Genomic DNA, 57,671 nt, shown 5'->3' on the forward strand with positions numbered 1-57,671 from the left:
ATCCTAAGTACCTGTGCCATTTCTTTTACAGTTATAAGCGGTGGAAGTTCATTGAGCCTTTCTTTAATCATATAGATCCCCCCATATTATAAGATAAAAGTAACTATCACAAAAAAATGTCCTCTATCGTAGTATTAAAAAATCTAGCAAGTTTTCCGGCCTCTCCAATAGTGAAATTCCTGCTTCCTATTTCTTTACGGCTGTATGCAGATATACTCATGTGCAGCATATCTGCAAGTTCCCTTTCAGTTACGTTATTTCTAATTCTAAGAGACTTAAGTTTATAATTTACCCCCATACCCATCACCTAAAAATTATTAAACAATAGTTTAATGTGACTATCTTCTATGACATAATATAACATTATTTCTATATTTATAATTTCATTGTAAGATATTTCTGTATTATTTTCAATATTCTGACTAAAAACATTTCATCTGTCACATATGAACTATAAAGAAACATACCTATCAAAATTTCTCACCTAAATGTTCTAAAAACCATTCATCAACTTTATTTCTTATGATAAGTGCTTTCCTGCCGCAGAAAACCACAGGGAAATCCTTGCAGTGTATTAACTCATATGCTTTGTTATGACCTATGCAGTATTCCTCCATAAATTGAGATACTGTCATTACTTTTTTCTTATCATGTCTCATCCTGTCGGCTGTTTTATATTCTTCCATTTCAATCCCTCCAGCCCTAATAAATATTATTTAAAGAACAGTTCCTTCACATCTTCCCCTAAAAGTTCTGCAATCTTTTTCATCAGATCTCTCCTGGGTTCAACTTCGCCTTTTTCTATTTTTCCTAAATACTGAGGTGTTATACCAAGTTGTTTTGAAAGTATTATCTGCTTTATGCCCTTTTCAACCCTTTTAGCCTTTAATTTGTACAACATATAATCATCCGCTCCCCCTTTTAATGATAATATCTTTTTACTAATTTGTTGATTTTATAATTTAATTGTATCACTACTTTGATGATTGTCAATAATTTTATGAATAACCTATTTATAAATTTAATGATTTTATGATATACTATGCTCATAGGAGGATTATAAAATGGAATTTAAAGATAGACTTAAACAGCTCCGTGAGTCTAAAGGTTTAACTCAAAAGGAACTAGCAGATGAATTAAATAAACTCAATACGGACTTAAGTAGTAATTCTAAAATATATACACAGACTATATCTTACTGGGAGAACGGCAGGGATCCATCAATTGGAATGCTTATAAAAATAGCACAGTATTTTGATGTTCCAACAGATTACCTTCTTGGCAAAACTGACTCTGTAAGTATAGATGAAATTAACTTTGAATACTTTTCTAAATATCTTTCAAAGCAAAACATTGAAAAGCTTATAAAAAATTACCCTGACAATATGAAAAAGGCAGTGTATTTTTTGCTTTCAAATTATACTTCTGATATTTTCACAAATTTTAATAATGAAAAAAAGCAGTATGAAATAAACCTGGATTTTCTGTATCTCATAACTAAAGCTGTAGATATACTAAAAAGTTTTTATGATGAAATGGAGAATAAAGTTTTATGCTATAACACAGAAAGTTCCCTTCAGAACGTTAAATACATAGATTCTATATCCATGGATACACTTAAAGATATAAACAAACTTAAAGCTCTTACAAAAATAGGTCTTGATTCAATAGTGGATAAACTTGAAGATCTCGTTTTGTTCTGCAATGACCCATCTACTCTAAAACTTAAAGATGAAATTTTAGAGTATACAAGTACAAATGACCTTAATAAAAACTATTTTTCAAAACACTTAAAGAAAGCTTTTACAGATTTAGTTAATGATGTACTAAATACATCAAAATACACAGGTGACAATCACAAATAATTCTCTATTACATGTGAAGGAAGGTGCTAATATGCCCTCTAAAAAAGCAAATGGTGAAGGCTCCGTACAAAAATATTATAAAGATGGAGTTCTAAAGGGATGGAGAACTACAATTACTATAGGACGGGATGATACTGGAAAGCTTGTTCGAAAACAGTTTTATGGAAAGACAAAGCTGGATGCTATAAAAAAGAAAGATGAGTATATGAATAAATCCGCTGCAGGACTTCTTCCCTGTGATGAGAAGATAACCCTGCAGGAGTGGATTAAAATATGGCTTTATGAATACAGAATTAATGATTTAAGGCCTTCTTCATTAGCAGCATATAACAGCCTATATAAGAACTACATACTTAATTCTCAAATAGGTATGAGAAAGCTAAAAGATTTAAAATCAACCAATATACAGGCTTACTATAATACACTAGTAAAAGATAAGCATAAAACTCCAAATACTATAAAATCAATAAATAAAATGCTCAAGCCTGCCATAAATCAGGCAGTTAAAGAAAACTATATTATAATTAATCCCTGTAACAATGTAATACTACCTAAAATAACTAATAAAAAAGAAATTCAGATATTTACTTTAGAAGAAGAAGAAAAATTTTTGAAATCTATACAAGATCATAGAAATAAAGCATTATTTATATTAGTACTTGGAACGGGTTTGAGGATAGGAGAGGTAGTAGCTCTTAAGTGGTCTGACATAGATTTTGAAAATAATGAGCTTAAAATTCAGAGAACTTTTAAAAGAGTATCTAAAATTAATATAGAAAATCCAGCGGAAAATAAAACTGCAATAATAGAACAGGAGCCTAAAACTAAAAGCAGTAAAAGGACTATACCTGTACCTTTAAATATAATGGAAGAGTTGAAGAAACATAAGAAAAGGCAGATAGAAGAAAAGCTTAAAAGCGGCGATATATATGTAAATAACGATTTAGTTTTTCCTAATGAATTAGGTGAACCTACCGATACAAGGAATCTAACCAGGAGTTATGAGAGAGCATTAAAAAAAGCAAAAATAGATTATAGAAATTTTCATGCGCTGAGACATACCTATGCTACAAGATTATTTGAAGCAGATGTTCCATTAAAAACAGTCCAGGAACTTTTGGGCCACGCAGATATTTCTACTACAGCTAATATTTATACTCACGTTTTACCTAAGCAAAAAATCAAAGCAGTTAATAGAATTAATCATTTATTTGCCCTATAGTTTTAGGGCACTTTTTTTATTTGTGTTTATATATTTTTTTCTGGGTTGTGTTACGGTTGTGTTATTTCATATAAAAAATGCTTTCACGAAATCGTGAAAGCATTGATATATGGCAGGGGTAGTAGGTCTCGAACCTACAACCTACGGTTTTGGAGACCGGCACTCTACCAATTGAGCTATACCCCTAAGACGTTACTAATTATATAATATAAACTAATAAAATGCAAGCTTTTTATTTTTTATAAATATTTTCTAGATTATTTATATTGTGTTTAAAAGTTTCTTCATAGTTAAAATCCCCATTATAAATTTCTATTTTAGAAGTTTTTATATTATAAATTTTTATCAACTCTTCATTACTTTTAACTACAGCATCATTATTATAAAGAAGAACTACCTTATTGTCTTTTAATTTTTGTTCTAAATCTTTTTGCCCTGCTGAATCCAAAGGCATTATGCTATTATCTTCCCTTGGACTTACATCTAAAAGCTTCAAATTATTATACTTTGCAAAATAACTGAGTTCATCTTCTATAACAATAAAAGTATAATTACTCAATTCTCCATCTACTGACTTTAAGTCTTTTTTATAACTATCTAATTTATTCAAAGTTTCAGAAAAATTTTTCTCATAAAAATCTCTACTCTTAGCGTCTCTATCCTCAAGTGCATTTTTAATATTCATAAGTGCTATCCTGTAATTATCAATATTGTTAACATAATAGGGATTATCTTTTAAAATTGCATTATTATACTTTACTACTCTGCTATAAGATAAAAGATTTATTCCTCTTGAAACATTTATAACTCCAACCTTACTTTTATTTAATTTGTCCACAAAAGTATCTACCCAAGGCTCATAATCTGCTCCTACATAAAAAAATAGATCTTTTTTAGATACATTATTTACACTATCTTCAGTAAATTTAAAATCTATTTCACTTTTTCTATCATTAAACATATATTCTACTACATGTCTGTTTCCTACTATAGACTTTACCATATTATATAAAAATTTATCTGTAGTAACTATATTTAATTGTACATTATTTCTTACCTGCAACTTGCTATTACTTTTATATTCTTCTTTACTATTGCATCCAACAACAATAAAAATTATTAAAAAAGACATAATTAAGCTCAATACTCTTTTCAAGTCTTTCACCTTCCTATCCAGAATGCAAATAAATTAACTCATAACAAATACATTTTACATAATGTATTTTAACATTGCAAATCACAATGCCCATTTTACAAATAATTTTTATTTTTTACATTGCTTATCCATAAGTATTTATTGACACATTCCATTGTGATAAAATTAGGTGTACAAAGTATATTCTATTTAAGGGGGTTTATCCATGAAGGTTAGTATGGACAAAACAATAAGGGCCATGTCAATTGCACTGGATTTAGCTCAAATGAGTTCTAAATATGATAGCTTTACTGGAAATGATCCAGTCATTGAAAATATAACTAATATAAACTATTCAGATCATCGATTTATCCATCATTCCCAGAGGACTACCTATATAGCGCTTGAAATTGCAAATTATCTAAAATTAAGTGATAAATTTAAAAAACAACTTTATGTATCAGCTCTACTGCATGATATAGGAGCTGCTGCCTTTTTATCTCAAAGTCATTCTTCTAATCTATTTATAAGAGAACATTGTGAGCTTGGCAGCAAAATAACTAAAGCTTTTCCCTACTTTCATGATATATCAAAGATAATATTATATCATCATGAAAATTTTGATGGAAGTGGTGCACTGGGATTAAAAGGAGATATGATCCCTCTCGAAAGTCAAATAATAAGGATTTCGGATTTAACAGAACTTATATATAACGAAAATATATCTAACTATCAGCAAAAAAATAATATTATCTCATGGATTAGAAAAAACTCTAAAAAAGTTTTTTCTGAAACAATTGCAAATGCATTTTTAGGAAGTGCATCTTCTGATATATTCTGGCTTAATCTTCAAAACATAGATTTTATTGACTTTATACTAGATGAAACCCATCCCAAGTTAAATATGTTTATGGATCTCCATGAGTTTGAAGCGATATCTAAAATATTTGCAAACATAATAGATAACAAAAGTAAATTCACTGCAACTCATTCCCAAGGTATAGCAAATCTGGCCTATTTAGTTTCAAAATTCATTGGATATCCAGAAGAAAAGTGTCATGAAATGAAAATTGCAGGTCTCCTGCATGATATAGGTAAGCTATCCATTCCTCTCTATATACTTGACAAAAATGGTTCTCTGTCAAGTGAGGAATTCGGTATAATAAAATCTCATGCCTATTATACTAGAATAATATTAAATAAAATAGGCGATATTCCTAATATAAGCAAATGGGCATCAAATCATCATGAAAAATTAAATGGCAGTGGATATCCTCAAGGCTTAAAAGCAGATGAATTATCTGAAGAATGTAGGATTATGGCAGTGTGTGATATATACCAAGCCCTTACAGAAAACAGGCCTTATAGAAATGGTATGAGTTCAGAAAAAGCCTTTAACATAATGGACGAAATGGTATCTGGAGGGTTTATATGTGACCATGCACTAAACCATCTAAAGGAAGCAATAAGTAATCTTTCTAATTTAAGTTCTTATGAAGATCATATAGCTATTTCTTCCAATCCTGAAATTAAATAATATATTTCTTCACTTTTTAATACATTTTAGATACAATATTCTATGAGGTGAATTGCTGTGGAATTTATTTTAAATAGTGTTGAAGATACCATTAATCTAGGCAAAAAAATAGGCAGCTTATTAAATGCTGGTGACATAATTTGTCTAAATGGTGACTTGGGTACAGGAAAGACCCATTTTACAAAAGGAATAGCAAAGGGACTTAACATAGATGATCCTATAACAAGTCCTACATTTACTATAGTAAATGAGTACTATGGAAGACTAAAATTATACCATTTTGATGTATACAGGGTTAATGATATAGATGAAATTGCTGAAATTGGATTTGATGAGTATATTTTCAGTGATGCTGTAAGCATTATAGAATGGGCAAATTATATTGAGGAATTAATACCTAAAGAATGCATATGGGTAAGTATTTATAAACTGCCAGAAAAAGGTCCAAATTATAGAAAAATAATAATAAAATATCATGGTAATAGATATGATTACATAAAGGAGCTAAAATAAGAACATGAAAATATTAAGTTTAGATTCTTCCACCGAATCAGCAACTTGTGCTGTAATAGACGATAATAAATTATTTGGTGAAATTACTTTTAATTATAAAAAGCAGCATTCCACAGTATTAATGCCTATGATAGACACTCTTTTAAAAAACTTAGATATGGATATTCATTCTATAGACGGCTTTGTTGTTTCAAAAGGTCCTGGTTCTTTTACAGGACTTAGAATTGGAGCTGCTGTAATAAAAGGATTAAGCCAAGGTACAGGCAAACCTTTTGTAGGAGTATCTTCCTTAGATGCATTAGCCTATAATTTATGTTATACCTCTGGTATTATTTGTCCTATATTAGATGCCCTTAGAGGAAATGTATACACCGCCCTTTATAATTTTACAGGTAATAAATTAAATATGATAGGCGACCATATGCTCCTTTCCATAGAAGATCTAGTTAAAACATTGAACAACTATAATGAGCCCGTGTGTTTCATAGGAGATGCTGTTCCGAAATTTAAGGATGATTTAATTTCAAATATAAAACAAATTCGTTTCTCACCTGCAAATTTAAATTTGGCAAGAGCCTCTTCTTTAGGTGAATTAGGATTAAAACTTCTAAAATCCGGTATACAAGACGATTTATATAGTTTTGCACCTTTTTATCTAAGAAAATCCCAAGCTGAAAGAGAATATGAAAAAAAGCTGAGGTCCCAAGTCCATGAATAATATAGAAATTTGCCCTTTAAAACTAGAACATATTGATAGGATACTTGTAATAGATTCTTTATGTTTTCCTACACCCTGGAGTAGAAAGTCTCTAGAGAAAGAAATTGAAAACAGTGCTCTTACAAAATATGTTGCAGCTAAAAAATCAGGAATAGTTATAGGCTATGCAGGCATGTGGGTTATACTGGACGAAGGTCATATAACAAATATAGCAGTTCATCCAGAATACAGGGGTATAGGTGTTGGTAGTTTACTTTTAGAGGCCCTTATAGAAATATGCAAAATTGAATTTATAAAAAGTATGACCTTAGAGGTTAGAGAATCCAATGTACGTGCTCAAAACTTATATAAAAAGTACGGATTCTTACAAAACGGTATACGTAAAGAATATTATAGAGACAATAAAGAAGATGCTCTAATAATGTGGAAATATAATATTTAAAGCATTTTCACATATATGAAATTTTGACTTAATATAAAAATATTGCGAAGCAAAGCTTTTGAAAATAACAAAGTTCAAATAATAAAGAACAGATAAAGATGATTTCCATCGTACCTCAGGAAATCTATAATCTTAATATTTTCTGACGTTAGGAAGAAAATTATCCTTATCTGATATTTGAACTTTGTTCTTTGTTCTTTTAAAAAATTGTTTCGTAATTTTTTTAAGCTACGAAGGTTTAATACTTAAATTATGTATTATTTTAGTATAATCCTATTATACTTTTTCTTTCCTCTTCTTATAAGCATTTTTCCCTCTTTAAAATTATCCTTTGTAATTAAAAGTTTTGGATCAGTTATTTTTTCATCATTTACAGTGAGTCCATTTTGTTGTATTAACCTTCTTGCCTCACTTTTTGAAGTCAGTATTTGTAAGTTAACAAGTAATTCCACTACGGAACATCCAAGTGAATTTTCACCTACTTCTACAGTAGGTACATTTTCCATATTCTGTCCACCAGAAAATAAAGCTTCTGCTGCTTCCTTAGCTTTTTCAGCTTCTTTTACACCATGTACAATCTTCGTTACCTCATATGCAAGTACTTTTTTAGCTTCATTTATCTTCTCACCTGGAAGTGAGCCAAGTCTTTTCACTTCATCCATTGGAAGAAAAGTTAAAAGAGCTAGACATTTTTCCACATCAGCATCTCCTATGTTTCTCCAGTACTGATAAAATTCATAAGGTGATGTTTTTTCAGGATCCAGCCATATAGCTCCTCCTTCTGTCTTACCCATCTTTTTACCATCACTTTTAGTTAAAAGGGTAAAAGTCATCCCAAAAGCAGGTTTCTGCTCTTTTTTCCTGATTAATTCTACTCCTGCTATTATATTTGACCACTGGTCATCTCCCCCTAATTCGAGAACACAGCCATATCTTCTATTTAACTCTAGAAAATCATATCCCTGCATTAGCATGTAGTTAAATTCAAGGAAAGACAATCCCCTCTCTAATCTCTGTTTAAAGCACTCTGCTGTAAGCATTTTATTCACGGAAAAATGAACTCCTATATCTCTCAAGAATTCGATATAATTCAAATTTAAAAGCCAATCTGCATTGTTAGCAAGAATAGCTTTATCATCTTTGAAATCCACAAGCCTTGAAAACTGCTTTTTAAAGCACTCTGCATTATGTTCTATTTGTTCCTTAGACAACATCTTTCTCATATCAGTTTTTCCAGTAGGATCACCAACCATTGTAGTACCACCACCAAGCAAAGCTATCGGTCTATGTCCTGCTTCTTGCATATAATGCATAACCATCATTTGTAAAAAGTGTCCCACATGGAGACTATCTGCTGTTGGGTCAAATCCTATATAAAATGTCACTTTTTCTTTTCCTAATAACTCCCTTATTTCTTCTTCATGTGTACTTTGTTTTATGTATCCACGTTCCAATAATATGTCATAAACGTTAGGCAACCTAAATCCCTACCTTTCAAATAGTAAGTACAATAGTACTCTTATATATTGTATAGTATATATTTAAAACCTATTTTTATCAACATTTAAATGATTTACCTATGTAATTTTAATTTAATTAAATAAATAGCGTAATTAGCATAAACTAATGCTAATTTAAACTATTTTAAAAAATTTTAAGACTGAAGATATATTCTCCAGTCTTAACTATATAAAAACCAGCATTATTTTCTCACAAACAAATTACTTCATTAATCAGGCTACATACTTCATAATACACTCAGGTATCTCCTCTTTTTCTCCATTTACACTTATATAGAAATTAACCTTGTATTCCTCCGACAGCTTTTCAATGGCATAAAATAAATGCGCCATATCCTGAAGATTTTCTTTTACAATATTAAACAATCCATCAATAAAAATTGTATCAATATCATAATCTTCTGAAAGTATGCCGCACAAAAAACCATAAAACTCTTCTATTTTTTTTAATTTAAAATCACTTGTTACTATAAATCTTACTCCTCTGTTCAATTGCCACAGTGGTCCCCTATCATCATCTATATAGACAACATGCCCCCTCCCTATCATTGTCTTTTCATTAGCCAAATTAATCAGTTCTTTAGTTTTCCCAGATCCTCTTTTGCTGCAAAATACATGAATCATTTTTATCACCCCTTAATTTAATATTCAGGTGTCATCCTTATAGATAAATTATATAATATTCAGAATATTTTTTCAATAACTTAAGTGTATTATTTTGGAAAATATTATTTTTATTTTTCCTACCACTATTAATAGCATATTAACTACCCAACTTCTTAATACTAGGATATATAATCTTAAAATAATCATTTTTTATAGAATTTATAAATTTAACTCTTCCTACATTCTTAAACAGCTTTTGAATTCTACTAAAACTTGCTGCAGTTCCTGTAAATCTCTTTTTAGAATCCAGTGTAATTATTTTTTCATATATCCACATATTCCTTCTTGCATAATTATAGTAATTTGCATTTTCCCTATTTGATAACATTCCAGGGCTAGTTATTACTACACTATTATAGCTTACTGTAACCTCTATTTCCCTAGAAAAGTCAGAATAGTCCCTATACATTACGGCATTTCTTATTCCTTCACTTATCCCCTCTGTGGGATATGATTTCACTGGTATAATATTCTCAATAGCCTCTTGTGCCTTATCCATAATTGACAATAGATTTCCCTGAATTATACTCACCTTTCTAAAATCTTTATTTATCCTATTAACTATTTTTATCATATTATGGGGAATATATACATTATTTGTATTAGAAAAAATTAGAAGTCCCCCTAACGTTACCATATACTTACCTGAATCCTTATCTATATATATTATTGAAGCATCTTCCATTAGCCCCAATCTATTTTCATCATTTACTTTTATTCCTTGAGACAAAAAATACTTATCTACTATACAATTATCTATACAGTTTAATTTGCTATGTGGTATAGGACACAATTCCGTGTTTACATTTAAATTTTGCTGAAGAGCCGATATTATTTCCTGTTTACGCATCGTATCATTTGTTGAACCTCTTCTCGTGTAAAAGGCTCCATTTTCTCTCATTTGATATGGTTTTTGAGGTCCATCATATATATTTATAATAACTATATCTTTACCCTTATACTTTAAGGTTTCTAGAGAAATTGGTATGGGAGGTTCTATTCTAGAACTTATTATCTGCTGTATTTTTTCTTCACTAAAATTCTTGTCTACTCCTATTATTTTCTTAGTTTTATCTTCAATTCCAATTATAATATATCCTCTTCCCCCTCTAGAATTTGCTATAGCACATACATCCTTAGCTAATTCTTTTCTTCCACCATCAGTATCAATATTTAGCAATTGTTTAAAATCTAATTTCGGTCCTTCCATTTTCTTTAATAAATTAAAAAATTTTTTTATATCCATGAAAACAACCCCATTACTTTTTTAAGTTTAATATATAAAACTTAATTTAATTATACCCCATTACTATTGTTATTTGACAGATTTTTAATTCATTCAACTTTAATTAAAATTAACATGTGTATTAATTGACACTTTCTCCTACGCTAGTTATATCAACGAATTGGTACAAGCTATAATTATTTAAAATATTGTTTTTTTATTAAAATATGGTATAATTAGCTTAGAGTTTTACTCTAATTATAATATTTATATTAGGTCAAATTTTTTCAAGGTGCTATATTCTCCTTTTAATCCTAGGAGGTAGGTTATCAAGAATAAAATTAGTCCTAGGTTAAGGAGGTTTTTTTATGGCAGATAAAACAATTGTATGTAAAGATTGCGGAAAAGAATTTGTATTTACAGAGGGTGAACAGGAATTCTACAAGGAAAAAGGATTTGAAAATGATCCTGTAAGATGTCCTGAATGTAGAAGAAAAAGAAAAGCTGAAAAAAATAGAATGAGAACTAGATAAATAATTAGGAGAGGTAAAAACCTCTCCTTTATTATTTACCTAAATTAGCTCTCTTTAAAACTTTTGCTAATGGAAGTGCTATAGCTATCCCTACAATACTCTGGGCTATATTTCCCGGGATTTCTGCTGCAGATAAAATGATGGCTTTTGAAAAAGCTATATTTGTAACAAAGTGCATTATAAGTACTCCTGCTGCATAATATGCAGATACCATCCAAATACAAGCTACAATAAATGCAATTATATTATTCCAAAACTTTTCACCATTATATTCTCCCCTGTAAGCAATAGTTGCTGCAATCCAAGCCATAATTCCTTTTATAAGAAAAGTAAACGGAGCCCAAATAACATAGGATGAAAGAACATCAAATAAACTCATTCCTATAGCTGCAGATAAAAATGCCTTTTTTCTTCCAATTAATATAGCCGCTAAAAGTACCATACTGTCTCCCATATGTACAACACCTTTAACCAATACTCCTGTTGGTATATTAATTATAGCTGTAGCAATATAAGTTATTGCAGCCATAAGTGATACCTGAATAATGTCTCTAACTTTTAAACCACTTACACTTAATCTTTTTTGTTCCATTGTAGTGATAACCCCCTTAAATTTGAATTAATAACATTATATTTTCTTTTATGAAAAACTCAAAATGTAGCGGTACGCTTTTGTATTAATTCATATAAAATAGGAAATACTATTTTATACATTTGATATTTTTATTTAATTATATAAGGGAGATTTTAAAATGATTTTTTTTAAATGGCTCTGCAGCCTTTTTTTGATATTCCTATTTATAGGTGCAATATTTAAAATAGGATTAACTTTCATAAACATGCTACTTTTAATATGTGCTTTTGTTTTTATAATAGACACAGCATTTATGGGCAAAAAACGATTCTAATATGCTTCATAAAATTAACATTTTATATTTGATTTTAACTTATTCCTCCCTAATGCCAAATAAATATAGAAAAGATAATTAGATTATATTTATGTAAAATATGATAAAATATTGTTAAATTTTTTTATATACTTACCCTTTTACTAGTGATATAATTTATTTGTCCATAAGGGGGGTATAAATTTCATGTATAAATTTGTAGAAAATAAAATATGGAAAACTACGCAGCACACATTTAAGATATTATTGAATTTACTAAGTAAATACTACTTTATTCTTATAGGTTTATATTTCTTACAAAAGACTTTACATCTAGTTCAATATCCATCTATCAGTTTAACTAGTAAGATATATTTGGGTATGCTTGCTTTAATGTGTTTTACAGTCTATTCAGATATTAGAAATGATATTAAATTAATCCCTTTCTTAATATTATGTATTCCATTTTTTGCGTTCATATTTTACATAGAACAGCACGGATATGCATTTTGGGGGAAAATGCTGCATTGGCAAATAAGTAGAAAAATAGTAGTAGATCTTAATCCTATATTTAGTAAAATACCTTTTAATGATGGAAGTTTTGCAAGGATTTATAAAACAGAAACTTTAACCTGGTTTTTTAGAATGGTATATAATAACGGTTTTGTACTACCCGTTTTACTTGCAGTGTATAGATCTACCTTAGCCAAGGATTTTAAAAAAATGCTGCGTTATATTTTATCTGCACATGTAGTACAAATATTTTTAATAACTCCATTTTATCTTATTTTTCATTTACAGGAAGTATGGTTCGTACTTGGACAACCTGATGGTCTTGATAGACATTTAAGTCCAAGTGCTGCTGCAGGCGTTGCTCTTAATTGTTTTCCATCTATGCATACATCTATATGCTTTGCCATGTTTTTATTAGTTCTTAGAGAAAGGAACAAAATATGGAAATGTGTATTTGGTTTTTTCTGTTTAAGTGTAATATTTGCAACTCTATACCTAGAAGTTCATTGGGTAATAGATGTTTTTGCTGGAATGTTATTAGCTTACCTAACTGTAAAATTAGTAGACTTTATTTTGGCTAAAGGTAAAGTACTTGTCCAGAAGCCATTAGACATGTTTTATTACAAGAAGAAAAAGGCTATATATGTAAGTAATTACTATTTAGAAACTATGAAAAATTAGTTTGAAAACTAAAACGCTTATATTATATTAAGTTTAAACTTTAATTAGAATCACCGAATAGGCTTTCTAACTTAAAAATCAACTTATACGCAGGCATATTTTTACAATAATGAAGCTCATTTAAATATTTTGTATATAAGTCTTAGAAAAAAATTCATAAAAACTTAGAACTTTTGAATTGTCTGAGGTACGAGTTTTCAAAAGTTCTTAGCTTTTTTAGAATTTTTTACTTAGACTTATCAAAATATTTAACGAGCTGAAGGTTGTAAAAATATCCGGAGTATAAGTTGATTTTTCGTTTAGAAACTCTATTGAGATTCTATTTTACAACACATTGTTCTAGTATAAATTTATTTATTACATGTGCCACTCCATTTTGCTCATTAGTTTTTGTAATATAATCTGCAGCTCTTTTTGCTTCGGGAAAAGCATTTTCCATAGCTACACCCAGCCCTGCATATTTTATCATATGAATATCATTTCCTGCATCGCCTATGCATATTATTTCATTCCTACTTATATTTAGCTTCTCCTTTAAAACTTGTATACCGAATCCTTTGTTTACATTTTTGTTTATAAACTCTAAAAAATATGGTTCACTTCTAAGTACAGTATATTTCTCATATACTGTTTTAGGTAAATTTTCTATGGCCCTTGAAAGCTTTGCTTCCTCATCTACAAACATAACTTTTACTATAGGTACATAATCAGGAATTTCGTTCAAATCTAATATTTTAAGCTGCATCTTATTTAAAGAAGATTCCAATTTACTATATTTATTTAGCTTAGCTGCAGCACAAAAATCAAAAGTAAGGGTATGAATATTTACACCTAATTCCTTACTTAAGCTATATAAGTATTCTAAATCTTCATGCTTAAGTAAATTTTCACTTATAACTTCAGCATTATTGTTTTTTTGAACTACTGCTCCATTAAAGGCTACAGAATAATCTCCTTCTGAAGTCAATTTCAATTGTTTTAAATACTTTTCAATTCCCTTTAAAGGCCTTCCAGTAGCTAGTACAATTTTTATTCCAAGCTCTTTAGCCTTTTGAATAGCATTGTAATTTTCCTCTGAAATGCTTTTGTCATCTCTAAGCAAAGTACCATCCATATCAATTCCTACTAGTTTATACATAAATCCCCTCCATATATAGGTGCTATCTTATACCATTAAATAATATCTCATAATAATTATATCATTTACAAAAAATAAGTTTAAATCGTAAAATACCTTATATTAACCCATAAGCATTAGAATTAAACGTTTAAATTTTACAGACAACACAAGTTGACATTAATATATAATAAAGTTAAAATCAGTGATGAAACTAATAAAAAAAGAGGAGAGAAAAGGTAGTGGCAGACTTAAAAAAAGAGATAGAAAAAAGAAGAACTTTTGCAATAATATCTCACCCAGATGCAGGTAAAACAACTCTTACTGAAAAACTGTTATTATACGGGGGCGCCATAAGACTTGCTGGTTCTGTTAAGGCAAGAAAGGCTTCAAAACACGCAGTATCTGATTGGATGGAAATAGAAAAACAAAGAGGTATTTCTGTAACATCATCAGTAATGCAATTTAACTATAATAATTTTTGTATAAATATATTAGATACACCAGGCCATCAGGATTTTAGTGAAGATACATATAGAACTTTAATGGCAGCAGATAGTGCAGTAATGGTAATAGATGCAGCAAAGGGAGTTGAAGCACAGACTAAAAAACTGTTTAATGTATGCAGTTTACGTGGAATTCCCATATTTACATTTATAAATAAAATGGATAGAGAAAGTAAGGATCCTTTTGAATTAATGGATGACCTAGAAAATGTTTTAGGAATAAAATCCTACCCAATGAATTGGCCTATAGGATCCGGTAAAGACTTCAAGGGAATATATGATAGGGAAAAAAGTCTAATAGAAGTATTTAATGGCGGAAATCATGGTCAAACAGCAGTAGAATCCATAGAAGGCTCTGTAGATGACAATGTTTTTAAAGACTTATTAGGTGAAGCTTTACATGAAAAACTAAAAGACGATATAGAACTTTTGGATATTGCAGGAGACCAATTTGACATAAAAAAAGTTAGAGAAGGTTCACTTACTCCTGTATTTTTTGGAAGTGCCCTCACCAATTTCGGGGTAGAACCTTTTTTAAAGGAATTTTTAAATTTAACTACACCACCCCTACCAAGGAACTCAGACATTGGGGAAATAGATCCTTTTAGTGATGATTTTTCTGCTTTTATATTTAAAATACAGGCAAATATGAATCCTGCACATAGGGATAGAATTGCCTTTATGAGAATATGTTCAGGTAAATTTAAAAAGGGTATGGAAGTATTCCATTTTCAGGGAGGAAATAAAGTAAGGCTTTCTCAGCCCCAGCAGTTTCTAGCTCAAGATAGGGAAATAGTAGAAGAAGCTTATGCAGGGGATATACTAGGTGTATTTGATCCTGGAATTTATAATATAGGAGATACATTATGTCCTACGAATAAAAAATTAAAATTTGAAAGCATCCCGGTGTTTGCCCCAGAACATTTCGCCAGAGTAAAAACCATAGATACCATGAAAAGGAAACAATTTATAAAAGGTATAAGTGAGATTTCAGAAGAAGGTGCAATTCAAGTATTTAAGCAGTTAAATATAGGAATTGAGGAAATCATCATAGGTGTGGTTGGTGTTCTTCAGTTTGAAGTGCTAGAGTACAGAATGAAAAATGAATATAATGTAGATATAAAAGTCGACATGCTTCCTTATAGAGCTATAAGGTGGATAGAAAGCTCTACTTCAAAGGTAGAAGACCTTATTTTAACAAGCGATACTAAAAAAGTAAAAGACCTAAAAGGAAGAGACCTTTTAATATTTCAAAGTGAGTGGTCTATTAGTTGGGCACTTGAACACAATAAAGGCCTTGAGCTATCAGATATAGGTAAAACAGAATAAAATAATAAGCCAGCTTCAATTCTCTACTGAATTGAAGCTGGCTATTTTCTTTGTAAAAATTTTATTTACTTTGAAACAGGAATAAATCCTATCTTTTTCTGCATTTTTCTAAGTACCTTGCTTGATACATAATAAGCCTTTTCTGCACCTTTTTTATATATGTCCTCTAGATATTTTTTATCTTGAAGGAACTCATTGACTTTATCCTGTATTGGCTTTAGCTCACCTATTAAAGCTTCTGCCGTATCATTTTTAAATTCAGCATAACCTTTGTCTTCATATTTTTTCTCTATTTCCTCATGGCTCATTCCAGTTACAGCACTCATTATATTTATAAGATTTTTAACTCCTGGTTGGTCATCATTATATTTTACTTTTCCAATACTGTCAGTAACACACCTATTTATCTTTCTTTTTATATCTTCTGGTTTATCCATAATAAGTATGTAGCTGTTAGGATTATCTGATGACTTAGACATTTTCTTTGTAGGATCTTGTAAATCCATTATTTTAGCTCCATCCTCTGGTATGTATGCTTCTGGCATAGTAAATGTAGGACTATATAGATTGTTAAACCTCTCTGCTATATCTCTAGTTAATTCTACATGCTGTGTTTGATCCTTACCTACAGGAACAAGGTCTGCATTATAAATCAATATATCTGCTGCCATAAGTACAGGGTAGTTTAAAAGTCCTGCACTTATAGAACCACCATTTTCATATTTTTTAGATTTACTCTTGTACTGAGTCATTCTTTCCAATTCTCCTACATAAGTAAAACAATTTAAAAGCCATGCTGCTTCACAGTGAGTAGGAACATGAGATTGAATAAATATAGTATTTTTTTCTGGATCTATGCCTGCTGCTAAATATATTGCAAGCACTTCCAGGGTTCTTCTTCTCAAATCTTTTGGTTCCTGCCTTACAGTTATTGCATGTAAATCTACTACACAAAAATAACAATCATATTTGTCTTGAAGTTTTACCCAATTTTTTAAAGCTCCAAAATAATTTCCTATAGTTAAATTTCCTGAAGGTTGAATGCCACTAAATATTACTTTTTTCTTTTCTTCCATGATTATTGCCTCCCTTTAAGCATTTATAAAAAAAATCCCTATGATATAAAAATCATAGGGCGTATTTACCGCTGTACCACCTAAATTCAAAAAGATAAAGTTACATCTTTTTCTCATATGGATTACAAAACATCCTGCCTTTATAACGTAAGACTTACGGTTAAAACTACTAATTTAATTCATTTTTCTCCTCAAGAATCCATTCAATTCAAGCATAATTACTGTAATTTCACCTCATACAGCTCTCTAAAAATCTGTTTTTAAATTTACTTGCTTTCTTTCAAAGGATTTAAACTATATCGAATATTATCATATATTCTACTATAAACCCGTAAAAAATGCTATGGAAATTTTTTCCTAGGTTATATATATACTTTTACTTCATGCTCGCCCTCTCTTAAAAAAGGTATTGTATCTTGTGGTACCTTGTTTCCATCTAACCATATTCCCTTTTCATTGTCTTTTAAAACCTGTATATTGTAAATACATTTTTCTCTCGTGTATTTCATACTAAAACCATTCCAACTATCTGGTATACAAGGAGAAACTGTAAATCCTAATTTTTCTTTGAATTGCATTCCAAGTATTGACTCTATTCCAGCTCTATACATCCATCCTGCCGCACCTGTATACCAGCTCCATCCTCCTCTTCCAGTATGAGGCTCAACTGCATATACATCTGCTGCCATAACATAAGGTTCCACTTTATAAACCTGACAATTTAAATATGTGTTACTATGGTTTATAGGATTTATCATAGAAAATGCACTGTATGCCTTATTGTTATATCCCATTTTAGCTAGTGCTAAAATTGACCATATAGCAGCGTGGGTATACTGGCCTCCATTTTCCCTGACGCCAGGCACATATCCTTTAATATAACCTGGTTCTAAATTAGATTTATCAAAAGCCGGACTTAAAAGCAATATAATTCCCTTATCTCTTCTTATGAGATTTCTTTCCAGGGCCTCCATAGCTTCTTTTGCTCTAGACTCTTTTGCTGCACCTGATATAACAGCCCAAGATTGAGAAATGGAATCAATTTGACACTCTTCATTCATTGCAGAACCAAGTGGAGTTCCATCATCAAAATATGCTCTTCTATACCAGCCGCCATCCCATGCATTTTCCTCTATGTTTTCCCTTATAAATTCTTTTAGCTCTGAGTATTTATTTGAACTTTCCACGTCTCCTTCAAATGTACATATAGGTATGAATTTATCCAGTATATTATATAAAAACCATCCAAGCCATACGCTTTCTCCCTGTCCTTTATTTCCTACAGTGCTCATACCATCATTCCAATCTCCAGAACCAATAAGCGGTATATTGTGACTTCCAAATTTAAGGGATTTTTCAATTGCTCTTATGCAATGTTCATATATGGTTCCGCTCTTTTCTGACACATTTGATATATTATATCTTTCATCTTCTCCATCTTGAAGATCAGTGTCTTCCAAATACAAAGCTTTTTCAGACAATATGCTGTAATCACCTGTATTTTGTATATAGTCTTCTACTACATAAGGAAGCCAAAGCAAATCGTCGGAAAATCTAGTTCTAATTCCACTTTCAACAAATGGATGCCACCAATGCTGTACATCTCCCTCAAGATACTGTCTTGAAGCGCTGTATATTATATGTTTTCTAGTTTCAGATGGATCTATATAGCAAACAGCCATTACATCTTGAAGCTGGTCTCTAAATCCATAGGCACCTCCGGATTGGTAAAAAGCTGTTCTTGCCCAGTATCTGCAAGATATAACCTGATACATAAGCCAGCCATTCAACATTATATTCATAGATTCATCTGGAGTATCCACTTGTATAGTTCCAAACAACTTTGACCAATACTCCTGAACCTTTTCTAATTCCATATATGCATTTTTTATACTACTATATTTTTCAACTACCCTTCTTACTTCTTCAGAGCTATCTTCTTCTCCAAATAAAATTAGTACCTCTTCTTCTGAATTTGTATCCAGTTCTACTTTTACATTCTCAGCTAAACAAGGATCAAATCCTGCACCTACTTTGTTAGAGAATTGCTGAAATTCCAGTGCTCTAGGTTTAGATATATCTCCTCCCCTACCTATGAATTCCTTTCTACTAGCAGTATAGGAAAGTTCTTCTCCTCCTAAAATTTTCATGTAACATATTCCTTGATTAAAGTGCTCACTATATGGATTTTTAGCATATATATATTCCGATTTCTTATTAAATCCTGTACATATATACTGTGCTGTCTGCTCATGGCAAACTCCCAATACTAATTTTGCATAATAAGTTATTGAAATCTTTCTTCTCTTTCCACTTATATTCTTTAGCTTTATTTTGAACACTTTTACGCTTTCATCCATATCAGCAAAAACATCCATTTCACCTACTATTCCATTAGCCTCATGTTTAAAATTGGAATACCCAAATCCATGTTCTATTACATATTGTCCCGAATCTCTTATAGGTTCGGGAGATATACTCCATATCTGTCCTGTAATCTCGTCTCTTAAATATATACTTTCAGACTCCCCATCCATAACTGGGTCATTTGACCAGGTTGTAAGTTTATTTTCCCTACTATTTTTATTCCATGTATAAGAAGTACCACTTTCAGAAATATGAAATCCAAACTTTTTATTTGAAATTACATTTATCCATGGAACCGGGGTATGATTATAATCTTTTAGCACTATAGTATAAGATTTTCCTTCTGAAGAAAATCCACCTACCTCATTAAAATACTGAAGCTCTGGAAGTTGAAAATGATAAGAAGATTTGTTTTCAAAGGCTAGCTTTGTACTTTCGCCAATCTTCTCCATACTACCACCTTCTGGTAAATACATACTATCTTCAACCTGCTCAAACAGTTCTCCCTTATCTCCATCTATTACAAATTTAGATATGCCTATAAGGAGTTCTATATCTTCTTTCTTCATGTTATCTTTATTATATAAAAATACTGCCCCATCTATATTTTTCTTATATCTTGAAGCTTTAGAATTCACAGCATCCCCTAACTTATTTTGAAGAGACTGCATATATGAGCTATCTTGTAAATTTATAAAAACTAAATCTACCGACAACCCTTTCCACATCCAATACTCATGTGCACTTAAAAGCTGTCTTACAAGTGACATATGATTGTCATTCCTTATAATGGCAAGTACTATAGGTAAATCACCTGAAATTCCATAAGGCCATAAAGCAGACTGCCCTTTTTTTATATTCATAATGTATTCTTTTCTTTGCTCAAGAGAGCTATTTAAGAATAAAATCCTCGAGGCCATTTTTTGATATATATTTATTTGATTGGATTTTATACCTAAATACTTCATTTCCATCTGAGATTCTGTCCATGACAGTTTAAATACTCTATTTACATTAAACATATCCCTATACTTATTTCCAATTTCAATTGCCTTTTCTCTGGAGCTTGTAATTCCAGTAGTATAAGCTACCTTACAGGTTTTCCCTGGGTCTACGGCTATTCTTACTCTAATGCTTATTACAGGATCAATTACAGCTCCTACGGACTTAGTAAGCTGCACATCATTATCCATTGCCCTTGGGTTTCTTAGATTTCTATTTCTTCCTATAAACTTCATCCTGCTGGTCTCATACTGGATAGAACCTAATTGTTCTCCTTCCACTGCTATAGTCTGCACTAACCATGGCCTTTTTTCATCTTTTTTTCTAGGCCTCCTACTTGCAAGCAAACATAAAGGATTGTGTATAAATTCAGTCTCTATAAATAATTTTTGGAATGCAGGATGAACTAAGTCCGCATTATAAGGTGACAAGGTTACTTCCATATAACTGGTTATTTCAACTTCTCTCCTCTTTTCACCTGTATTTGTAATAGAAATTCTTCTCACTTCACCTTCTTCTTCTTGGCACACAGTAACTTCTGTATAAGTTCTTAAGTTTCCATCTTTTCTTCTAAATTCTGATTTATCAGGCGAAAATACTACTTCATAGTTCTCTCCTTCATATTCACAAGGTTCATAAGTAGCACTCCAATATTCATTTGAATTTATATTTTTTATATAAAAAAACATTCCCGTATCATCTTTTGTTGCATCCTCACGCCATCTATAAATTGTCATGTTCCCTCTTTTACTATATCCGCTGCCACTATTGGTTATCATCATAGAATAATTGTTGCTAGAAATTATATTCACCACTGGTATTTCTGTACATGCTCCCGTAAACTTCCTGGCAATTACATTTTCATTTTTTACTATAGGTTTTTCATTTACACTATGTTCTTCATGATTATAGATTATATTATTAGGAATTTTCTCCTGAAGTAAAAGTTCTGCGGATTTTACCTTAGGGATTTTATGAAATCTTTCCTGAAGTACATTTTCCATAAGCACATTATCCAGTGACATAAAACTCATTCCCTGATGATGTATCATAAAACACTTTACCAGAGCACACTTTTGATTTCTTGCAAGTCTTTCCTTGGTATAATCTATAGCTTCATAAAATCCATATCTGCCCTCAGCATTAGATTTTATAAGATCTTTTATGTTACAAAATGCACTTTTAAAATCAACCTGAAGAGCCATTAAGGATGCATAAGGTGCAATTACCAATTCGTTAATAAGTCCCCTTTTTAATCCAGCTGCTGGTATTCCAAAAGCCTTATACTGATATATAGAATTTATGTCAAAGTCATAGTAAGCAGATTCTGAAATTCCCCAGGGAATCCTTCTTTTTTCACCATATTTTTTTTGGGCTTTAACCACATATTCATAGGTTTCACTTAACAAGGTATTAGGGAAGCTTTTCATAATTATAAGGGGCATTAAATATTCAAACATAGTTCCAGACCAAGAAACTAATGCCTTTCCACCTCCCATAGAAGCCATGGCCCTACCAAGATTAAACCAGTGATTTTGTTTAATCTCACCTTTAGCTATGGATACAAAACTAGCCTGCCTTGCCTCAGATGCTAGAAGGTCATAATAATTTTTGCCAATAGTATCTTTTTCAACATCATATCCTATAGCAAAAAGCTGTCTTTTTTTACTATAAAGCATACTAAAATTATGATCTTCATCAATGCTTTTCAATTTTCCTATTATATTTTTTACATTAGATATGAAGTTACATAAATTTAATTTACTGTCCAATAATAATTTTTTCAAATCATCTTTACGTCTATTTTCTTCTTCTGAAAAATCTTTTTTATTATCTTTATCTATAAAATTAATCAATTTATCAAAAACTTCTGGAACCTTTTTTAAAGGAATTTTAGTTGCCAATTCGTTTAATTCACCCCTAAAATCATGAAATTCGTCATTTTCCTTTATGAAATAAATCCAGGGGAAAAATTCACTTAATTCATCCGTAAGTTTACAGGTCATATTTTTAACTTTCTCATTCCAATATAAGTTCTTACCAATCCCTATGAATTTGATACATTCTCTATTTAAATCCCTCAAGAAACTTTCTAAGGAAAATATATTTAAATTATCCTTAGAAAGTTTATCTATAAAACTATCATAAGCATATTCAATTTTAGAATTACTATATAATTCATTTTGCGCTAGCTTCAAAGTATCCTTAAATCCATCTGGCAAATTTTTATTTATTATAGGATAGCTCAAATATTCTTCCAGTGATTCTTCTGTAAGCCACATATATGCCACTAAATTTCCGCTATCAACTGTAGATATAAATCTAGGCTTTAGAGGGACTTTATTTTTTATGTCATACCAATTATAAAAATGTCCCCTATACCTTTCTAAAGACTCCATATTGGATATTATATGTTGGAGTCTATATATGAGCTCTTTTATGCCTATATATCCTAAGTCGTAAGCAACTATATTGGATGAAATTCCCATGGCCATATTAGTAGGAGAAGTTCTGTAGGCTACTCCCTTATAAGGTTCTTCCTGATAATTGTCCGGAGAAAGCCAATTACTTTCAGGTGATATAAAATCTTCAAAATAAGCCCAAGTTTTTCTTCCCAATCTTCTCAATATATCTTTTTCTTCCTTGTGAATCTCTTCCTCAGTATTTTTTCTTTCATTGCTTATGTTAAACGCAATCCATGGTGAAAAAATCCAGATTATACAGGAAGGTATTACCAAAACAGCATCTTCTACAGAGCTTCTAAAACCCAAAAAAGCTACAATAATACCTAATGCACTGCCTATCCACATAGATCTTAAATAACTTTCCAATCCCTTTTTACAAGTGGCCTCTGCATCTGCTGCAGTCTGCCATTGAAGTAAATTTTTTTTACTTATAAAAAGCCTGTAAAGAGTTCTAATTATAGCATCTAACATCAAATATGCCTGATAAGGTAGAAAACTTAGTATTAGAAAAAATTGTTCTACTACAGTCTTAAAATTACTTATTTTACCTGAAAGTCCATTTCCCTTTATAGGAGAAACTACTGTTTCAGATACATCAAAAAGTATAGGTGAAAGTATTGAAACAAAAGCTACTACCAAAAAATCATTTAAATTTTTAAATAATGTCATAGACATTATAATTAACACCATTATGGAGGGTGCTATAATGCTTCTTCTTAAGTTATCTATTATCTTCCACTTTGATAACCTATTTAAAGAACTTTTTTTTAATAACCAGGGAAGGAGCTGCCAGTCTCCTCTTACCCACCTATGAAGTCTTTTACAACTTGTATTATAGTAAGCAGGATATCCATCTACAAGTTCTATATCAGTCACAAGAGCGGCTCTTGCATAAGATCCTTCTAAAAGATCATGGCTTAATACAGAATTTTCGGGTATTTCACCTTTTAAAACGCTGTTAAATACATCTACATCATAAATGCCTTTACCCGTAAATATACCTTCGTCAAATAAATCTTCATACACATCAGAAATGGCATTTGTATATACGTCTATTCCTGTTTCACCTGAAAATATGCTGGAATGGATCGTTTTATTTGCACTTAATACACTGACGCTTACTCTAGGCTGCATAATGCCGTGTCCTCTTATTACTTTTTTACCATCACTATTCAGATAAGGTATGTTTAGTGGATGAGCCATAGCTCCTATGAGGAATCTAGCTGTATCTTTAGGCAATTTAGTATCTGCATCCAAAGTTATAACATACTTTACATCATATAAATTTTTTATGTCGCCACTTATAACATCATAACTTGTATTATCATTTTCCCTTATAAGAGAGTTGAACTCCATAAGCTTTCCACGTTTTCTTTCCCATCCAATCCACTTTCCCTCTTTCTCATTATATTTTCTAAATCTGCTTAAAAAATAGAATTTATCTTTTCCCTTTGCAGAATATTTCTTATTTAATTTTTCTATTTCACTTAAAGCTGTATCTACTATTAATTTATCATCTTTCTTTTCTCTTTCAAAACCATCCTTAAAATCCCCCAATAGTGCAAAATACAAATTTTTTTCTTCATTTGCGAGATAATAGACCTCCATATCGCCTATCAGTTTTTTAACCTGCTTACTATCGTTTATAATAGCAGGTATTACTACTACCGTACTGAACTTTTCAGGTACACCATCTCTAAATTCGATTTTAGGTATAAACCTTGGTTTTACAAGTTTATTTACACTCCAGTTGAATATGGATATAAATATATCGCTTAAAGGTATAAAGAGCACAATTGCTCCTAATATATATTTCCACAAAGGTAAGTTCTCTACATAAAAATTTATACCACTTATGAGCGCATCTAGAAAAATAGTTCCAAACACAATACTACCTATATAGAAGTTAACTGTTATTTTATTTTGAACTTTGTAATGCAAATTTTTATATTCTCTTGTACTGTTTTTTATCTTTTTCTCAAGACAGCTTATACCCTTATCGATTAAATAATACCCTACATGTTTTTCGTATTCTTTTCCACAAGCTTCTTTTGCACACTCTATAGCTTTCTTGGCTATAAAAGATTCAGGTATGTTTATATTTTTAGACATTTTCTCTATTCTATGTCTATAATAGTCCTTAGACTTAAAATCCATTTCACTGTAAATTCCTGAAGGATCCATTTTCAATATTTCTTCTACATAGGACAATCTTTCAAAGTTTTCTTTCCAGTTCAATGCAGATATTTCTACCATTCCACTTATAGAATTTTCCATAGAAATCTGGCATACACCCTGCTTTTGATGATTTATATTTACCATCCTTTTAACACTGCTATCTTCTTTATCTAACTCCTCGTCTATCCATTTGTATATTTCAGCATTTCCTATAAAATTATCCCTTAATGTTTTAATGAATCCTTCTGTAAAATGGGGCGTAAATTTAATATTTTTATCCTTTAACTTATGAATTATTTCATTCTCATTCTCTTTAGAATTTATAATATCCTCTGCTTCACTTTTTGCCCTCTTTCTTTCTTTTTGCATAAATACCATACGATCAGTTATATTACTTATATTTTGAATCAAAGCTATCCTTATCATTATAGGTATTGCCCAGAGTTCTCCACTTTTTAATATTGTGTTTTCCTGATATGCATTTATGAATGTTTCTATGGTATCTTCTTTTACAGTTCCTTGAGTTTTCGATAACATTTCCCTAGCAATGTAGTATATTCTAGGGAAACCCTTCATAGTGCCTTCAGTCATTACAGGGAGATTTTTATAATATTTTTCAGACATATTATTTTTTATATCTTTGTATTCCTTTTTTACCAAATACAAGTTATCTAAAAGCCATTCGGCGCAGGATACTATTTCCTCTCTATTTTTAATTTCCTCATCAAAAAAATTGTATCCAGCTAAAATCCTTCCGTAACTTTTATCCAAACTCTTTATTAATTGCTTTTTGCAGCTTTTTCTTTGAACTGCAGATGGAACAGTTGATATTTCTCTAGCATATTTCTTTAATTCTTCTCTATCAACAATTAGTGTAGAAATATCCTCTCCTACATTTTCATTTCCACAATCAACCTTATTGAGTTTGCTATAAGTCATCATGAGTAATAAAATTATCCCTATACCTATAATGCATACAATGTAAAGCATAAAAAATCCATCCTTTCCTGTGAAAAAGAATTTTGCTTTGATTATTGTTCCCAATAAAAGCACAAAATATTAATTCACACTCAGGATGGATTTAAATTATAACATTATTTCATTTTCTATTAGATCATCAAAGCTTTGCCTTTTAGCAATTAGCCTTGCCTTTCCTTCCTTTACTAAAACTGCTGCAGGTTTGGGAATCTTATTATAATTACTAGACATAGAATATCCATAAGCTCCTGTGGTAAACACAGCTAATATGTCACCGCTTTTGCTTTCCGGGAGCTCCACATCTTTTATCAATATGTCTCCCGATTCGCAAGATTTTCCAGCTATAGTAACTGTTTCTTTTGCACCATCATTTACTCTATTTGCTAGAACACACTCGTATTTTGCACCATATAAAGCCGGCCTTATATTGTCCGCCATGCCTCCATCTACAGATACATATTTTCTTACGTCTGGAATATTCTTTATAGACCCTACGGTATAAAGAGTTGTTCCCGCATTACCAATTATAGACCTTCCAGGTTCTATCACAAGAGTAGGAAGTTTTAAATCAAGCTCTTTAGCTTTTTCCCTTGCCTTTTGAAGTATAATACTGCAAAAATCTTCTACAGATTTAGGCTTATCCCCTTCAGTATAGTATATTCCAAATCCTCCACCAAGGTCTAATTCCTCTACTTCACAGCCCAATTCATCTTTTATTTTTTTAACTAAACTTAACATAATTTCAACTTCGTCTTCATAAGGTTTGGTTTCAAATATTTGAGAACCTATATGACAGTGGATTCCAACAAATTTTAAATTAGGAAAATCAACTGCACTTTTTATTATATTCATAACCTCATTATTTAACATGGTAAATCCAAATTTAGAATCTATTTGACCAGTTTTTATATAGTCATGGGTATGAGCTTCTATTCCTGGTGTCACTCTAAGGAGTATTTCTTGTATTTTACCATATTTCTTTGCTGTAGAATTTATCTTTTCCATCTCATAGAAATTATCTACTACAAACTTACCTACTCCCAGTTTTACTCCCATATCTATTTCATCTAAAGTTTTATTATTTCCATGAAAATAGACCTTTTCCATAGGAAAGCCGCTTTTTAGTGCAGTATACAATTCTCCATCTGATACTACATCCAAATACAATCCCTCACTGTTTATTATCTGACACATAGCCAAAGTTAAAAAGGCTTTACCCGCATAAGTGACCTTATTAGCTTTATCAGCCTCGAAAGATTTGTAATATCTCCTGCACCTATCCCTTACTAATTCTTCATCCATTACATAGAGAGGAGTCTTAAATTCTTTTACTAATTCCCCCGTACTCATCCCACCAATGTATAAAACATTGTTTCTGATTTCCATGCTACCCATCATCTTCACACTGGTTTCCTCCCAAAAGTTTTTAAGTATGCTTTTAATTTCATAAACATACTCCGAATACACGTCAAGATTTATAATAACTATTAATAAATTTTACCCGAATAAAATTATAAATTAAACTCTTTTGCTACTACGTTTATAGTTTTCATTTTATCTTCTTGTTTTATAGCACAAGTAATTCTTATCTCAGATGTAGTTATCATCTTTACACCTATATTGTTTTCTTTAAATAATTTAAGCATCTTTGCAACTACTCCGGAAGTAGTTTTCATTCCTATACCAACTACTGAAAATTTAGTAATGTTTTCATCTATATCAACTTTAGTTTCTTCATTAAAATAGTTTTTTAAAATGGTAAGACAATCTTTTAAATCAACTTTTGGTACAGTAAATGATATATTCACCTTTCCACTTACAGGTGCAGTTTGGCTTATCATATCTACATTTACTCTCTTTTCTGCTATCTTCTCAAATAAATTGGAAATAATGTTTATGTCGTTATCAATATTTGTTAGCGTTATTGCTGCATCTTCATCACTTGTTGCAAGTCCTGTTACTGGTTTACTCTCTAAATTCATACTATCTACCCCCTTAATAACTGTTCCTTTTATATCACTATTGCTTAATCCCACATATACAGGTATATTATACTTTTGAGCTAATTCTATGGATCTAGAATGCATAACTTGAGCACCTAAACTTGAAAGTTCAAGCATTTCCTCATAATCTATTTCATCTAGCTTTTTAGCGTCTTTATATTTTCTAGGATCTACACTGTATATGCCATCTACATCTGTATATATCTCACAACTTCCTTTTAGTTTTACAGCTATTGCAACAGCTGAGGTATCTGACCCTCCTCTTCCTAGAGTAGTTATATCTCCTTTATCATTTACACCCTGGAAACCTGCTGCAATTACAACTTTTCCTTCATCCAAACTTTTCTTTATTTTTTCTCCATTTATATCACATATAAGAGATTTGCCATATTGTCCACTAGTTTTTATGCCAATTTGATAAGCTGTATAACTTACAGCATCACATCCTAAATCTTTGATAGCCATAGCAAGCAGTGCACAGGACATCATTTCGCCAGTAGACAAAAGTGCATCTAATTCTCTCTTATCTGGGGTATCTGTAATTTTTTTGGAAAGGGCTATTAAGTCATCTGTAGTATCTCCCATAGCTGATACTACAACTACTAGACTGTCTCCATTTTCAACCCTACTAACTACCGTCTTTGCTACATTTTTTATCTTCTCTGGAGTTCCTACTGAACTCCCTCCATATTTCTGAACAATAATTGCCATAATACTCCTCCCTAAATTGTTTGTTATCAATGAATCTTATAAAAAAATAGTGCAGTAAAGGGACACAACACCTATACTGCACAAATATGCATGGTCGTGTACCTTTGTAGCTCTCCACTAAAAGTATATCCATTAAATCATATAAAATGAATATGCCTTTTCAATGACAGCTTTGAACATATTATGTACAAAGCCAAAAACAGTTTCGCCAAACTAGTTTTTTCGGCTGCAGCTCCTTTCTTTATTTTTCAACGTCCGCCGACTAAAAATAAATACTGATAGTTACAGCACCTCTACCCTAAGGTAACTAATTTATTAAATTGTTCTAAGTTTATCACAAATATTTAATGATTTCAACTATTTTTTTACTCTAAATCCTTTAGAACCAGATATAACCCTTCCTATGGTAATTATTTTACCGGTTATACAATCCCTGCATTGGGCAGGAGTATCACCTGTACAAATTTTACCTGGATAAAGTGCATAAAGTTTCCTATACACACCTTCTGTTACATTTGGCATAACTACATTAGCTCCACTCTGAAGAGCTATAGTCCTGCCTCTTGGATTCAAAGTTTCCATAGCTGTTGTACCGGGAAGATTAATATCCGGCATAATCAGTCTGCTTATAGCCATAACTTTAAGAGCATTTATGAACGTTCCACCTTTTTCATCTCTTAAAGGCGTATCTGCATTTGGAATAAAAGGCCCTACGCCTACCATATCTGCGTCTATTTCTTTAAAAAATAGTATATCCTCTGCAAGTGACTCAAAAGTTTGACCAGGAAGACCTATAAGGCATCCTGTACCAACTTCATACCCTAACTTTCCAAGATCTTTCAAGCAGCGCTTTCTATTTTCATAACTCATCCCGGGGTCCATTTTTGCATACAATTCCGGATCCGTAGTTTCTATTCTTATTAAATATCTATCTGCTCCAGCTTCTTTAAAAGCTTTATATTCTTCAAAAGTCTTTTCACCTATGCTGAGAGTTACAGCTATGTCCATTTTTTTTATATTTGATATTATGTATTTAAGCCTATCTACAGTATAGTAATCGTCTTCTCCAGACTGCAAAACAACTGTTTTGTAGCCGTATCCTACTGCTTTTTTTGCTAATTCAATTATTTTATCCGGCTCTATTCTATACCTTTTAATATTTTTATTATCACGTCTAAGTCCGCAGTACATGCAATTTCTTTTGCATATATTAGAAAATTCTATCAGCCCTCTTAGATGTACTTCATCCCCCACATATTTTTTTCTTACTCTGTCTGCCGCTTTAAAAAGTTCTTCATTATGCTCGTTACTGTTAAATAATTCAACTATTTCACTTTTATCAAGTGTATGATTCAATTCAGCTTTTTCAATTGATTCTAGTAATTTATCCTCCATAGATCATATCTCCTTTACAAAACACTGAGCTTCAGGATAATTGATTTAAACCTGAAGCTCAGTAAACTTTTAATTAATCGAGGAAGTCTTATACACATATAATTCATGCAGTGCCCTTGTAGTCATTATATATTTTAATGTATTTTCATCTTTTTCACAGGTGTCTATCATTATAACCGCGTCAAATTCTAAACCTTTTGCGAAATAACTTGGAAGTATAACTTCACCGCTGGAATAAATCATATCTTCTCTATCAAGCACATTTATATGAATTTTTGCTTTTATTAAATTACCTATAGCTTCCGTGTCTTTTAAATCCCTGCAAATTATGGCTATACTTTCATAACCTCTTTCTTTTAATTTTACAACATTATCGAGTATTTTGTCCACAAGTTCTTTGGAATTATCTACCCTTTTTTCCACAACTTTTTTTCCACTTCTAACTAGGGGTACGGTTTTATCCCCCTCTAGATATTTATTCGCATAATCAATTATTTCATTTGTGGATCTATAGCTTTTATTTAATGAAAAACGCTTTATCTCTAAATCTGGGAGTATGTTTTCCAATTTTTCTACAGCAGGTGTCTCTTTTGAAAATATAATTTTCTGATTGGTATCTCCTACTATAGTAAAAGATTTACACTTTGTAAGTTCATAAATAACCCGAAACTGTAGTGGGGAATAATCTTGTGCTTCATCTATCACTATATGTCTTACTTCATCTCTATATCTTAACCCTTCCAGCTTTATTTTTAAATATAAAATAGGAGCTAAGTCATCATAAATTAGCAGTTTATTTCCATTAAAATCATTGTATAATGTAATTACATCAGGGTTTTTAAGCCAAATTAACTTATTTTTTTTGATATTAATTACTTCTTTTATTACATCTCTTATATCATTTCGTCTCTTATACTCCAGCTCATTTCCACAATCATTTAGTTCACTTTCCGTTAGACTCTTCACCTTATTTTCATACTCGTTTTGTATAGATATTATTAGCCTGTTTCTTTCATCCCTTATTTTTGAATATATGACTCTTTTTATCCTGGAACTTCTCTTAAACAGAGGCATATCTTTAAAATAATAATTAAGCATCTTATCTATGTCTTCTCCAGATATTATAAGTTTATCGTAAAAAAACACATCCTCTATCTTAAAACAGTCTTTTTCCAAGATGCCAATAAAATTATCTATATCCTGAACATATTGTAAAGAACCCTTATACTTAATTTCTTCAGAAAAATCTTTTTGGTGACTTAATACTTTTTCCATATAATCCTTAAAATCCATTATATAAGGCACATTTAGCATATCCTCTGCAAATTCTCTAAAAGTAGTTTGAGTAACCTTTTCCTCTCCTAAACTTGGAAGTACAAGTGAGATATAATCTATAAATATGCTATTAGGACCTAATATCAGTACCTTTCCTTGAAGAACCTTTCTATAATTGTATAATAAGTAAGCTACTCGATGCAGTGCTATAGTAGTTTTTCCACTTCCTGCTACTCCATTTACTACAATAGCTCCTGTTCTAGGCTGTCTTATTAAATTGTCCTGTTCTTTTTGTATAGTCATTACAATATCTTTTAACTTTTCACCAGCATTTTTGCTAAGTACCATTTGCAGGATTTCATCTTTTACATCTATACTAGAATCAAACATACCTACTAGATTAGATTTTTTTATAATAAACTGTCTCTTAGAAAGTACTTCTGTTTCTACTTCTCCCATAGGAGATGTATATTTTACAGTTCCCAGTTTACCTGCATAAAACAAAGCAGCTACAGGTGATCTCCAGTCAATTACAATAGGTTCGTAACTTTTCCTCCCTGTAACACCAAACCTACCTATGTATATTTCTTCCTCTCCATATTCATCCTGAAATTTTACCTTACCAAAATAAGGTGAATTGCTCAGTATAGTAAGTTCTTTTATACTTTTGTTTACTAGCCTATACTGTTCTTCCTTTTCGTACATTTCATGGTTGAAATATTCTATAACTTTATCTTCATCATCTTCGTACTGTTCCAAATTTTTTTCTCTTAGCTTTAAAATATAATCTATTACTTTTTTTCTAATCCCAATGTATTCTAGAATTTGTACCTCAATTTCCTTTAAGACTTCTTTTAATTTTTCCTTTTCAAGGTTTAGTTCGACTTCTTTCTCCAATTCCTTTTTTAAATCATCTCTATACATATTACTATCTCCATTTCATAAGTTAACCATTAGGCATTTTCAAAGAAATAACCAGTGAGTATTTTAGCTTATTTTCTTTCAAATGCTTTAGAGTAGTTTATAATCAGAGTCTTGTATCCTGAGTTTCCTGTTTTTTGTCATTATATTCTTTTATTATGTCCATAAATTCCTCTCCCATTAGAGTTTCTTTTTCAATTAGACTTTCAGATATCTTTACGAGTAAATTCTTATTATCTTTAATAATACTCTTTGCCTTTTCATGACATTCTTTTATTATTTTTAAGGTTTCATCATCTATAATAGAAGCCGTTTCCGCACTACAATTTTGCACTGGTCTTCCATCCAAATATCTATCCTGCATTGACTCTAAACCCATCATATCAAATCTATCTGTCATTCCATACATAGTCACCATGCTCCTAGCTGTTTCTGTAGCCCTTTCAATATCATTGGATGCACCTGTAGATATACTATTAAGCTCTACTTCTTCTGCAGATCTTCCTCCTAACATAACACATATCTTATCTATCATTTCTTCCTTACTAACAAGATACTTTTCTTCTGTAGGAAGCTGCATAGTATACCCTAGCGCACCCATGGTCCTTGGAACTATAGTTATCTTATGTACAGGATCCGTATGTTTTAATAATGCAGCCACAAGTGCATGACCTACTTCATGAAAAGCAACAGCTCTCTTTTCAGTATCAGATAAAATTCTATCCTTCTTTTCTTTACCAGCCATAACTACTTCTACTGATTCTTCTAAGTCTTCCTGAATTACTTCTTCTCTACCGTTTTTTACTGCCCTTAAAGCAGCTTCATTTATCATATTAGCCAAATCTGCTCCTACAGCTCCAGGAGTCGATTTTGCTATAGAATTTAAATCTATATCTTCTGAAACTTTAACTCCCTTAGTATGAACTTTAAGTATACTTTCCCTTCCCTTTAGATCAGGCCTATCTACTATAACCCTCCTATCAAATCTTCCAGGTCTTAAAAGTGCCTTGTCAAGTACTTCCGGTCTATTGGTAGCTGCTAAAATTACAACTCCTTTAGAAGAATCAAATCCATCCATCTCTGCAAGAAGTTGATTCAAAGTTTGCTCCCTCTCATCATTTCCAGATACGTTGCCACCTCTACTTTTACCTATGGCATCTATTTCATCTATAAATACTATGCAAGGAGCTTTTTCCTGCGCCTGTTTAAATAAATCTCTAACTCTAGATGCCCCCATACCTACAAACATCTCTACAAAAGCAGAACCTGATATAGAGAAAAATGGGACTTTAGCTTCTCCTGCTACAGCCTTTGCAAGAAGAGTTTTTCCTGTTCCAGGGGGTCCTACAAGGAGTGCTCCCTTAGGAAGCTTTGCACCTATTGATACATATTTTTGAGAGTTATGCAAGAAATCAACTATTTCAATCAGAGACTCTTTAGCTTCTTCCTGTCCTGCCACATCATTAAAGTTCACGCCAGTTTCATTTTCCGCATATATTTTAGCAGTATTCTTTCCAAAGGACATAACTCCACTGCCCATTTTTTTATCTAGTCTTCCCATTAAAATACTTCCAAAAAACATAATTATACTTATGGGTAAAATCCAATTTGTAAAAAGGCTTCTCATTAAAGAGCTTTCCTGTGACACACCTTCATACTGGACTTTGGAATCATTTAACTTTTTAATTAAATCCTGATCATCTACCCTTTCAGTATAAAGTATTTTTCCTTTGTGAGCTTTATCCTTATCCTTAGGGGTTATTATTAGCCTATCCTTGGATATTTGTACATTAGATATTTTATTTTGGTTAATATAATTTATAAAATCACTATATTTTATGTGCTCATATTTTAATTGACTAGAGTATTCATTAACTATAAACACAATTATAACAGCTAATAGTGAATAATAAATAACATATTTGAATTTGTTGCCTTTAAATTTTTTGCTATTAAACATATGTAAGCCTCCACTTTATTTCAACTCATAATCTATTTATATTATAGCAATAAATACTATTTTTCCTACTAGTATTTACAAAATATTTTTAAAGTTATTTTTAACCAAATACCTATAATGTTTGCAAGTAACCATTAAGTTTATTCACCAAAAAGAAATACTATCAAAATTTTGATAGTATTTCTAAAAATTAAAGTATTATATTAAACATATTTTAGTATGCTTTTCCCCAATAAACTAATTTATCAGCTTTTTTACCACAGCATACGCAGGTATCTGAAATATGTTCTTGTTCAAATGGAATACACCTTGAAGATGCACCAGTAACTTCTTTAATTTTTTCTTCACATTTAGCGTCTCCACACCACATAGCCTTTACAAAACCTATTTTATTTTCCATTATATCTTTAAACTCTTCCATATTTACAGCATTATTTGTATTGTTTTCTATAAGATTTTTTGCCTTTTCAAACATACCATCATGAATTTTATCTAAAAGATCTGGTATATCCTTCTCTAAGTTATCCATGGATACTATTATCTTTTCTCCACTGTCTCTCCTTACAAGTACAACTTGATTTTTCTCGATATCCTTTGGTCCTACTTCAAGACGTACAGGAACTCCCTTCATCTCATATTCACTAAACTTCCATCCAGCCATTTTATCACTGTCGTCAAGTTTGACTCTTGCAAATTTAGCTATTCTATCTTTTAGCTCATTTGCCTTATCCAGTACTCCTTCTTTATGCTGTGCTATAGGTACTATAATTACCTGAGTAGGAGCTATTCTAGGTGGAACTACGAGTCCATTATCATCACCATGTACCATTATAATTGCTCCTAAAAGACGAGTTGTTACACCCCAGGAAGTCTGGTATACATATTGAAGTTTTCCTTCTTTATCTGAATACTGCATTCCAAAAGATTTTGCAAAGTTCTGTCCTAAGTAATGAGATGTACCAGCCTGAAGTGCCTTTCCATCATGCATAAGTGCTTCTATAGTATATGTAGCTTCTCCTCCTGCAAATTTTTCACTGTCAGTTTTCTGTCCCTTTAATACTGGAATAGCCAGCACTTTTTCACAAAGATCCGAATATACATTCAGCATCCTTGTAGTTTCTTCTTGTGCTTCCTTCTTAGTTTCATGTATAGTATGACCTTCCTGCCATAAAAATTCTGTAGTTCTAAGGAAAGGTCTTGTAGTCTTTTCCCATCTAACTACAGAACACCACTGATTGTAAAGCTTAGGCAGGTCTTTATAAGACTGCACTATCTTAGCATAATGTTCACAAAATAATGTTTCTGATGTTGGACGAACACATAATTTTTCTGTAAGTTCTTCATTACCACCGTGAGTTACCCAGGCAACTTCTGGTGCAAATCCCTCTATATGATCTTTTTCCTTTTGAAGAAGACTTTCAGGAATAAATAAAGGCATATATACATTTTGATGTCCTGTCTCCTTAAATCTCTTGTCTAAATAACTCTGAATATTTTCCCACATAGCATAGGCATAAGGACGTATTATCATACAGCCTCTTACACTTGAATAATCAGCTAATTCTGCTTTTTTTACAATGTCTGTATACCACTGTGCAAAATCTTCATCTCTTGATGTTATTTGTTCTACCATCTTTTTACTCAATTTTAATTACCTCCAAAATTTCAATTTAGTGCAACTAGTTTTTCTTTGAAATATAAAAAAGCCTCCAATCCCAAAAGGGACCGAGGTTACGTCGGCGGTACCACCCTGATTAATATATTTAAAACATTAAACATATTCTCTCAATTATAATTATAACGGCAATTACCGCTGTATCCTAACAGAACTCAAAGGTAGGTTCAAAATGTACATTTAGAAACTTTCACCACCCGTTTCCTCTCTTAAAAAAATATCATTTTTACTAATCCTCTTCTTTGCATATCACTATATTTAGTTAAACTCTTTCTATATAATAGAATATAGGAAATTTATTGTCAATATATTTTTTGAAATTAGGGTTTCTCCAAATATTATGCGTCTAAAAATATTCTTACTTTTTTAAACAGCTGCTGCTATACTTTACCAAATCAAATTTCTAATAAACTAACCAAAAAGCTGCATAATAAAATCAGGAGGTAAATTTATATGAAATTCAAAAAATTTATTGTATTAATTCTTTCTATTTTTTTAATTGGTGCATTTATTCCAAATGTACATGCTTTTTTAGGCAAGCCTTATTATGTAAAAAACTCAAAGATACCGCATCACCTTTATGTAATTTACCAAAATGATCTAACTCCTGTAGAAAAAACTATGATAGTCACCCTTCAGGGAGTAATATCAAATAAGTCAAATTCTCAAATATATACCTTAAATAAAAATCAACCTGATTACAAAATATGGCTGGATGATTTGAAATCAAATTACGGGGTAACCTATACCACAGTAAAAGATCCCTGGTATTTGCTAGATACATTTAAATCACTAGTATCTGGATATGTACTTTACAACAGTTATCCTGAAAAAAACCCTTCCATTAACAACGCCTGCTCTCTTGCAGCGTTAAAAAATTCTATAGTTATAGATAAGTCTATAGAAAATAAGGTTAAAAATACAGGAATTAAAATGCAGGGTGATTGTGTAAACACCGATAAATATTGGGCTTATAATAATTTGTGGAATTCAGGACTAAACCATTCCGTTGTAATTGAGCTGTCTCCAAATAAAAATGCTCCTCTTAGAGATTATGGCATCATGAGTAAATGTCTAGTGTTTTATGAGGATGATCTAAAAGATTTCTCACTAAGGGATAAAGTTTTTGGGTCTATGAAAAAGGACTCTACGTGCCTTGGGTGGGGGCCTGACGAACATGGTAATGTAAGTGCAGCCTCTAAAAATGGAGTAAGTATGGTTCCTGCAGATTGGTCTTACAATTTAACAGTATTAAGTGCCTTTCCATCAGTACCTTTAACACAAAAAAGCAGTGTAAATCCTGATAAAAAACTTTTCTCTCAGCCTATGCACTATGTAACTTTTATAATGTCAGATGGAGATAACCAGCAGTGGAACCTTGGAAGTAATTATGGATCTGAAAAATGGTACGGCTCTCCTAAAAGAGGTAGTTTTAATATGGGATTCAGCATAAGTCCTTCTATGTATGAACTGACACCTACCGTTTTTAAACTATATTATAAAAATGCATCTTCAAATTCTCATCGAGATAACTTTGTAGTATCACCTTCTGGTAATGGTTATATGTACCCTAGTAAGTTTGAGGAAGATTCTTTAAATGCATATCTGAAAAGATTAAACAATTATATGGCAGATGTAGATGAAAGGTATGTGTCAGTTTTGGATGACTGGTCACTTTATGATACTAAATTATGGGATAAATACACTAGTTGTTCAAATGTTGATGGTATATTCTACCTTAATTATAGCAAGCAAAATGACTATAAAGGTAAAATTGTATGGAGCAATGGAAAGCCAGTGGTGTCCTGCAGAGATGTACTCTGGTCTGGACTGGAAGAGGAAGATGCTCTTATAAACAACATAAATAATTATGTTAATAAAGGATACACCAACATATCCAAACCTGAAACCTATACATTTGTGTACGTTCATGCATGGAGTAAATCCATGAAAGACATAGAAAAAGTAGTAAACGAGTTAAATAAAAATCCTAAAGTAAAAGTTGTTCCACCAGATACATTTATGGATATTATGAAAAAGAATCTGCACACATGAGGTTTGTAGCTGAGAAGTTGACTTATACCAGTTCATATGCTGACAAATTTCATCAGACTAAAAACTTTTTATCCGATCGCTACCATTGCTAACACCCCCCATCTTTTATCAAAGTGGGGGGTAAGCACTGCTACGCGCCTGGATAAGTTCTTCTAAGATTCAGCTGGGGAAAGTCATCCTTATAAGCAAACTCCATCTGAACCTAAGAATCACTTGATAAGTCTAAAGTTCCGTATTTTGAAAATCTAAAGAAACTTATATAAACTCATACCTCAGACATATATAAGCTTCTAAGATTTTCTAAAATACCTCACTAAGATTTATAAAAAAAGTTTTTAAGTGTGATTTCAATTTTGTCAGCATTATTTTCGGGTATAAGTTCAGCTTCCACTTACAAACTCTATATAGATTAATCCCATAAAAATTAATAGTTACAGTTGATTTTAAGCTAGAATACCCACATAGAGTTTTCAATTGAAATTTGGAAGCGCTATTTACATACTTATTTTTAAATTATATATTGAAAATTAAGATGAGATTTAATTTTAATAATATCTGCCATTAAAGAATTGTTATAGAAAGCTACTTTACAGAAAAAGTCTCACATCCTCTTTTTAATACTTCTCTATACATATTTTGCATAGCTATGAATTCACCACCAACAAAAAATCCAGTATCGCATATATTTACGTGCTGCACTTTAATAATTGCAGGTATAGTTACATTATTAAATTTAAAGGCAATTGATAACATGTCGCCTTTTTCAAAACTTATATTGGAGATAAAGGCTATTCCATTAGTAGAAATATTTACACCTAGCACATCTAAATTTATTTCTTTTAAATTTACGCTTTCAATTTTAAAATTATAGTCATACTTATATCTTTTATTTGCTCTTTTTTCTTTTTTTAATATTGTAGCTTTTTTATCTAAAAAATTTTCTATCACTTACTTTACCCCCATATTAATACTGTTCTTATTGGCAAAATTCATGTTATTTATAAAATTCATGGATTTTATTTAATCTTAGTCTAATTTTTTATTTTATCTATAGCACAAAAATACCATTTTCATTTTAAACAAAAATGGTATTAATTTCAATCAATATTGGGATAATTTGATATAATATACTAAAATTTTATTAATATTGGCAATGGTTGTACAATAATATACTGATATTGTAATAGATTAAAGTAATAGTTGAGAATACTTCATAACATTTATTTACAATTAAAAATTTGTATTTAAATATTCTCAACTATAGATTATATGTTACGTATAAGTTCAAACCTCAATTATAAAAACTATATTATTACATTTACTAATTTTTAAATAACTTTTCTAAAAATGAAGAAGCTTTATTAGTTCTTATTGGAAAATAAACCTCCCCTGTATCTTCTGTTATAGTTTTAAACTCATAGCCCTGTAATTTATAGTACTTTATTATTTCAGGGAGAGCAATACAAGTATTTTTATGCATATAATCGCAGTGCATTAAAAGTATTACTGGATTGTGTTTATCTGGATCTTTAGTAGCCTCTTTGACTAGTTTATCCGGTGGACTTTTGGGGTTAATTCCATCAGATGCCTGTATGTTCCAGTCATATATTTTGAACTTATTGTTGTGCAATTTCTCTAAAAAACTTTTATTTAGATGTTTCCTGCTCCCTCCTGGGAATCTTATTAAGTGACTTTCCTTCCCTGTAACTTTCTTTATCAATTCGTTAGATTTATTCATTTCATCTATAAAACTGTCACCATTTTTGTATATTTTTCTATATTTATGAGTATATGTGTGAAGTCCTATACTGTGACCCTCACTATATATTCTCTTTACTACCTGTTCATTATCTTCTATTTGATTACCTATGAGAAAAAATGTAGCTTTTACATTGTTCTCCTTTAGTATATCTAGAAACTTATCTGTAAGTTTACTAGGTCCATCATCAAAAGTTAAGTAAATTATTTTTTTATTGTCCTTCTGTAAATCTTCATTCAAGTTATGTTTTGAATTATTTGCGAAAACCACATTGGAGTTTATTGTCATAAAAAATATACACATAAATACAGCTGTCCTGACAAATATATTATTTTTATGTTTCAATCTATAAGACCTCCTAATTTAAGTCTTTAACTGAATCTTTATTGCTTTTTAACCACTCAGACCAACTAGTATTAAAATTATCCTTATTTTCTTTTGCGTATTCATAGAACTTCTTTATAAATTCGGATCTCTCTGAGGATTTACTTCCAACTTTATGAAAAGGCTTAAGTAAATTTTTTCCTCCAAGCAAAATCTGTCTCTCCATTATATCGTCTAAGCTTACATCCTTAGCATTTTTCATGATATCGTACATTGTCATAAACGTAGTAGTCCTTCCAATTCCAGCTTTGCAGTGAAAATGCATCCATGTACCTGGCGGTGTTTTCTTTACAATACTTATGAAATAATCCACCATTTCATCTGTAGGACCTTCTGTATCTGTAACGGGTATTCTTACATAGGACATCTTATTTTCTTCTACCAGTTCCCTCTCATCTTGAACTTTAGCTGGAATTATTTCTTTTTTCTCAATGTCAAGTTCCTCATTTAATTTGATACCTTTTAACCTTTCGCTTTCATCCTTTAATACCTGCTCCTTAGTAAGTCCCTTATTTGCATTATTTTTTTCTTCTCCTACCCAGCTAACTGCCAAGTCATTTATAAAACCATGGGACTCTTCCCTTAAATCTACTACCAATATAGGTACATTACCTATTTCCTCTTTCACCATTTTTATATTCTGCCCTGTAAACTGTGCGCTGCCTGAAGCATTTAAAGAGGATAATCCCTTCAAATTTAAGGCTTTACCATAAACTCTAATGTCATCTGTAGTTTTTCTGAATCTCTTAGGAATTTTATTTTTCTTTTTAGAGTCTATTTTAAGCTGTACATTTTTATTTTGTATGTGTTCAAGCTGCACATTTTCATTTTGCATTTGTGTAACTTCCTTGGAATATACTACAGGTACTCCAAGTAAAGATACTAAAAACATAGTGCACATAAAAATGCTTAATTTTTTCTTCATACCTTGCCACCTCTTTTTTATTAATTATTTATATATTTTTTTCAATATTTGATAAATAATATCTCTGCTTATTATGTGTATATTTTCTTATTCAATGCTAAAAATAACTATGTATTTTGAATCTAAGGAGGGTATTTTTATGGCTAAAGCAGGAATGAGAAGGCCCGATCCAAGTGACCCTCATGGTACTGAAAGCAATAAAAAGATGAAATCTAATAGAAATACTGTGAAACCTGTGAAAGAAATCCAGGGAAAAGCTAAAACTGGAAATAAGAAAGCAGGATTAATTTAGGAGGTAATATAAATGACAAAGGACAGTCAGCCTGATAACAAAAAGGCCAGAGCTAAAAAAAGTAAAGGCCAGATACCTATTACTGAAGAAGGACAAAATCATAATAAAAACAATAAAAAGCAGTCAGCAAAATAAAAACATTTAAAACAGGAGAAGTCATTAACAATATATAATGATTTCTCCCTAAATTAGCTTTATAAAAGTAGTTTAAATCTCTAAAAAACTTTTGAGTTCAAGGGGTAATCTATAAAGTAAAAATCATATTCTATAAACTATTTTTAAACGCATATAGTATAACTAATTTTGGAATACTTTCTTATTATTTGTTATAGTTCAATTTTTTTATATTTGACTTATAGCAATCTGGGTGATATAATTTAATACTGCATAAGATAATAATTATGCAATGTTAAGTATTCAAACACTTAACCCAACATGGGGGCGCAATGGTTTCGACAGGGGTGTGATGTGTTTGAGAAGCGAGTCGAGGGAACCTGTGGGCCCGCGTTAAAAAACTATGGGATTAAATATAAACGAAAACAATAACGAAAATTTAGCTTTAGCAGCATAGTCTGCTAGCCGTCAGCCTAGACTTCCCGCGATCTAGGGTCTGGCGTCGACAGCGGGGAAACGAGCCTAGGAAAGCTTTGACCTAGGAACGGAATTTATGAAGCTACTGAATTCAGAAGCCTGTCCTTAGGCGTCTGAAAGAGGGAATGTTAAATTAAGGACTGCACTCGGAGATGCTCAAATGTTTCTGCTTTTGGACAGGGGTTCGATTCCCCTCGCCTCCACCATACATATGACCGTACTGGAATCCAGTACGGTTTTTTTGTGTGTCATAATTGTCTTGTAAATAGTTCCTGAGAATTAAATGCACATATTTATATTCACGATATGTTAATATATAGTTGTACAACCTATTACAGGAGGACAATATGATACATATAATAATTATTTTACATTTTCTATGTTTTTCATTAGGCGTAGGATGTATTACATTAAGTTGGTTAGTATATAAAAAGCATAAAAAAAATATATTAGAATACATAGTTATAGGAGAAATTATTTTTTCTATATGGTTTTTAATAGACACTCTATTTATTTATATTAGAAAAATATTATCAGAATATAAAATAGAGAATATTATTAATGTAATAAGTTATTTTTTAGCAGCAGCAGTTATCTTTTATGTATATAGAATTATTAAGAAGGTTAAGGATAATAAATTATATAAAAAAAATAAATGTGCAGGTAAAAATCATTATAGGACTAATAATAGCAACATGCATATTATTTTTATTTAGTTATAAGATTGTATTTCTCAAAGATGTACCTTATTTATGTTTAATATATATACTTCAATGCATATTAGTAATACTATGCTGTATTAAAGAAGAAAGCGAAATAGTGCATGAAGGAAAAAACGATTTAGAATGTCTTACTAATAGAGAAAAGGAAATTGCTGATTATATTTGCATGGGTTTAAGCAATAAGGAAATTGGTAACAAATTATTTATATCCCCTAATACTGTAAAAAATCATGTTTATAATATTTATAAAAAAGTAAATGTTAAAAATAAAGTAGAGCTTATAAACCTTATAAATAGGCGAGACTAGTACTAATGTACTAGCTTTTTTTTGTAAAATGAGAGCTTTAGACTATGTATAAATAAAAAAAGAATTATTATACTCTTCCCATACAGTAAGTATTGGAGGAGAAGTTATGAAAAAAAGAAAAGTTATAATTTTGGTCGTATGCATTTTATCAATTTTAGTAGGATGCATAACAATGTATTATCCAAATTCAAAGGAAAATAGCAGAAATTTTTCCTATGTGAAAGCAAAAGAAGATTTAAAGGCAATAAGTAAAGAACCACATTCAACTTTATTTCATCAAAAAGCATTAAAGGATGTAAGACAATATTTATTTAATGAGCTAAAAGAATTAAATATGAATCCAAAGATTTTCAGCTACAAAAATATAAAAAATGATAAAGGACAAGTAGCAAATTTAAGTAACATATATGGGAAAATTGATGATAAAAATGGTGAAAATGGAAGCTATATATTACTTATAGCCCATTATGATTCTGCTGGAACTAATCCTCAAAATACCGGAGGATATTCTTTTGGAGCATCAGATGATGGATATGGTGTTGCAACAATATTAGAGACATTAAGAAGTATAAGAAACAGTGGAAAAACATTAGAAAATGGTATTAAAATATTAATAACAGATGGAGAAGAGATGCATTTAATTGGATCAAGGGAGGAATATAATAATAATTTTTCTTTGTACAAAAATGTATCATATGTTATTAACTTAGAAGCTAGAGGGACTAGTGGACCTGCAATAATGTTTCAGACAAGTGAAAAAAATGATAGAGTATTGGATTTGTACAAAAAAGCAAAATATCCTATAACGACATCATTAATTACAGATTTATATAAGGATTCAAGTAGATCAGATTTCTTAAATATTAAAAAGAAAGGATTAACATTTCTTTCATTAGGAATAATAAGATTAACTAATAATGAAAAACCAAAATATACTTTGCTGCTAACTATAGCAGTAATGATTATATTATATATTCCACTAATGAATATATTACATATGGCATTTTCCATAGCATCTTTACCCTTCATATTTTTATTTTTAACCATAATGAAATTGCCACAATAACTATTTATCCGATGACTACCACAATATGAGTTTTCTTCATCATAATCTTTATTTCTCCTATCTAAAAATATGTAAAAAAAGGTATCCAACGTATTGGACACCCTTTTTTTATACTAGCTATTGATTTTACTTGCTTTAGTATATTAAAAAAATTCATGATACTTATAGTATTTTATTTATAACTTAATATTTTTAATATCATTTATTTTTATATATTTTACTTTTGGCACACGTACACGCCTCTCCCGCTTGCAGACAACCAAAAATTCTATCTCTGCTTTTGTTTCTGCTAAAGTTTCTAAGGATTCTTCTATTTTTTTCTTTTATACGATTGTATATATCAACTTCTAATATTAATATTGTGTCCTAATTTTTAATAAATATACAACTTATATAATTATTAACACTTTACTAGTTATTTAATATTAATATTTTCTTTTTAGTAATAATGTATCCTAACAATTGAACAATAATATAATATGCCAATATTTTAAATGTATCTATCTTAAATTCTCCATTGGTATTTAAAACATAAATATATACAATACTTGTTAATACCGTTAAAAGTGCAGGTAAAAAAAATATTATTCTAATTTTATATGTTAACAAGGTATCTATTTCCTTATCAATTAATCCAATATAATATAATTTAGTCCTTTTAAGTTGCCAGCCACAAAAATCTATCTTTGCTTTAAAATATAAAATATTAGAAGAAACAATAAAACTCAATAGTACAATAAACATATATATGAAATTGAAAGCAGACCCACGAAAAATGCTGTAAATATTAAAAAATGTTTTTACATTTGGCAAACTATACACTCTATTGCTGGTAATAAATATAGTGTTTAGGAAAATAATAAAAAGAATTATATATTTATTTTTTTTGAAGGAATCTTCTAGCTCATTTACTAATAAAATTCTCTTATAATAAAAGCTTTTACTTCTTTTTATAAAAACGACAAAAATTTTTATAAAAATTAAAAATAATATATAAATTACTAATGTACATATTAAAGAGTAGTCAACATAATATCTAGATTGAAAGTTTACAAACATTCTTTCCTTAAAATTTATATAACACAGTATTAAAATAGAAATTATTGTTTTTGCGAACTCTTCTTTCTTAGAATATTTTATATACAAATTTTTATAGTTCACTTCATTAATTACTGACAGCTTATCCATAAATTTAAATGTCCATAAAATAAATATAATAGTAAGAAAAACATAGTATCCAATTGTAACTATAAAAATAATTGATTGAAATTTAAAAGTAAAAATAAGCATTCCCGATAATTTTAGTGCAAAAAGTACAATAATTTTTGAAAATGCTGCACCTAAAATCAATCCTATGGGCATATAGATAAAAAAAGTTAGCACATTTTCCATAAAAATTAGCATCTTAATTTCGCTGCATGTCATTCCTAAAGTCAAAAATGTTGTAAATTCCTTTTGCCTATATTTTATAAAGGAAATGTACGTAAAAATGTTCCACAACATTGTATTAAAAACTGCAATTGAGGGGAGTATAAAAATATTTTTTAGTCCAATTGCTGTTACATATGAATTATAAAATATTAGCTCCGCAAAGAAGAATGAAACTGAAATTACAAGAGAGAATATGTATGCAAAATATTGACCTAAATTTAATTTTATAGTTTGTTCAAGCATCTTTCTCCAATTCATATCACTTACCACTAATTACAGCAAGAGTATCCAATATTCTATTAAAAAAAGTATGCTGATCTCCTTTTGTGTATATATCTGCAAATATTCTCCCCGATTTTATAAAGATAACCCGGCTGCAGCAGCTTGCAGCATATATGTCATGTGTAGCCATAACAATTGTTGCTTTTTTTTGATCATTTATTTTTTGCAAATACTTCATAAACTTTTTTGAGGTATTTGGATCAAGACTGCTAGTTGATTCATCAGCTAAAATAATACAAGGATCATTTATTAGTGCTCTACATGCAGTTACCCTCTGTTGTTCACCTACAGATACATTATAGGGATATTTATTTCTAATATTGTATATATTAAAAAACGTAAAATATTCTTCTATTTTTTCATTAATTTTTTCTGTACTCACACCTTTAAATATCAATGGAAGTGCAGCATTTTCTGCAAGGGTAATATTATCAAGAAGATTAAAATTTTGAAATATAATTCCTAAGTTTTCTCGTCTAAAGATAGAACGTTCTGTTTTGTCTAGCGAAGTTATGTATTGATTCATTATCTTTACTATTCCGCTGGTAGGCTTATCGATTCCCGACAAAATGTTAAGCAAAGTCGTCTTACCACTGCCTGATTGTCCCATAATAGCAGTAAATTCTCCACTTTCAATGCTGAGATTTATACCATTCAAAACATTAGTAGGATTAACTTCTAAATTCCATTCATAGACTTTAATAATATCCTCGGCACTCAAGATCTCCATTAGTATCACCCCGTTGTATCTAATTTTAATGGATAAGTAATTGAAAAAGTAGTCCCCTTATCAACTTCAGAATCTATATTTATATTGTGATTCAACTTTTTTGATATTAATTTACATATATATAGGCCTATGCCTGTTGCATTACCTACTTTTCTCCCATTTTCTCCTGTAAAAAATGGTTCAAAGACTCTTTTTATATCATAACCCGGAATTCCAATACCTTCATCTCTAATCGTTAATTTTACTTCTTTATTATCTAAATACATATTAAAATATACATATTTCTTTTGACTTCTATCTCCAGAATACTTAATAGCATTTGCTATTATTTGTTCAAGCATAAACTTATTCCATTTTTTATCGGTAATAATTAATATTTTTTCATAATTAAATTCTATTTTAGGGAAAACATTATTATAAATAAACTGGTTTTTCTTACTATTGATAACTTCCTTTAACAATAAAACTAAATCTGCCTCTTGAGGATCATAATCTTTAGAAAAACTATTTAATCTATCAATGTTTAGGATTTGATCTAAACCGCTTTTAACTTTATCATTTTCTTCTCTTATATCCAAGAATAATTTTAATATATCTGTTTGGTTTATTGTGGAACTTTCGTTAATATATTTTATTTCTTTAGCAGCTTTTTGAACAACAAGATCAATTATTGAAGTGGGCGTCTTTATATTATGAATCCATTGGGATAAGAAATATTTATTATCTGCATTTTGTGCATAAATTGTACTTATCTTATTTGTATAGTTTTCATGAATTTTAAATATAGCTTTAGATATTTCTTTCTGTTCATTCGTTTTTGGATTTAAATCAAAGTATCTACTTTCTATACCCTCATTAAAACCTCTATTGAACCTATAATATTTAATCCATTCATTAAATATTATAAATACATATATTATTGTAGATATAAGTAAAGGGTATATCACATCACTTTTATTACTTATCAAATAACCATAAAAAAGAATTAAACTTGTATTAAGGAAATACCCAACAGTAAATGCTAACTTATCTTTTAAAAAGTTTACTAATACTTTTTTATTATCCATACTAATTCCCCTTATTTGCAGTTGTGTGGAATATATATCCTACACCTCGCTTGGTTGATATAGCTTCACTAACACCCAATTTTTTAAGTTTATTTCTTATTCTCGTTATATTTACTGTTAAAGTGTTATCATCTACAAAAAAGGAATCATCCCAAAGTTCTTCCAGAAGTTCTTCCCTACTGACTATTTTATTTTCATTTTTAATAAGCATATTTAATAGCTTGAACTCATTTTTGCTAAGCTCAAGTTCAATCTGATTATAAAGTATCTTAAAAGTGTCTTTATTAAGTTTAATGCCTCCATCACTTTCAAGTATATTTGATTCATTAGCATATTCACCATATACCCTTCTTATTCCAGCTTGTATCTTAGCAAGCAAAAAATCAAAGTTAAAAGGTTTTACAATATAATCATCGGCTCCTAACTCAATCCCACGTATTTGTTCTTCATCACTGCTTCTTGAAGAAATAATAATTACAGGTATTTTTGATACTCTTCTAAAAGTTTTACATAATTGAAAGCCATCATAATAAGGCAAATTTATATCTAAAAGAACTAAATCAGCATTTGATTTTTCTAACTCAGTATCTACATTTTTAAAATCTTGTATATTAACGACTTCATATTTATACCTTTGAAGATACTCTGTTATAAGGTCATTTAATTTAATATCATCTTCAACAACAAGTATCTTATACAAAGCAATTTCCTCCTTTTAAAATTATGCTATAGTAATTTTAATATAGCATAATTCTATTTGGGAGAAAAGCTAGGTTCAAATTTTGATATTTTTTAACTAAAATTTAAATTCTAAAAGATTCCAGTAATTTAGATACAGAGTAAAAGCTAAAAATATACAACAAATTAATATATTGGGTATAATTGTTCCTAAATTAGATTTTTTATTATGCCAATATAAGCATATTGATATTATTAGTCCCAAAGTAAATATGGTAGTTATTATTGGAATCATTAACAGATATATAGCGGCCTTAGGCAATTCTGTTAAGAAAATCAAGGATGATAATAAAGTAATACATTCTTTAGCCATACCAATTAAAAAAACTAAATTCAAAATACAAATAAAAGCTATAGCCCATCTATGATATTTAAAAATTATTTACTCATATCATCTGCTGTAGTTTTTAACCCTCCTGCTGGTAAAAAGGTATTTCCATACATAGGTACTTTTTTGTAAACTCCATTTTTATAATCATAACCTTGTGATAAATTAGCTAGTGTTTTTTTATCAAAGACAAAGCTGCTGTCATTCATATGGAGAGGTTTTAATATGTTATCTTCCATATACTTATCAAAAGTAGTGCCTGATACACTTTCAACTGCATATCCGGCTACAGCCATACCATAATTACTATACTGTATTGCTTCACCTGATTCTCGAATTATAGGACGAAGACGAGCTGTTAAGGTATCTTTAAGTGGTTTTTCCTGGTGATAGTTATCTAGTTCTGATTCTCCTATAATCCTTTCATCAAAACCACCTGTATGAGTTAAGAGATTATCAAGAGTAACAGGCTTAGAAAAGTTATCCTTTATCTGAAAGCCTTTTAAATAATTATTTACATTTTCATTTAAGTTTATTTTACCTTTTTCTTTAAGTTGCATAACAGCTGCAGCGGTAAAAAGCTTAGAAATGGAAGCAGCTCTAAAAACTGTTGTTTTAGGGTTAACTGGCGTTTTTTTATCTATGTCAGAATATCCATATCCTTTTTCAAAAAGTACATGATTATCTTTAACAACAGATAAAACAGCTCCTGGCACATTAAATCTTTTTAATTCTTGGTTAAAAATAGTATCCGCAAATTTTTCTACATTGTCTTTGTTTAAAGTTTCTGTAGAACTACTATATAGCAAAGGTGCTGAAAATTCTTTCTTATTTTCTTTTGCTGAAACAGTTGCGTTACTATTAACAATATAGCGAAAGCTACATATTGAAGCGCATAGCGTTGGGAAAATATATGCAACAAGCGAAAAACAAATTATAAATCTTTTAATATAAGTAATAAGTTTTTTCATGGTTAGTAACCTCCTTAAACTTCTTAAGTTGACATTTTCTCTTCACATTTCATCAGATAAATAGATTTTATATGAATTAAGAAAATCAACAAATCGATTTATATAAAAAAGCCTTACAGTTTTGTAAGGTTTTACTGTAAAATGTCGTTACCCATATGCATGGCCTCCCTTCATCAGAGATGAGTGATACCAGTAGCCCACATTACCTGATAATAATATTTTTCAACTATTATGCTTTACATAATAGCTAAACTATCGTATAATAATATCAATACTAATATGTAATACATAATAGTCGAAGCAAGGAGGGATAATTTGAAGCAGACTCAGCTTTTAAAAGGTGTACTGGAAGGGTGTGTCCTTTTAGTTGTTTTAGAAAACGAAGTGTATGGCTATGAAATGATTCAAATGTTAAAAAAATATGGATTTAAAGAAATAGTTGCGGGTACTGTATATCCCCTACTTCAAAAATTAGAAAAGCAAGGATATCTTTCAAGTACAATAAAGCCTTCACCAGAAGGCCCTGATAGAAAATATTATTGCATAACTACAGAAGGAAAAGCTCACTGTAAGGATTTTGTTGAACAGTGGAAGAATTTAGAGTCCAAGGTTGATAATTTAATATGCTTGAAAGGAGAAAAATTATATGAGTAAAAAGGACAATTCTGTGAAAGAAATTATTGAAAGAAATACTGAATTGCGCAAAAAATTAACGGATGAAAATAGAGAATATTATGAACAGCTGCTGATATACATTCGTACTGCCGGATTATTTTATGACGATCATGAGGTAGAAAGCTTGTTGATGCAAATTTTACAGGATATAATTTCCGCTCAGGAAGATAATCAATCTGCCGAAGAATTCTTTGGAAAAAACCAACAGCTTGCAGCAGACGAATTGATTCACAACCTTGGTAAATCCAGTAAAAAAGAAACATTTAAATTAACTGGTCTTGTCTTTGGCATCAGCTCTTTCTTTGAACTGCTGAGTGCATTAACTGCTCCAGACAAGGGAATAAATATTCTTATACTAATCATAAATGGTTTATTGAGCTTCTTAGTTGTAGAAATTGTATTTTTTATACTGCACAAAAGTATTTATACAAAAATTATTAAAGGAAAGGTCGCCGCTTTTTTGTCTATATGGCTCCTTGTTTCTTTGATAATTGGTTTGTTTGTATTGATTGAATTGTTTACTCCTCATCTGATAACTATACATTTGTCAAATTTGTTGGGAATTTTTATTATATCTATACTACTTATTGCTGCCGCTTTCTTTATATTTAACTGCGACAAGCAAGAACGTCGTATATGGTGGCCTTTTCTACCACCTATATTCATTCTAGGCTTTATTGGAATTACATTAAGAATACCATTAACAAAAAATTGGATGTCAAGCGGTAATGGCAAAATTGCAGCAGTTGTATTAGTTATATTTGGGTATATTCTTTTCTTAGTGCTAAGTTACTTTGCCTCTAAAGGCAAGAAAGAATAGTACTTTTATACAAATGACAAATATCTATCTAAAAATATTTAACCCATAAAAAATTATTTATTATACTTCACACCAATCTATAGTTGCAAATCCGCAACTTGAATTTACAACATTGTGTCTGATAAAATAAAAATTGATAGATTTAAAAGATTGTATTTTACCTTAAAGGGGGTGATAAAGTAATGTCAAAGATTTTCAAATCTTATGATTCTATGATGATATTAGCTGATTATAAAAATCCAGAACCACACAAACATCTTGCTTCTCATATTATCATTTCTTTAGGTGGGGAAATGGAATGGAATATTAATGAAGAAAAGATAAAGTGTCAGGGAGTTTGTATTGATTCAAATATACTACATACAGGAGTAATGACAAAAGAGGGCTCAATTGTCTTCTTATTTACTGAAATAAGCAGATATGCTGCTTCAATAAAGGGAAAATATCTTAATGGAAAACCTTATATGATTCTAACTGATGATGTTGTTGACAGAATACTTAAGGAATATATGAAGCATCAGACTGATAAAGAAACACTTGCTACAGTGCTGTTACAGCAGTGTGGAATTGATAATTCAGGTAATCGTGAATATGAAGAAAGAATAGAAAAAATTCTCTCTTATATTAGCGGACTAAAGACAATTGAACCTTCAATTGTTGATGATTTATGTAATCAGATATATGTATCAAAGAGCCGGTTATCCCATTTATTTAGGCAACAGACAGGAATGACATTACATAGCTATCTTGCATTTGAAAAACTTCATAAGACTTATCAATATTTTTGTGAAGGCAGGAATATTACTGAAGCATGTATGTTAGCAGGGTTTGACAGCCCATCCCATTGTTCATCAACGTGTAAACGGATGTTTGGCATATCTTTAAGAGATGTGTATAAAACAATAGAAGAATAGCAACTAATTGAAAGTAATTATACCTCCATTTCTTTTAAAATAATATAAGAAACGTAAGATGAATTCGTTGGAGGTATAATATGAATAGGATATATTATTTTACAGGTACTGGAAATAGTTTGCAGATTGCCAATGATTTGAGTGCAGAACTGGGCGAATGTAAAATCCATAAGATTACAGAATTTTCTGGAGAGAAAATAGTTGAAAACACACTTGGAATTATTTTTCCTGTATATAATTGGGGACTGCCTCTAATTATCTGTGATTTTTTAAGCAAACTAGATGTTTCAGATGATACATTTATTTATGCTATTGCAAATTATGGAGGACTTCCAGGTAAAGCACTTGATCAGTGTAAAGATATTTTGAAAGAGAATGGATTGAAATTGTCTGCAGGATTCTTGATTAATATGCCTGGTAACTATATTTTGGGTTATGGGGCAAAGAACAAAGAGATTCAGGACAAGCTATTTGCAAAAGAAAGAAAGAAAATCATCTATATTTCTGACTGTGTAAAAAGTAAAAAAGAATGCAGAATCGAAAAAAGCCATACTGTTATAGACCGTGTGTTTAGTAATTATTTTTATAAACATATAAATGAATTTCATGAAGCAGATCAATATTATACAGTAGATGATAATTGTACAGGATGTGGTTTGTGTGCAAAAAGATGTCCAGTAAATAATATTACAATGATTGATGATAAACCAAACTGGAATCATCATTGTGAATTATGTGTGGCATGTATTCAAAGCTGCCCAAATAAGGCAATTGATTATAAGGGAAAGACTAAAAAAAGAGAACAATATTTAAATCCAAATGTAAAATTATAGGTAATGAGCATACTAGAGTTTCGATTATTCAAAGTAGTGGATTTTAAAAGTCCATGCTTCACCTCCACTGAAATCCACGAATACATAACCGTACTGGAGAAATTCAGTACGGTTTTTTCATTTTTTCATTCTACTGAATGGCGATATATAAATAACAATGTGCCTTTCCATCTTTCGTATATTCACTTGGAACGGTACTCTCATAATCTTCGGTAAAAACTCTCTTTATATCTCCCGATTTTTGTTCACGCCATACTTTTTCCCATGCCTTTCTTGTACATATACCTATTTCTCCGTTTTCATCTTTTTCATCATATTTTTTGTATAAGCCTTTACTTACTGCTGTTTCCATTTTTCCAAAAAAATCAGCTGTTACAGCCATTATGGTAAGGTCATAATCTCCACTTTCATCACTAGAATAGTTACTATATTTTGAAACTGGAGAAACGCCTTTTTGGAACATGTGCCCACTATCAAAAAGAAGAGGCAACTTTCCGCTCGTAATATCACCCCAGATTTCATTAATTATTTTTGTTCCTTCTTCAGAATTACTCGTTCTTATTGTTACTTCTTTCAATTTATAAGCCATAATTTTACTCCTCTATTATCTAATAATTTAATGCCATCATTTTTACTCTTGTTTGTATAAATTAGATTTTCTTGCTTAGTATTTAAGCATTATTACTCATCATTGTGTGAGCTATACATGCCTTAGGAAGTTTTTCTTTGCAAATTTAAATGTGAGATCGTTCTCCAAATACTATCATTCACTTCATAATAGTTAACTTCAAAATTTCTTGAATAAAGACTCTTTTCCATAAATATACCTCCATAGTTATACTCAGTACTGACTATAATAACATTTTTTTGGAACTCTTAAGAGAGTTCCTTCAATGTTCCATTTATCCATTTTAATTCAGTTTCTAAATGATATATATGATGATTAAATATGCTAATACAGTAAATTCTGTAATCAGGTAACAATTTACTTACTGTATTATCTTTATTTCTAGCTAATTCTTTCAGCTTATTTTCTATATACTCTTTTTGTCTATTTAAGTTTTTAATAACAGCATCTTTATCAGCAAAGTCAGAAAAATATAATACTCCATCAAAATCAAATTCTACACTATAATTTTCAGCTAAAATTTTATTAAGCAAAGAATTAAAATAAGCAATTCCTAAATCAGTAATAGAATATACTGTTTTTTCAGGCCTATTGCCATCCTTTTCGATAACAGAATTTATATAACCTTTTTCAGCCAGTTTATCTAAATGATAATAAATTGTAGGAAGTTTGATTTTAGCAAAGGCTGCTATGTTATCTGATACTATTTGTTTTATACTATATCCATGTTGAGGACCATATCTCATAAGAATCCCTAGAATATATAATTGTACTTTCATTTGTAATCTCCTTATACTCAGCACTGACTATAAGTATATCATATTTTTTGATACTGTCAACAATATATACAAATTATGTAATTAAGTATGATTGAATGAGGACTAAGAAATAAGGTGCCTCAACATTATCATTTATTAATTCACAAGTTATGCACATATTATCCACACAATATCATACCTATGTAGCTTAATTTTAGTTAAACCACTTCCTTATGGGAGATTTATCCGATGGCTACCAGCCGTAATACCCCAATCTTCTTATAAAGTGGGGGGATAACGGCTGCTACGCCTCTGGATAACGATTTCTAAGTTTCAGATGGAAAAAAAAGCTCCACCTGAAACCAAGAACTCTGTTTAGCTTAATAACTATTTCAACAGCTGTGGAAAACTAGATTTGAAATAATAAGTGACAATAAAGTATAATATTTGTTATGAGAATATGAATGTGGTAATAGCACTACTTAAATAAAGGAGCTTTTAAACATATGAATTTTTATTTCGCACCTATGGAAGGTTTGACTGGGTACATTTATAGAAATGCCCATAATGCCTTTTTTAATAAAATAGATAAATACTTTTCACCTTTTATTTTTGCAAATCAAAGTGATAAGTTTAAAACAAAGGAATTAAATGATATTTTACCTAAAAACAACCAAGGTATAGTTTTGATTCCACAATTACTAACAAATAATGCAAAAGACTTTATACATACTTCAAAAAAAATAAAGCAAATGGGATATACTGAGGTCAATTTAAATTTAGGATGTCCTTCTGGAACTGTCGTCTCAAAAAATAGAGGATCTGGATTCCTTTCAAAAACAAAAGAACTTGATGCATTTTTAGATGAAATTTTTTCAGAGGCTACAGCAAAAATCTCAGTAAAAACTAGAATAGGAAAAGACAGGCCAGAAGAATTTTATAATTTAATTGAAATATTTAACAAATATCCTATAGAAGAACTTATCATTCATCCTAGGATTCAAAAAGATTTTTATAAAAATAAGCCTAATATGAAAATTTTTAAGGACGCTCTGTCTTTAAGTAAAAATCCTGTTTGCTATAATGGTGACATTTTTACAGTTAAAGATTATAAGAAATTTACGGCTGATTTCTGCAGTGTAAAAACTATAATGATTGGCCGTGGATTATTAGCCAACCCCGGATTGATTAATAATATTAAAAATAATACTAAACTAGATAAAATATTACTAAAAGATTTTCATGACAAGATTTATGAAGATTATAAAAAAGTACTTTTTGGAGATAGGACTGTCTTGTTTAGAATGAAAGAATTATGGTCTTATATGATTCAGGTGTTTTCTAACAATGCAAAATATGCAAAAAAAATTAAGAAATCAGAAAGATTATACGATTACGATGCAGCGGTTTTAAGCCTATTCAGAGAACAGGATATTTTAGAAAATTAGGAAAGTGAAATTTATCTATTACATTTCTAATTTCGTTTAGACTTTATATCCATGGGCATACTAATTTCATCAAGTGATTCTTAGACTCAGGTGGAGTTTGCTTAAGAGGATGGAAGCCATCGGATAAAATATAACATTTTACTTATTAATATTAGTTTAAAAAAGTAGGTGACTAAATGCTAAGTAATAAACCAATCAATTCTTTCTTAGAAAATATAGCTTCTAAACCATTAACTCCAGCTGCAGGAAGCATAGCTGCCTTGAGCGCAGCTTCTGCAGCAGCATTAACTGAAATGGCTGCTAACCTTACCTCAAAAAAACCCAAATATCACGATATTTCAGCTAAAATGAAAGAAATAGCTGAGGAATGTTCTTCCTATAGGGAGATTTTTCTTAATGATATTGATAAAGATACAAAAGCCTTTAAAAAAGTAATAGATTTGTATTTAATGAAGTTAACTACAGATGCTGAAAAAGAAATTCAACAAAAGGAATTGCAAAATAGTTTTAAAACAGCTATAGAGATACCTCTAAGTATGGCCAATAATATTGTAGAGTTAATTTACGCTATAAGATTTGTTAATAAACATGGATGTAAAACATCAGCATCAGATGTAAAGCAAGCTTATATTCTGGCAGAATCTGCAGTCCGTTCATCAATTTTTCTTATAAAATCAAATCTCGTCTTTGTCCATGATCAGGATTTTCAAACCTATATTTCAAAAAAAATTGATGAATTAGAGGCAGACTTAGAAATGTAATAAATAATATATTTATTATGTATTAGCTCAACTTTCGCAGTTTAAAAACTTTGCGAAAGTTGAGATATTAATTTAACACACTTTTCTCACCTTTAATACCAATATAATTAAATATCTCCTGAAATAAAGTTCTCGCCACAGGTGCTGAAACATCTGAAGCATAATAATTTGATCCGCTAGGTTCATTCACACTTACAAGCAAAGTTATTTTAGGATTCTCCTCAGGAGCCATACCTGCAAAGGAAGACATGTATTTTCCCACTGCATAACCTCCTGTTTTAGGATCAGCTACTTGAGCCGTGCCAGTTTTACCTGCAATATCTAATCCCTGTAAAAAGGCATTTTGTCCTACCCCTGAAGTAACTACTTTAGTTAAATCATCTCTTAACTCAGATGCTAATTTAGAATTATACACAGTTTTTTTGCCATAATTATCATATTTTTTATCTATAACTTCATTGCTTGCATCAGTAACATGTGTAATATCCTTCATGATATGAGGCCTTATCCATGTTCCTCCATTTGCTATTGCATTAAAAGCAGCCATGTATTGAACTTGATTGACTGCAACACCTTGTCCAAAAGCAAGCTCAGATAAATCAAATCTATTAATTTGATCAGGACTTCTCAAAGTACCTGCTGATTCTCCAGGTAAGTCTATTCCCGTTTTTTGACCAAACCCCATTTTTTTTGCAGTAGCAACAAGCTTGTCTTTACCTAGTTTATTTCCTAACTCTGCAAAACCTACATTACAGGAATTTTTTATTATAT

Annotated in this window: 48 protein-coding genes, 1 tRNA gene, 1 other RNA gene, 1 riboswitch and 1 other annotated feature (1 of these 52 running past the window's edge); of the genes, 21 read left to right on the forward strand and 29 right to left on the reverse strand. The window is 30.4% G+C overall.

Features of this window, described 5'->3' with window-relative positions:
- Positions 1 to 106: 106 nt before the first annotated feature.
- The 3 genes from CLRAG_RS10150 to CLRAG_RS10160 all read right to left on the reverse strand — a co-directional run bounded on the left by CLRAG_RS10150 (position 107) and on the right by CLRAG_RS10160 (position 901).
- Positions 107 to 298 carry a helix-turn-helix transcriptional regulator gene (locus CLRAG_RS10150; RefSeq protein WP_065078336.1) on the reverse strand — a complete coding sequence of 64 codons (192 nt, stop codon included), beginning with the start codon at positions 296 to 298 and terminating at the stop codon, positions 107 to 109.
- A 172-nt stretch (positions 299 to 470) separates the two neighbouring features.
- Positions 471 to 686 (reverse strand): hypothetical protein, encoded by a 216-nt coding sequence (locus CLRAG_RS10155; RefSeq protein ID WP_065078337.1) that lies wholly within the window; start codon positions 684 to 686, stop codon positions 471 to 473.
- 26 nt (positions 687 to 712) lie between these two features.
- On the reverse strand, positions 713 to 901 hold the full coding sequence (locus CLRAG_RS10160) for a helix-turn-helix transcriptional regulator (protein ID WP_023162394.1): 189 nt from the start codon (positions 899 to 901) through the stop codon (positions 713 to 715).
- A gap of 163 nt (positions 902 to 1,064) precedes the next feature.
- Here CLRAG_RS10160 and CLRAG_RS10165 point away from each other — a divergent pair, with 163 nt between their 5' ends.
- Positions 1,065 to 1,865, forward strand: coding sequence for a helix-turn-helix domain-containing protein (locus CLRAG_RS10165; protein WP_065078338.1), 801 nt, complete (start codon positions 1,065 to 1,067; stop codon positions 1,863 to 1,865).
- Between the two features lie 31 nt (positions 1,866 to 1,896).
- The gene (locus CLRAG_RS10170) at positions 1,897 to 3,087 is read left to right on the forward strand and encodes a tyrosine-type recombinase/integrase (protein ID WP_065078339.1); all 1,191 of its coding nucleotides are present in this window, start codon (positions 1,897 to 1,899) and stop codon (positions 3,085 to 3,087) included.
- A gap of 110 nt (positions 3,088 to 3,197) precedes the next feature.
- Here CLRAG_RS10170 and CLRAG_RS10175 read toward each other — a convergent pair.
- Positions 3,198 to 3,273: transfer RNA gene (locus CLRAG_RS10175), tRNA-Trp, on the reverse strand.
- 46 nt (positions 3,274 to 3,319) lie between these two features.
- Entirely contained in the window at positions 3,320 to 4,252 is a 933-nt protein-coding gene (locus CLRAG_RS10180) for a metal ABC transporter substrate-binding protein (protein WP_242872130.1), read from the reverse strand.
- A 196-nt stretch (positions 4,253 to 4,448) separates the two neighbouring features.
- Between CLRAG_RS10180 and CLRAG_RS10185 the strand changes: the two genes are divergently transcribed.
- Genes CLRAG_RS10185 through rimI form a run of 4 tightly spaced genes read left to right on the forward strand, consistent with a single transcriptional unit; the run spans position 4,449 to position 7,432 of the window.
- Positions 4,449 to 5,759 (forward strand): HD-GYP domain-containing protein, encoded by a 1,311-nt coding sequence (locus CLRAG_RS10185; protein ID WP_065078341.1) that lies wholly within the window; start codon positions 4,449 to 4,451, stop codon positions 5,757 to 5,759.
- Between the two features lie 57 nt (positions 5,760 to 5,816).
- Positions 5,817 to 6,272: a tRNA (adenosine(37)-N6)-threonylcarbamoyltransferase complex ATPase subunit type 1 TsaE gene (tsaE, locus tag CLRAG_RS10190; protein ID WP_013240421.1), complete on the forward strand. Its 456-nt coding sequence runs from the start codon at positions 5,817 to 5,819 to the stop codon at positions 6,270 to 6,272.
- A 4-nt stretch (positions 6,273 to 6,276) separates the two neighbouring features.
- Entirely contained in the window at positions 6,277 to 6,990 is a 714-nt protein-coding gene (gene tsaB / locus CLRAG_RS10195) for a tRNA (adenosine(37)-N6)-threonylcarbamoyltransferase complex dimerization subunit type 1 TsaB (RefSeq protein WP_065078342.1), read from the forward strand.
- A complete protein-coding gene (rimI, locus tag CLRAG_RS10200) occupies positions 6,983 to 7,432 on the forward strand; it encodes a ribosomal protein S18-alanine N-acetyltransferase (RefSeq protein ID WP_065078343.1) in 450 nt (149 codons plus the stop codon). The genes tsaB and rimI overlap by 8 nt, the downstream gene beginning before the upstream one ends.
- Before the next feature lie 257 nt (positions 7,433 to 7,689).
- Here rimI and tyrS read toward each other — a convergent pair whose 3' ends face one another.
- The 3 genes from tyrS to CLRAG_RS10215 all read right to left on the reverse strand — a co-directional run bounded on the left by tyrS (position 7,690) and on the right by CLRAG_RS10215 (position 10,864).
- Positions 7,690 to 8,910, reverse strand: coding sequence for a tyrosine--tRNA ligase (tyrS, locus tag CLRAG_RS10205; RefSeq protein ID WP_065078344.1), 1,221 nt, complete (start codon positions 8,908 to 8,910; stop codon positions 7,690 to 7,692).
- Between the two features lie 255 nt (positions 8,911 to 9,165).
- Complete coding sequence (locus CLRAG_RS10210; protein WP_065078345.1) at positions 9,166 to 9,576, reverse strand: hypothetical protein; 411 nt, start codon at positions 9,574 to 9,576, stop codon at positions 9,166 to 9,168.
- A 139-nt stretch (positions 9,577 to 9,715) separates the two neighbouring features.
- The gene (locus tag CLRAG_RS10215) at positions 9,716 to 10,864 is read right to left on the reverse strand and encodes an AlbA family DNA-binding domain-containing protein (RefSeq protein WP_065078346.1); all 1,149 of its coding nucleotides are present in this window, start codon (positions 10,862 to 10,864) and stop codon (positions 9,716 to 9,718) included.
- Positions 10,865 to 11,211: 347 nt separating this feature from the next.
- On the opposite strand from CLRAG_RS10215, the gene CLRAG_RS10220 reads away from it, so the two are divergent.
- On the forward strand, positions 11,212 to 11,376 hold the full coding sequence (locus CLRAG_RS10220; protein WP_065078347.1) for a zinc-ribbon domain-containing protein: 165 nt from the start codon (positions 11,212 to 11,214) through the stop codon (positions 11,374 to 11,376).
- Between the two features lie 31 nt (positions 11,377 to 11,407).
- On the opposite strand, the gene CLRAG_RS10225 is transcribed toward CLRAG_RS10220, so the two are convergent.
- Positions 11,408 to 11,968, reverse strand: coding sequence for an ECF transporter S component (locus tag CLRAG_RS10225; protein ID WP_023162403.1), 561 nt, complete (start codon positions 11,966 to 11,968; stop codon positions 11,408 to 11,410).
- 502 nt (positions 11,969 to 12,470) lie between these two features.
- Here CLRAG_RS10225 and CLRAG_RS10230 point away from each other — a divergent pair.
- Positions 12,471 to 13,457 carry a phosphatase PAP2 family protein gene (locus CLRAG_RS10230; protein ID WP_065078348.1) on the forward strand — a complete coding sequence of 329 codons (987 nt, stop codon included), beginning with the start codon at positions 12,471 to 12,473 and terminating at the stop codon, positions 13,455 to 13,457.
- A 319-nt stretch (positions 13,458 to 13,776) separates the two neighbouring features.
- Here the strand turns inward: CLRAG_RS10230 and yidA are convergent, their stop codons facing one another.
- Complete coding sequence (gene yidA, locus CLRAG_RS10235) at positions 13,777 to 14,595, reverse strand: sugar-phosphatase (RefSeq protein ID WP_065078349.1); 819 nt, start codon at positions 14,593 to 14,595, stop codon at positions 13,777 to 13,779.
- Between the two features lie 221 nt (positions 14,596 to 14,816).
- On the opposite strand from yidA, the gene CLRAG_RS10240 reads away from it, so the two are divergent.
- The gene (locus CLRAG_RS10240) at positions 14,817 to 16,409 is read left to right on the forward strand and encodes a peptide chain release factor 3 (protein WP_065078350.1); all 1,593 of its coding nucleotides are present in this window, start codon (positions 14,817 to 14,819) and stop codon (positions 16,407 to 16,409) included.
- Positions 16,410 to 16,474: 65 nt separating this feature from the next.
- Here the strand turns inward: CLRAG_RS10240 and trpS are convergent, their stop codons facing one another.
- The 8 genes from trpS to proS form a co-directional block, all read right to left on the reverse strand.
- The gene (trpS, locus tag CLRAG_RS10245) at positions 16,475 to 17,485 is read right to left on the reverse strand and encodes a tryptophan--tRNA ligase (RefSeq protein ID WP_065078351.1); all 1,011 of its coding nucleotides are present in this window, start codon (positions 17,483 to 17,485) and stop codon (positions 16,475 to 16,477) included.
- 362 nt (positions 17,486 to 17,847) lie between these two features.
- The gene (locus CLRAG_RS10250) at positions 17,848 to 26,487 is read right to left on the reverse strand and encodes a GH36-type glycosyl hydrolase domain-containing protein (RefSeq protein ID WP_065078352.1); all 8,640 of its coding nucleotides are present in this window, start codon (positions 26,485 to 26,487) and stop codon (positions 17,848 to 17,850) included.
- Between the two features lie 96 nt (positions 26,488 to 26,583).
- On the reverse strand, positions 26,584 to 27,870 hold the full coding sequence (gene lysA, locus CLRAG_RS10255; protein WP_420808096.1) for a diaminopimelate decarboxylase: 1,287 nt from the start codon (positions 27,868 to 27,870) through the stop codon (positions 26,584 to 26,586).
- Between the two features lie 116 nt (positions 27,871 to 27,986).
- Complete coding sequence (locus CLRAG_RS10260) at positions 27,987 to 29,189, reverse strand: aspartate kinase (RefSeq protein WP_065078354.1); 1,203 nt, start codon at positions 29,187 to 29,189, stop codon at positions 27,987 to 27,989.
- Positions 29,190 to 29,288: 99 nt separating this feature from the next.
- Positions 29,289 to 29,493, reverse strand: a riboswitch (Lysine riboswitch).
- 53 nt (positions 29,494 to 29,546) lie between these two features.
- The gene (hydE, locus tag CLRAG_RS10265) at positions 29,547 to 30,584 is read right to left on the reverse strand and encodes a [FeFe] hydrogenase H-cluster radical SAM maturase HydE (protein ID WP_065078355.1); all 1,038 of its coding nucleotides are present in this window, start codon (positions 30,582 to 30,584) and stop codon (positions 29,547 to 29,549) included.
- 69 nt (positions 30,585 to 30,653) lie between these two features.
- Positions 30,654 to 32,783: a HelD family protein gene (locus CLRAG_RS10270; RefSeq protein WP_065078356.1), complete on the reverse strand. Its 2,130-nt coding sequence runs from the start codon at positions 32,781 to 32,783 to the stop codon at positions 30,654 to 30,656.
- Positions 32,784 to 32,886: 103 nt separating this feature from the next.
- Entirely contained in the window at positions 32,887 to 34,740 is a 1,854-nt protein-coding gene (gene ftsH, locus CLRAG_RS10275) for an ATP-dependent zinc metalloprotease FtsH (protein ID WP_065078357.1), read from the reverse strand.
- A 214-nt stretch (positions 34,741 to 34,954) separates the two neighbouring features.
- A complete protein-coding gene (proS, locus tag CLRAG_RS10280; RefSeq protein WP_065078569.1) occupies positions 34,955 to 36,373 on the reverse strand; it encodes a proline--tRNA ligase in 1,419 nt (472 codons plus the stop codon).
- An 84-nt stretch (positions 36,374 to 36,457) separates the two neighbouring features.
- Positions 36,458 to 36,667 (reverse strand) — a binding site (T-box leader).
- A 201-nt stretch (positions 36,668 to 36,868) separates the two neighbouring features.
- Between proS and CLRAG_RS10285 the strand changes: the two genes are divergently transcribed.
- Entirely contained in the window at positions 36,869 to 38,470 is a 1,602-nt protein-coding gene (locus CLRAG_RS10285; RefSeq protein ID WP_065078358.1) for a GxGYxYP domain-containing protein, read from the forward strand.
- 582 nt (positions 38,471 to 39,052) lie between these two features.
- Here CLRAG_RS10285 and CLRAG_RS10290 read toward each other — a convergent pair.
- From CLRAG_RS10290 to CLRAG_RS10300, 3 genes are all read right to left on the reverse strand, one after another.
- Entirely contained in the window at positions 39,053 to 39,418 is a 366-nt protein-coding gene (locus tag CLRAG_RS10290) for a PilZ domain-containing protein (protein WP_023162418.1), read from the reverse strand.
- 373 nt (positions 39,419 to 39,791) lie between these two features.
- A complete protein-coding gene (locus CLRAG_RS10295; protein WP_167351571.1) occupies positions 39,792 to 40,532 on the reverse strand; it encodes a polysaccharide deacetylase family protein in 741 nt (246 codons plus the stop codon).
- A 55-nt stretch (positions 40,533 to 40,587) separates the two neighbouring features.
- The gene (locus CLRAG_RS10300) at positions 40,588 to 41,538 is read right to left on the reverse strand and encodes a fused DSP-PTPase phosphatase/NAD kinase-like protein (protein ID WP_065078360.1); all 951 of its coding nucleotides are present in this window, start codon (positions 41,536 to 41,538) and stop codon (positions 40,588 to 40,590) included.
- Positions 41,539 to 41,677: 139 nt separating this feature from the next.
- Here CLRAG_RS10300 and CLRAG_RS20875 point away from each other — a divergent pair, with 139 nt between their 5' ends.
- The 5 genes from CLRAG_RS20875 (at position 41,678) to CLRAG_RS10320 (ending at position 44,516) form a co-directional block, all read left to right on the forward strand.
- On the forward strand, positions 41,678 to 41,830 hold the full coding sequence (locus CLRAG_RS20875) for a hypothetical protein (RefSeq protein WP_013240447.1): 153 nt from the start codon (positions 41,678 to 41,680) through the stop codon (positions 41,828 to 41,830).
- 12 nt (positions 41,831 to 41,842) lie between these two features.
- A complete protein-coding gene (locus CLRAG_RS21235; protein WP_275507576.1) occupies positions 41,843 to 41,965 on the forward strand; it encodes a hypothetical protein in 123 nt (40 codons plus the stop codon).
- 302 nt (positions 41,966 to 42,267) lie between these two features.
- Positions 42,268 to 42,627, forward strand: a transfer-messenger RNA (tmRNA) gene (gene ssrA, locus CLRAG_RS10305).
- A 394-nt stretch (positions 42,628 to 43,021) separates the two neighbouring features.
- Positions 43,022 to 43,450, forward strand: coding sequence for a response regulator transcription factor (locus tag CLRAG_RS10315; RefSeq protein ID WP_083985666.1), 429 nt, complete (start codon positions 43,022 to 43,024; stop codon positions 43,448 to 43,450).
- A gap of 106 nt (positions 43,451 to 43,556) precedes the next feature.
- The gene (locus CLRAG_RS10320; protein ID WP_065078363.1) at positions 43,557 to 44,516 is read left to right on the forward strand and encodes a M28 family peptidase; all 960 of its coding nucleotides are present in this window, start codon (positions 43,557 to 43,559) and stop codon (positions 44,514 to 44,516) included.
- A gap of 411 nt (positions 44,517 to 44,927) precedes the next feature.
- Here the strand turns inward: CLRAG_RS10320 and CLRAG_RS10325 are convergent, their stop codons facing one another.
- From CLRAG_RS10325 to CLRAG_RS10350, 5 genes are all read right to left on the reverse strand, one after another.
- Positions 44,928 to 46,205, reverse strand: a complete 1,278-nt coding sequence (locus CLRAG_RS10325) for an ABC transporter permease family protein (protein ID WP_065078364.1) — start codon at positions 46,203 to 46,205, stop codon at positions 44,928 to 44,930.
- 1 nt (position 46,206) lies between these two features.
- Positions 46,207 to 46,959: an ABC transporter ATP-binding protein gene (locus CLRAG_RS10330; RefSeq protein WP_065078365.1), complete on the reverse strand. Its 753-nt coding sequence runs from the start codon at positions 46,957 to 46,959 to the stop codon at positions 46,207 to 46,209.
- Between the two features lie 5 nt (positions 46,960 to 46,964).
- A complete protein-coding gene (locus CLRAG_RS10335; protein ID WP_065078366.1) occupies positions 46,965 to 48,026 on the reverse strand; it encodes a sensor histidine kinase in 1,062 nt (353 codons plus the stop codon).
- Between the two features lies 1 nt (position 48,027).
- Complete coding sequence (locus CLRAG_RS10340; RefSeq protein WP_065078367.1) at positions 48,028 to 48,726, reverse strand: response regulator transcription factor; 699 nt, start codon at positions 48,724 to 48,726, stop codon at positions 48,028 to 48,030.
- 416 nt (positions 48,727 to 49,142) lie between these two features.
- Entirely contained in the window at positions 49,143 to 50,063 is a 921-nt protein-coding gene (locus tag CLRAG_RS10350; protein ID WP_065078369.1) for a serine hydrolase domain-containing protein, read from the reverse strand.
- 315 nt (positions 50,064 to 50,378) lie between these two features.
- Between CLRAG_RS10350 and CLRAG_RS10355 the strand changes: the two genes are divergently transcribed.
- From CLRAG_RS10355 to CLRAG_RS10370, 4 genes are all read left to right on the forward strand, one after another.
- On the forward strand, positions 50,379 to 50,717 hold the full coding sequence (locus CLRAG_RS10355; RefSeq protein ID WP_065078370.1) for a PadR family transcriptional regulator: 339 nt from the start codon (positions 50,379 to 50,381) through the stop codon (positions 50,715 to 50,717).
- Positions 50,710 to 51,558, forward strand: a complete 849-nt coding sequence (locus CLRAG_RS10360) for a DUF1129 domain-containing protein (protein ID WP_065078371.1) — start codon at positions 50,710 to 50,712, stop codon at positions 51,556 to 51,558. Before CLRAG_RS10355 ends, CLRAG_RS10360 begins: the two co-directional genes overlap by 8 nt.
- 182 nt (positions 51,559 to 51,740) lie before the next feature.
- Positions 51,741 to 52,472: an AraC family transcriptional regulator gene (locus tag CLRAG_RS10365; RefSeq protein WP_065078372.1), complete on the forward strand. Its 732-nt coding sequence runs from the start codon at positions 51,741 to 51,743 to the stop codon at positions 52,470 to 52,472.
- An 80-nt stretch (positions 52,473 to 52,552) separates the two neighbouring features.
- The gene (locus CLRAG_RS10370; protein ID WP_065078373.1) at positions 52,553 to 53,305 is read left to right on the forward strand and encodes an EFR1 family ferrodoxin; all 753 of its coding nucleotides are present in this window, start codon (positions 52,553 to 52,555) and stop codon (positions 53,303 to 53,305) included.
- A 130-nt stretch (positions 53,306 to 53,435) separates the two neighbouring features.
- Here CLRAG_RS10370 and CLRAG_RS10375 read toward each other — a convergent pair whose 3' ends face one another.
- Complete coding sequence (locus tag CLRAG_RS10375) at positions 53,436 to 53,894, reverse strand: hypothetical protein (protein ID WP_065078374.1); 459 nt, start codon at positions 53,892 to 53,894, stop codon at positions 53,436 to 53,438.
- A gap of 287 nt (positions 53,895 to 54,181) precedes the next feature.
- On the reverse strand, positions 54,182 to 54,712 hold the full coding sequence (locus tag CLRAG_RS10380; protein ID WP_065078375.1) for a PadR family transcriptional regulator: 531 nt from the start codon (positions 54,710 to 54,712) through the stop codon (positions 54,182 to 54,184).
- A gap of 485 nt (positions 54,713 to 55,197) precedes the next feature.
- On the opposite strand from CLRAG_RS10380, the gene CLRAG_RS10385 reads away from it, so the two are divergent.
- Entirely contained in the window at positions 55,198 to 56,139 is a 942-nt protein-coding gene (locus CLRAG_RS10385) for a tRNA dihydrouridine synthase (protein WP_065078376.1), read from the forward strand.
- 176 nt (positions 56,140 to 56,315) lie between these two features.
- On the forward strand, positions 56,316 to 56,900 hold the full coding sequence (locus CLRAG_RS10390) for a cyclodeaminase/cyclohydrolase family protein (RefSeq protein ID WP_065078377.1): 585 nt from the start codon (positions 56,316 to 56,318) through the stop codon (positions 56,898 to 56,900).
- Positions 56,901 to 56,967: 67 nt separating this feature from the next.
- On the opposite strand, the gene CLRAG_RS10395 is transcribed toward CLRAG_RS10390, so the two are convergent.
- Positions 56,968 to 57,671, reverse strand: the end of a protein-coding gene (locus tag CLRAG_RS10395; RefSeq protein ID WP_065078378.1) for a penicillin-binding transpeptidase domain-containing protein. 1,075 nt of this gene lie beyond the right edge of the window; the window shows 704 of its 1,779 coding nt (coding positions 1,076-1,779); its start codon lies beyond the right edge, outside the window; the stop codon is at positions 56,968 to 56,970.

It is taken from the genome of Clostridium ragsdalei P11 (assembly GCF_001675165.1).
In the GTDB taxonomy this organism is placed as follows: Bacteria; Bacillota; Clostridia; order Clostridiales; family Clostridiaceae; genus Clostridium_B; species Clostridium_B ragsdalei.

Bases quoted from the DNA above. Each gene is read 5' to 3' on its own strand.
- CLRAG_RS10150 (WP_065078336.1), bottom strand. From the start codon at position 298: ATGGGGGTAAATTATAAACTTAAGTCTCTTAGAATTAGAAATAACGTA.
- CLRAG_RS10155 (WP_065078337.1), bottom strand. From the start codon at position 686: ATGGAAGAATATAAAACAGCCGACAGGATGAGACATGATAAGAAAAAA.
- CLRAG_RS10160 (WP_023162394.1), bottom strand. From the start codon at position 901: ATGTTGTACAAATTAAAGGCTAAAAGGGTTGAAAAGGGCATAAAGCAG.
- CLRAG_RS10165 (WP_065078338.1), top strand. From the start codon at position 1,065: ATGGAATTTAAAGATAGACTTAAACAGCTCCGTGAGTCTAAAGGTTTA.
- CLRAG_RS10170 (WP_065078339.1), top strand. From the start codon at position 1,897: ATGCCCTCTAAAAAAGCAAATGGTGAAGGCTCCGTACAAAAATATTAT.
- CLRAG_RS10185 (WP_065078341.1), top strand. From the start codon at position 4,449: ATGAAGGTTAGTATGGACAAAACAATAAGGGCCATGTCAATTGCACTG.
- tsaB (WP_065078342.1), top strand. From the start codon at position 6,277: ATGAAAATATTAAGTTTAGATTCTTCCACCGAATCAGCAACTTGTGCT.
- rimI (WP_065078343.1), top strand. From the start codon at position 6,983: ATGAATAATATAGAAATTTGCCCTTTAAAACTAGAACATATTGATAGG.
- CLRAG_RS10210 (WP_065078345.1), bottom strand. From the start codon at position 9,576: ATGATTCATGTATTTTGCAGCAAAAGAGGATCTGGGAAAACTAAAGAA.
- CLRAG_RS10215 (WP_065078346.1), bottom strand. From the start codon at position 10,864: ATGGATATAAAAAAATTTTTTAATTTATTAAAGAAAATGGAAGGACCG.
- CLRAG_RS10220 (WP_065078347.1), top strand. From the start codon at position 11,212: ATGGCAGATAAAACAATTGTATGTAAAGATTGCGGAAAAGAATTTGTA.
- CLRAG_RS10225 (WP_023162403.1), bottom strand. From the start codon at position 11,968: ATGGAACAAAAAAGATTAAGTGTAAGTGGTTTAAAAGTTAGAGACATT.
- CLRAG_RS10230 (WP_065078348.1), top strand. From the start codon at position 12,471: ATGTATAAATTTGTAGAAAATAAAATATGGAAAACTACGCAGCACACA.
- yidA (WP_065078349.1), bottom strand. From the start codon at position 14,595: ATGTATAAACTAGTAGGAATTGATATGGATGGTACTTTGCTTAGAGAT.
- trpS (WP_065078351.1), bottom strand. From the start codon at position 17,485: ATGGAAGAAAAGAAAAAAGTAATATTTAGTGGCATTCAACCTTCAGGA.
- CLRAG_RS10250 (WP_065078352.1), bottom strand. From the start codon at position 26,487: ATGCTTTACATTGTATGCATTATAGGTATAGGGATAATTTTATTACTC.
- lysA (WP_420808096.1), bottom strand. From the start codon at position 27,870: ATGGGTAGCATGGAAATCAGAAACAATGTTTTATACATTGGTGGGATG.
- CLRAG_RS10260 (WP_065078354.1), bottom strand. From the start codon at position 29,189: ATGGCAATTATTGTTCAGAAATATGGAGGGAGTTCAGTAGGAACTCCA.
- hydE (WP_065078355.1), bottom strand. From the start codon at position 30,584: ATGGAGGATAAATTACTAGAATCAATTGAAAAAGCTGAATTGAATCAT.
- CLRAG_RS10270 (WP_065078356.1), bottom strand. From the start codon at position 32,783: ATGTATAGAGATGATTTAAAAAAGGAATTGGAGAAAGAAGTCGAACTA.
- ftsH (WP_065078357.1), bottom strand. From the start codon at position 34,740: ATGTTTAATAGCAAAAAATTTAAAGGCAACAAATTCAAATATGTTATT.
- proS (WP_065078569.1), bottom strand. From the start codon at position 36,373: ATGGTAGAACAAATAACATCAAGAGATGAAGATTTTGCACAGTGGTAT.
- CLRAG_RS10285 (WP_065078358.1), top strand. From the start codon at position 36,869: ATGAAATTCAAAAAATTTATTGTATTAATTCTTTCTATTTTTTTAATT.
- CLRAG_RS10295 (WP_167351571.1), bottom strand. From the start codon at position 40,532: ATGTGTATATTTTTTATGACAATAAACTCCAATGTGGTTTTCGCAAAT.
- CLRAG_RS10300 (WP_065078360.1), bottom strand. From the start codon at position 41,538: ATGAAGAAAAAATTAAGCATTTTTATGTGCACTATGTTTTTAGTATCT.
- CLRAG_RS20875 (WP_013240447.1), top strand. From the start codon at position 41,678: ATGGCTAAAGCAGGAATGAGAAGGCCCGATCCAAGTGACCCTCATGGT.
- CLRAG_RS21235 (WP_275507576.1), top strand. From the start codon at position 41,843: ATGACAAAGGACAGTCAGCCTGATAACAAAAAGGCCAGAGCTAAAAAA.
- CLRAG_RS10315 (WP_083985666.1), top strand. From the start codon at position 43,022: ATGTATATAGAATTATTAAGAAGGTTAAGGATAATAAATTATATAAAA.
- CLRAG_RS10320 (WP_065078363.1), top strand. From the start codon at position 43,557: ATGAAAAAAAGAAAAGTTATAATTTTGGTCGTATGCATTTTATCAATT.
- CLRAG_RS10325 (WP_065078364.1), bottom strand. From the start codon at position 46,205: ATGAATTGGAGAAAGATGCTTGAACAAACTATAAAATTAAATTTAGGT.
- CLRAG_RS10330 (WP_065078365.1), bottom strand. From the start codon at position 46,959: ATGGAGATCTTGAGTGCCGAGGATATTATTAAAGTCTATGAATGGAAT.
- CLRAG_RS10335 (WP_065078366.1), bottom strand. From the start codon at position 48,026: ATGGATAATAAAAAAGTATTAGTAAACTTTTTAAAAGATAAGTTAGCA.
- CLRAG_RS10350 (WP_065078369.1), bottom strand. From the start codon at position 50,063: ATGAAAAAACTTATTACTTATATTAAAAGATTTATAATTTGTTTTTCG.
- CLRAG_RS10360 (WP_065078371.1), top strand. From the start codon at position 50,710: ATGAGTAAAAAGGACAATTCTGTGAAAGAAATTATTGAAAGAAATACT.
- CLRAG_RS10365 (WP_065078372.1), top strand. From the start codon at position 51,741: ATGTCAAAGATTTTCAAATCTTATGATTCTATGATGATATTAGCTGAT.
- CLRAG_RS10370 (WP_065078373.1), top strand. From the start codon at position 52,553: ATGAATAGGATATATTATTTTACAGGTACTGGAAATAGTTTGCAGATT.
- CLRAG_RS10375 (WP_065078374.1), bottom strand. From the start codon at position 53,894: ATGGCTTATAAATTGAAAGAAGTAACAATAAGAACGAGTAATTCTGAA.
- CLRAG_RS10380 (WP_065078375.1), bottom strand. From the start codon at position 54,712: ATGAAAGTACAATTATATATTCTAGGGATTCTTATGAGATATGGTCCT.
- CLRAG_RS10385 (WP_065078376.1), top strand. From the start codon at position 55,198: ATGAATTTTTATTTCGCACCTATGGAAGGTTTGACTGGGTACATTTAT.
- CLRAG_RS10390 (WP_065078377.1), top strand. From the start codon at position 56,316: ATGCTAAGTAATAAACCAATCAATTCTTTCTTAGAAAATATAGCTTCT.